The organism is Colwellia sp. RE-S-Sl-9, from assembly GCF_048296855.1.
Classification (GTDB): domain Bacteria; phylum Pseudomonadota; class Gammaproteobacteria; order Enterobacterales; family Alteromonadaceae; genus Pseudocolwellia.
Genome location: NZ_CP182631.1, coordinates 3,690,187 through 3,747,653 on the forward strand (window position 1 = coordinate 3,690,187; position 57,467 = coordinate 3,747,653).

At 36.8% G+C, this 57,467-nt stretch carries 63 protein-coding genes and 1 pseudogene (1 of these 64 running past the window's edge); 44 read left to right on the plus strand and 20 right to left on the minus strand.

From position 1 onward, the window contains the following. From nirB to ACM9HF_RS15990, 7 genes are all read right to left on the minus strand, one after another. Positions 1-1,222: the 5' portion of a nitrite reductase large subunit NirB gene (gene nirB / locus ACM9HF_RS15960; protein ID WP_473611145.1), read on the minus strand. The gene continues 1,337 nt to the left of window position 1, outside the view; only the first 1,222 of its 2,559 coding nucleotides appear in the window; its start codon is at positions 1,220-1,222; its stop codon lies off the left edge, out of view. A 292-nt stretch (positions 1,223-1,514) separates the two neighbouring features. After that, a complete protein-coding gene (locus ACM9HF_RS15965) occupies positions 1,515-3,317 on the minus strand; it encodes a bifunctional protein-serine/threonine kinase/phosphatase (RefSeq protein ID WP_473611149.1) in 1,803 nt (600 codons plus the stop codon). Then, a complete protein-coding gene (locus ACM9HF_RS15970) occupies positions 3,307-4,776 on the minus strand; it encodes a NarK family nitrate/nitrite MFS transporter (RefSeq protein ID WP_473611153.1) in 1,470 nt (489 codons plus the stop codon). The genes ACM9HF_RS15965 and ACM9HF_RS15970 overlap by 11 nt, the downstream gene beginning before the upstream one ends. Positions 4,777-5,028: 252 nt before the next feature. Continuing rightward, on the minus strand, positions 5,029-6,027 hold the full coding sequence (locus ACM9HF_RS15975) for a 5-oxoprolinase subunit C family protein (RefSeq protein ID WP_473611157.1): 999 nt from the start codon (positions 6,025-6,027) through the stop codon (positions 5,029-5,031). Continuing rightward, positions 6,027-6,782 (minus strand): 5-oxoprolinase subunit PxpB, encoded by a 756-nt coding sequence (gene pxpB / locus ACM9HF_RS15980; protein WP_473611161.1) that lies wholly within the window; start codon positions 6,780-6,782, stop codon positions 6,027-6,029. Before pxpB ends, ACM9HF_RS15975 begins: the two co-directional genes overlap by 1 nt. A 15-nt stretch (positions 6,783-6,797) precedes the next feature. Next, complete coding sequence (locus tag ACM9HF_RS15985) at positions 6,798-7,532, minus strand: 5-oxoprolinase subunit PxpA (RefSeq protein WP_473611165.1); 735 nt, start codon at positions 7,530-7,532, stop codon at positions 6,798-6,800. A gap of 3 nt (positions 7,533-7,535) precedes the next feature. Further along, complete coding sequence (locus tag ACM9HF_RS15990) at positions 7,536-8,705, minus strand: YcbX family protein (protein WP_473611168.1); 1,170 nt, start codon at positions 8,703-8,705, stop codon at positions 7,536-7,538. Positions 8,706-8,880: 175 nt separating this feature from the next. On the opposite strand from ACM9HF_RS15990, the gene mpl reads away from it, so the two are divergent. The 24 genes from mpl (at position 8,881) to ACM9HF_RS16110 (ending at position 25,966) form a co-directional block, all read left to right on the plus strand. After that, positions 8,881-10,263 carry a UDP-N-acetylmuramate:L-alanyl-gamma-D-glutamyl-meso-diaminopimelate ligase gene (gene mpl / locus ACM9HF_RS15995; protein ID WP_473611172.1) on the plus strand — a complete coding sequence of 461 codons (1,383 nt, stop codon included), beginning with the start codon at positions 8,881-8,883 and terminating at the stop codon, positions 10,261-10,263. Between the two features lie 12 nt (positions 10,264-10,275). Next, a complete protein-coding gene (locus ACM9HF_RS16000; protein ID WP_473611176.1) occupies positions 10,276-10,929 on the plus strand; it encodes a flavin prenyltransferase UbiX in 654 nt (217 codons plus the stop codon). 123 nt (positions 10,930-11,052) lie between these two features. Continuing rightward, positions 11,053-11,859, plus strand: coding sequence for an FRG domain-containing protein (locus tag ACM9HF_RS16005; RefSeq protein WP_473611181.1), 807 nt, complete (start codon positions 11,053-11,055; stop codon positions 11,857-11,859). 153 nt (positions 11,860-12,012) lie between these two features. Then, positions 12,013-12,411 carry a hypothetical protein gene (locus tag ACM9HF_RS16010; RefSeq protein WP_473611185.1) on the plus strand — a complete coding sequence of 133 codons (399 nt, stop codon included), beginning with the start codon at positions 12,013-12,015 and terminating at the stop codon, positions 12,409-12,411. A gap of 29 nt (positions 12,412-12,440) precedes the next feature. After that, positions 12,441-13,097, plus strand: coding sequence for a Bax inhibitor-1 family protein (locus ACM9HF_RS16015; RefSeq protein ID WP_473611189.1), 657 nt, complete (start codon positions 12,441-12,443; stop codon positions 13,095-13,097). Between the two features lie 34 nt (positions 13,098-13,131). After that, entirely contained in the window at positions 13,132-13,830 is a 699-nt protein-coding gene (locus tag ACM9HF_RS16020) for an aspartate/glutamate racemase family protein (protein ID WP_473611193.1), read from the plus strand. Between the two features lie 14 nt (positions 13,831-13,844). Beyond that, entirely contained in the window at positions 13,845-14,396 is a 552-nt protein-coding gene (locus ACM9HF_RS16025; protein WP_473611197.1) for a DUF7010 family protein, read from the plus strand. Positions 14,397-14,980: 584 nt separating this feature from the next. Continuing rightward, entirely contained in the window at positions 14,981-15,478 is a 498-nt protein-coding gene (locus tag ACM9HF_RS16030; RefSeq protein WP_473611201.1) for a hypothetical protein, read from the plus strand. Between the two features lie 92 nt (positions 15,479-15,570). Next, complete coding sequence (locus ACM9HF_RS16035) at positions 15,571-15,834, plus strand: hypothetical protein (RefSeq protein WP_473611204.1); 264 nt, start codon at positions 15,571-15,573, stop codon at positions 15,832-15,834. Positions 15,835-15,876: 42 nt separating this feature from the next. Further along, positions 15,877-16,281, plus strand: coding sequence for a GFA family protein (locus tag ACM9HF_RS16040; protein WP_473611208.1), 405 nt, complete (start codon positions 15,877-15,879; stop codon positions 16,279-16,281). 99 nt (positions 16,282-16,380) lie between these two features. Beyond that, on the plus strand, positions 16,381-16,617 hold the full coding sequence (locus ACM9HF_RS16045) for a hypothetical protein (protein WP_473611211.1): 237 nt from the start codon (positions 16,381-16,383) through the stop codon (positions 16,615-16,617). A gap of 35 nt (positions 16,618-16,652) precedes the next feature. Then, the gene (locus ACM9HF_RS16050; RefSeq protein ID WP_473611215.1) at positions 16,653-17,087 is read left to right on the plus strand and encodes a DUF2214 family protein; all 435 of its coding nucleotides are present in this window, start codon (positions 16,653-16,655) and stop codon (positions 17,085-17,087) included. Positions 17,088-17,146: 59 nt separating this feature from the next. Beyond that, positions 17,147-17,455 (plus strand): DUF1272 domain-containing protein, encoded by a 309-nt coding sequence (locus ACM9HF_RS16055; RefSeq protein WP_473611218.1) that lies wholly within the window; start codon positions 17,147-17,149, stop codon positions 17,453-17,455. A 229-nt stretch (positions 17,456-17,684) separates the two neighbouring features. Next, a complete protein-coding gene (locus ACM9HF_RS16060) occupies positions 17,685-18,311 on the plus strand; it encodes a LysE family translocator (RefSeq protein WP_473611221.1) in 627 nt (208 codons plus the stop codon). 60 nt (positions 18,312-18,371) lie between these two features. Next, complete coding sequence (locus ACM9HF_RS16065) at positions 18,372-18,827, plus strand: RidA family protein (RefSeq protein ID WP_473611224.1); 456 nt, start codon at positions 18,372-18,374, stop codon at positions 18,825-18,827. A gap of 372 nt (positions 18,828-19,199) precedes the next feature. Beyond that, positions 19,200-19,403 (plus strand): hypothetical protein, encoded by a 204-nt coding sequence (locus ACM9HF_RS16070; protein ID WP_473611228.1) that lies wholly within the window; start codon positions 19,200-19,202, stop codon positions 19,401-19,403. A 42-nt stretch (positions 19,404-19,445) separates the two neighbouring features. Continuing rightward, positions 19,446-19,658: a DUF3565 domain-containing protein gene (locus tag ACM9HF_RS16075; protein WP_473611231.1), complete on the plus strand. Its 213-nt coding sequence runs from the start codon at positions 19,446-19,448 to the stop codon at positions 19,656-19,658. A gap of 41 nt (positions 19,659-19,699) precedes the next feature. Then, the gene (locus ACM9HF_RS16080) at positions 19,700-20,167 is read left to right on the plus strand and encodes an OsmC family protein (RefSeq protein ID WP_473611234.1); all 468 of its coding nucleotides are present in this window, start codon (positions 19,700-19,702) and stop codon (positions 20,165-20,167) included. 38 nt (positions 20,168-20,205) lie between these two features. Further along, entirely contained in the window at positions 20,206-20,568 is a 363-nt protein-coding gene (locus ACM9HF_RS16085) for a VOC family protein (protein ID WP_473611238.1), read from the plus strand. Positions 20,569-20,630: 62 nt separating this feature from the next. Beyond that, positions 20,631-20,942: an isochorismate lyase gene (locus ACM9HF_RS16090; RefSeq protein WP_473611242.1), complete on the plus strand. Its 312-nt coding sequence runs from the start codon at positions 20,631-20,633 to the stop codon at positions 20,940-20,942. Between the two features lie 42 nt (positions 20,943-20,984). Further along, entirely contained in the window at positions 20,985-21,545 is a 561-nt protein-coding gene (locus tag ACM9HF_RS16095; protein WP_473611246.1) for a dienelactone hydrolase family protein, read from the plus strand. Between the two features lie 125 nt (positions 21,546-21,670). After that, positions 21,671-23,485, plus strand: coding sequence for an assimilatory sulfite reductase (NADPH) flavoprotein subunit (locus ACM9HF_RS16100; protein ID WP_473611250.1), 1,815 nt, complete (start codon positions 21,671-21,673; stop codon positions 23,483-23,485). Then, positions 23,485-25,224 (plus strand): assimilatory sulfite reductase (NADPH) hemoprotein subunit, encoded by a 1,740-nt coding sequence (gene cysI / locus ACM9HF_RS16105; protein ID WP_473611254.1) that lies wholly within the window; start codon positions 23,485-23,487, stop codon positions 25,222-25,224. Before ACM9HF_RS16100 ends, cysI begins: the two co-directional genes overlap by 1 nt. Then, complete coding sequence (locus ACM9HF_RS16110; protein ID WP_473611257.1) at positions 25,217-25,966, plus strand: phosphoadenylyl-sulfate reductase; 750 nt, start codon at positions 25,217-25,219, stop codon at positions 25,964-25,966. Before cysI ends, ACM9HF_RS16110 begins: the two co-directional genes overlap by 8 nt. Position 25,967: 1 nt before the next feature. On the opposite strand, the gene ACM9HF_RS16115 is transcribed toward ACM9HF_RS16110, so the two are convergent. Beyond that, positions 25,968-26,876, minus strand: coding sequence for a TIGR03899 family protein (locus ACM9HF_RS16115; RefSeq protein WP_473611262.1), 909 nt, complete (start codon positions 26,874-26,876; stop codon positions 25,968-25,970). A gap of 68 nt (positions 26,877-26,944) precedes the next feature. Beyond that, positions 26,945-28,144 (minus strand): MFS transporter, encoded by a 1,200-nt coding sequence (locus tag ACM9HF_RS16120; RefSeq protein WP_473611266.1) that lies wholly within the window; start codon positions 28,142-28,144, stop codon positions 26,945-26,947. A gap of 318 nt (positions 28,145-28,462) precedes the next feature. On the opposite strand from ACM9HF_RS16120, the gene fadB reads away from it, so the two are divergent. Together fadB and fadA are read left to right on the plus strand one after the other, a co-directional pair. Beyond that, complete coding sequence (gene fadB / locus ACM9HF_RS16125) at positions 28,463-30,631, plus strand: fatty acid oxidation complex subunit alpha FadB (RefSeq protein WP_473611269.1); 2,169 nt, start codon at positions 28,463-28,465, stop codon at positions 30,629-30,631. A 15-nt stretch (positions 30,632-30,646) separates the two neighbouring features. Next, on the plus strand, positions 30,647-31,810 hold the full coding sequence (gene fadA / locus ACM9HF_RS16130; protein WP_077340421.1) for an acetyl-CoA C-acyltransferase FadA: 1,164 nt from the start codon (positions 30,647-30,649) through the stop codon (positions 31,808-31,810). Positions 31,811-31,928: 118 nt separating this feature from the next. On the opposite strand, the gene ACM9HF_RS16135 is transcribed toward fadA, so the two are convergent. The 5 genes from ACM9HF_RS16135 to ACM9HF_RS16155 all read right to left on the minus strand — a co-directional run bounded on the left by ACM9HF_RS16135 (position 31,929) and on the right by ACM9HF_RS16155 (position 36,801). Then, a complete protein-coding gene (locus ACM9HF_RS16135) occupies positions 31,929-32,615 on the minus strand; it encodes a GDSL-type esterase/lipase family protein (RefSeq protein ID WP_473611275.1) in 687 nt (228 codons plus the stop codon). A gap of 69 nt (positions 32,616-32,684) precedes the next feature. Continuing rightward, positions 32,685-33,608, minus strand: coding sequence for a manganese-dependent inorganic pyrophosphatase (locus ACM9HF_RS16140; RefSeq protein WP_473611279.1), 924 nt, complete (start codon positions 33,606-33,608; stop codon positions 32,685-32,687). A 104-nt stretch (positions 33,609-33,712) separates the two neighbouring features. Further along, a complete protein-coding gene (locus ACM9HF_RS16145; protein ID WP_473611283.1) occupies positions 33,713-34,480 on the minus strand; it encodes a DUF599 domain-containing protein in 768 nt (255 codons plus the stop codon). A 171-nt stretch (positions 34,481-34,651) separates the two neighbouring features. Then, positions 34,652-35,626 carry a class 1 fructose-bisphosphatase gene (locus ACM9HF_RS16150; RefSeq protein ID WP_473611287.1) on the minus strand — a complete coding sequence of 325 codons (975 nt, stop codon included), beginning with the start codon at positions 35,624-35,626 and terminating at the stop codon, positions 34,652-34,654. Between the two features lie 233 nt (positions 35,627-35,859). Continuing rightward, positions 35,860-36,801 carry a DMT family transporter gene (locus ACM9HF_RS16155; RefSeq protein WP_473611291.1) on the minus strand — a complete coding sequence of 314 codons (942 nt, stop codon included), beginning with the start codon at positions 36,799-36,801 and terminating at the stop codon, positions 35,860-35,862. A 97-nt stretch (positions 36,802-36,898) separates the two neighbouring features. Here ACM9HF_RS16155 and ACM9HF_RS16160 point away from each other — a divergent pair, with 97 nt between their 5' ends. After that, on the plus strand, positions 36,899-38,344 hold the full coding sequence (locus tag ACM9HF_RS16160; RefSeq protein ID WP_473611294.1) for an aminotransferase-like domain-containing protein: 1,446 nt from the start codon (positions 36,899-36,901) through the stop codon (positions 38,342-38,344). Between the two features lie 63 nt (positions 38,345-38,407). Here ACM9HF_RS16160 and ACM9HF_RS16165 read toward each other — a convergent pair whose 3' ends face one another. The 4 genes from ACM9HF_RS16165 to aroQ form a co-directional block, all read right to left on the minus strand. After that, complete coding sequence (locus ACM9HF_RS16165; protein ID WP_473611298.1) at positions 38,408-38,575, minus strand: oxidoreductase-like domain-containing protein; 168 nt, start codon at positions 38,573-38,575, stop codon at positions 38,408-38,410. A gap of 82 nt (positions 38,576-38,657) precedes the next feature. After that, positions 38,658-40,004 (minus strand): acetyl-CoA carboxylase biotin carboxylase subunit, encoded by a 1,347-nt coding sequence (gene accC, locus ACM9HF_RS16170; protein WP_473611302.1) that lies wholly within the window; start codon positions 40,002-40,004, stop codon positions 38,658-38,660. Between the two features lie 23 nt (positions 40,005-40,027). Continuing rightward, the gene (gene accB / locus ACM9HF_RS16175; protein ID WP_473611305.1) at positions 40,028-40,480 is read right to left on the minus strand and encodes an acetyl-CoA carboxylase biotin carboxyl carrier protein; all 453 of its coding nucleotides are present in this window, start codon (positions 40,478-40,480) and stop codon (positions 40,028-40,030) included. Positions 40,481-40,565: 85 nt separating this feature from the next. Beyond that, positions 40,566-41,024 (minus strand): type II 3-dehydroquinate dehydratase, encoded by a 459-nt coding sequence (gene aroQ / locus ACM9HF_RS16180; protein ID WP_473611309.1) that lies wholly within the window; start codon positions 41,022-41,024, stop codon positions 40,566-40,568. 473 nt (positions 41,025-41,497) lie between these two features. Here aroQ and ACM9HF_RS16185 point away from each other — a divergent pair, with 473 nt between their 5' ends. Genes ACM9HF_RS16185 through ACM9HF_RS16195 form a run of 3 tightly spaced genes read left to right on the plus strand, consistent with a single transcriptional unit; the run spans position 41,498 to position 45,434 of the window. Continuing rightward, a complete protein-coding gene (locus ACM9HF_RS16185) occupies positions 41,498-41,785 on the plus strand; it encodes a hypothetical protein (RefSeq protein WP_473611312.1) in 288 nt (95 codons plus the stop codon). Next, the gene (locus ACM9HF_RS16190) at positions 41,757-42,998 is read left to right on the plus strand and encodes a porin (RefSeq protein WP_473611316.1); all 1,242 of its coding nucleotides are present in this window, start codon (positions 41,757-41,759) and stop codon (positions 42,996-42,998) included. Before ACM9HF_RS16185 ends, ACM9HF_RS16190 begins: the two co-directional genes overlap by 29 nt. 3 nt (positions 42,999-43,001) lie before the next feature. After that, positions 43,002-45,434 carry a putative bifunctional diguanylate cyclase/phosphodiesterase gene (locus ACM9HF_RS16195; RefSeq protein ID WP_473611320.1) on the plus strand — a complete coding sequence of 811 codons (2,433 nt, stop codon included), beginning with the start codon at positions 43,002-43,004 and terminating at the stop codon, positions 45,432-45,434. A gap of 174 nt (positions 45,435-45,608) precedes the next feature. Here the strand turns inward: ACM9HF_RS16195 and ACM9HF_RS16200 are convergent, their stop codons facing one another. Beyond that, the gene (locus ACM9HF_RS16200) at positions 45,609-47,429 is read right to left on the minus strand and encodes a protein-disulfide reductase DsbD (RefSeq protein WP_473611324.1); all 1,821 of its coding nucleotides are present in this window, start codon (positions 47,427-47,429) and stop codon (positions 45,609-45,611) included. 277 nt (positions 47,430-47,706) lie between these two features. On the opposite strand from ACM9HF_RS16200, the gene ACM9HF_RS16205 reads away from it, so the two are divergent. The 12 genes and pseudogenes from ACM9HF_RS16205 (at position 47,707) to ACM9HF_RS16260 (ending at position 54,789) form a co-directional block, all read left to right on the plus strand. Further along, a complete protein-coding gene (locus tag ACM9HF_RS16205; RefSeq protein ID WP_473611328.1) occupies positions 47,707-48,213 on the plus strand; it encodes an FxsA family protein in 507 nt (168 codons plus the stop codon). Positions 48,214-48,312: 99 nt separating this feature from the next. Beyond that, positions 48,313-48,603: a co-chaperone GroES gene (locus tag ACM9HF_RS16210; RefSeq protein ID WP_076419823.1), complete on the plus strand. Its 291-nt coding sequence runs from the start codon at positions 48,313-48,315 to the stop codon at positions 48,601-48,603. A 173-nt stretch (positions 48,604-48,776) separates the two neighbouring features. Continuing rightward, positions 48,777-50,423, plus strand: a complete 1,647-nt coding sequence (groL, locus tag ACM9HF_RS16215) for a chaperonin GroEL (protein ID WP_473611332.1) — start codon at positions 48,777-48,779, stop codon at positions 50,421-50,423. Positions 50,424-50,771: 348 nt separating this feature from the next. Continuing rightward, complete coding sequence (locus ACM9HF_RS16220) at positions 50,772-50,900, plus strand: HNH endonuclease (protein WP_473618321.1); 129 nt, start codon at positions 50,772-50,774, stop codon at positions 50,898-50,900. 87 nt (positions 50,901-50,987) lie between these two features. Beyond that, positions 50,988-51,359 carry a hypothetical protein gene (locus tag ACM9HF_RS16225; RefSeq protein ID WP_473611335.1) on the plus strand — a complete coding sequence of 124 codons (372 nt, stop codon included), beginning with the start codon at positions 50,988-50,990 and terminating at the stop codon, positions 51,357-51,359. Positions 51,360-51,719: 360 nt separating this feature from the next. After that, positions 51,720-52,007 carry a type II toxin-antitoxin system ParD family antitoxin gene (locus ACM9HF_RS16230; protein ID WP_473611339.1) on the plus strand — a complete coding sequence of 96 codons (288 nt, stop codon included), beginning with the start codon at positions 51,720-51,722 and terminating at the stop codon, positions 52,005-52,007. Between the two features lie 82 nt (positions 52,008-52,089). Further along, positions 52,090-52,284, plus strand: a pseudogene (locus ACM9HF_RS16235) (type II toxin-antitoxin system RelE/ParE family toxin); the annotation flags it as partial. Between the two features lie 223 nt (positions 52,285-52,507). Continuing rightward, positions 52,508-52,948, plus strand: coding sequence for a hypothetical protein (locus ACM9HF_RS16240; protein WP_473611343.1), 441 nt, complete (start codon positions 52,508-52,510; stop codon positions 52,946-52,948). A 45-nt stretch (positions 52,949-52,993) separates the two neighbouring features. After that, entirely contained in the window at positions 52,994-53,554 is a 561-nt protein-coding gene (locus tag ACM9HF_RS16245) for a hypothetical protein (protein ID WP_473611346.1), read from the plus strand. An 8-nt stretch (positions 53,555-53,562) separates the two neighbouring features. Continuing rightward, positions 53,563-53,919 carry a hypothetical protein gene (locus tag ACM9HF_RS16250; protein ID WP_473611350.1) on the plus strand — a complete coding sequence of 119 codons (357 nt, stop codon included), beginning with the start codon at positions 53,563-53,565 and terminating at the stop codon, positions 53,917-53,919. Between the two features lie 57 nt (positions 53,920-53,976). Then, complete coding sequence (locus ACM9HF_RS16255) at positions 53,977-54,336, plus strand: hypothetical protein (protein WP_473611353.1); 360 nt, start codon at positions 53,977-53,979, stop codon at positions 54,334-54,336. 222 nt (positions 54,337-54,558) lie between these two features. Then, complete coding sequence (locus tag ACM9HF_RS16260; protein ID WP_473611357.1) at positions 54,559-54,789, plus strand: hypothetical protein; 231 nt, start codon at positions 54,559-54,561, stop codon at positions 54,787-54,789. A gap of 814 nt (positions 54,790-55,603) precedes the next feature. Here ACM9HF_RS16260 and nhaR read toward each other — a convergent pair. Further along, positions 55,604-56,491, minus strand: a complete 888-nt coding sequence (gene nhaR / locus ACM9HF_RS16265; RefSeq protein WP_473611360.1) for a transcriptional activator NhaR — start codon at positions 56,489-56,491, stop codon at positions 55,604-55,606. 111 nt (positions 56,492-56,602) lie between these two features. Here nhaR and ACM9HF_RS16270 point away from each other — a divergent pair, with 111 nt between their 5' ends. Beyond that, positions 56,603-57,139, plus strand: a complete 537-nt coding sequence (locus ACM9HF_RS16270) for a hypothetical protein (protein WP_473611364.1) — start codon at positions 56,603-56,605, stop codon at positions 57,137-57,139. Further along, a complete protein-coding gene (locus ACM9HF_RS16275) occupies positions 57,139-57,432 on the plus strand; it encodes an HPF/RaiA family ribosome-associated protein (RefSeq protein WP_473611368.1) in 294 nt (97 codons plus the stop codon). Before ACM9HF_RS16270 ends, ACM9HF_RS16275 begins: the two co-directional genes overlap by 1 nt. Positions 57,433-57,467 lie beyond the last annotated feature (35 nt).

Here is a 57,467-nt window from a genome sequence, read left to right on the forward strand (position 1 = left end):
ATGTTGGTTTTTCACCAGCACTTGGTAATATTAAGCTGTCTGGCTTTTCAGGTAATTCAATCGCATTTAATGCATATTGTAATAGTGAATCGTATTCGCTTGTGTCGCCAACAAGTACAGCACCTAAAAGTGTTTTTCCATCAGCACTGACTACTATCTTCTTGTATACATCATCTGGTTCGTTAAAGTAGGTATATGATTGCGCACCAGCAGTACGTGCGTGTGCATCACCGATAGAACCCACGTCCATTCCCATGAGTTTTAACTTGGTACTCATATCAGCACCCGTAAATTGTTGCTCGCCACCAATAATGTTATCAGCTGCTACTTTAGCCATGGTGTAACCCGGTGCTACAAGACCGTATATAAAGTTATTCCAAAGGGCGCATTCACCAATCGCATAAATGTTTTCATCTGAGGTTTGACACTCGTTATTAACAACAATACCACCACGCTCACCTATTTGTAGGTCAAAGTCGCGAGCTAAGTTATCGTAAGGGCGAATACCAGCAGAAAATAAAATAAGGTCGGTTTCTAAATGGGTTCCGTCAGCAAACACCATGCGATGTACGCAGTCTTCTCCGTCTATAATTTCTTGCGTGGCTTTTTGTGTATGAACTTGAACACCAATGCCTTCAATCATATTACGAAGTAATTCGCCGCCGTCTTTGTCAAGCTGAACACCCATTAACTGCGGTGCAAATTCAACAACATGTGTTTGTAAACCAAGCTCTTTTAATGCGTTAGCTGCTTCGAGACCTAATAAACCACCACCTACAACCACTCCTACTTTGCCTGAGCTTGCAGATGCTTGAATCGCATCAAGATCGTCAATTGTGCGATAAACTAAACAGTGATCTCTTTCTTTACCTGGAATAGGAGGAACAAAAGGGTAAGAACCTGTTGCTAAAACGAGTTTGTCGTAAGGGTATTTATCACCGGTTTCTGTACTAACTATTTTCTCAGCTTTATTGATATTCGTCACTTTAGCGTTAGTAAAAAACTTTACCCCTAATTCGTTGTAATGCTCGGGTGTTGTTAGGGCTAAATCATCAGCCGTTTTACCTGAAAAGTATTCAGATAAATGAACACGGTCATAGGCGAGTCTATCTTCAGCAGATAATACGGTAATTTCGTAACCTTCATACTTGGCCATTTCATCAACAAAGTGATGACCAACCATACCGTTACCTACTACAACAATTTTTTGTTTTGCGCTCATACTCACAATCCTACTTAACTATTTAATGCCGCATCGATGCGGAACTGAGGTGGGAAATACAGGACGTTGTAATTCACCTCGACTTAGTAAGGATATTGCAAACACAGTGCCATGAATTTTAAATTATATATATCAGTGCATTATGTTATTTTCATAGTGTTTATATTATGAAAGTGCACTAGTGTGAAGAGAAATGCGCACAAGACCTGTGCATGTTTAAATGCTATTACCTAATCGTGGAGTTTAAATTTTGGGAGCGCTTTTTGTAACCTGTGAACAAGCAGGTATATGTTTAGAGTGATAGTGAAATCATTAAAACCACAAACAATATAGCTGACATGCCTTGCCAAAACTGAATAGGATTACGCTGCATGATGGGTTGCTTTTTGTACTCTTGTAACGCGTTGATGTTTGGCTTACTCATATCAGCGTAAAATTCTGAAAATGATTGATATCTAAGAGCAGGATCTGCTTGCGTAGCTTTTTTAAGCGCTAAATCTAACCACAAAGGTAAGTCTTTTCTATAATGACTAATTTTTTTATATTGAAAATGCGCATAATCACTAAAGGTAACTTCAGCTCTCACCATAGGTTTATAAGGTAAATTTCCGCATAGCATTTCGTAAGCGATAACACCTAATGAAAACAAATCACTTTTATGATCTGCATGTAGTGTGAGTAAGGTTTCAGGGGCAATATAATTTAAAGAACCTTGTGGAACAGACTCAGCTACGTTATTGCTGTTTTCTTCTAACGAGGCCACAAGTACGGTACCGTAGTCAATAAGTGTTACTTTTCCGTACGTATCAATCATGATGTTGTCTGGTTTTAAATCACGGTGCACTAAGTCTAAACGCTGAAAGGTACGTAGGGCGTTGATCACCTGCTCTAGAATATCGCGCACTTGTGCAATGCTAGGATTTGGATTGTCGTGTATCCATTCAGATAATGTTTGGCCTTCAATATATTCGCACACATGGTATAAAAACTTGCTGTTAGTATCAGCGCTTTGTACACGCATAACATTACGATGGTTTACACGTTCACCAATCCAAGCTTCGCGCATAAAACCTTGTAGATAAAACATATCGTCAGCAAAGTTTTCAGAAGGGACTTTTAACACACGAAGTGTTGGGTCTGATTCATGCTGAACAAGGTATAAATGAGATCGTATGCTGGCGTGAATAACTTTACATACTTTGTAGTTGTCTATCTTCATTCCTACATCAAGGGCAGGAGGAATCGTTTTACTTAATAAATCTCTTTCTATTTCAGCGAGTTCGCGATTCGGTGTGCCGCCAATATACATCAGCAAACAACTAATATTGTCGTTACTGCCTACCTCTAAAGCAAAATTTACAATGCTTTTGCTAACCGTTTCTAAATCGTCACTGGTAGGATTTTGGGGTAAATCATTTAATTTTGATTGGATAGCCGCGTTTGATAAAAAATCGTGTACGCCATCGCAGGTTAATATATAAATATCGCCTGCTTTTACATCTATTTGATGTACGTCTACTTTCAAACGAAAATCTGCGCCTAAAGCACGTGTTAATACTAAATGATTACTACCATTACCACTTCTACGGTTATGATCTCGAGTAATTATTTCTATATCGTTTTGACGATAAACACTTAGACGTGTGTCGCCTACATGAAATACATATCCCGTTGACGACTTAACAATTAAAGAGGTAAAGGTGGTCAGCCATTGTAATGCTTCGCCACTGTCAGAATCAGTTTGAGAAGATAGCCACTGATTTAAACTAGTGAGTACTTTAGAGGCTGACTTTTGGGTAGACCAAGTGTCAGGTGTAGCGTAATAATCATTAATAAATTGAGTAACAGATACTTGGGCTGCATCAGCAGCACGACTGGCGCTAGAAACACCGTCTGCAATAGTAGCAACAACACCTTTCGATATTACTTCGCTGGCTTTTGGAACGAGTGCGGCAAAAGCATCTTGGTTTTCTGGTTTTTTTCCTGCAATGCTGTAACCACCAAAAGACACATTTAATTTATTTAATGCCTTTTGGCTGTTACGGGTTGAGCCTGTGGTATTAGGCTCATTTTTTTCTGAAGAATTAAGAGACATTAATTAGCTCAATGCTACCGTCTTCACGTACTTCGGTAATTGTACCTCTAGGTTCTTGCATAAATAATAATGCGATAAAACCAACAACTGCCGTAGCCGCAATAACTAAAAAGAATACTTCATAGCTTACCATTGATAATACGGTTAAATAAACCACTGCACCTACGTTTCCGTAAGCCCCAGTCATACCAGCTATTTGGCCTGTTAAGCGGCGCTTAATTAACGGTACTGCAGCAAATACTGCACCTTCACCCGCTTGAACGAAGAATGAACATGCCATAACAGTAAGCACTGCAATTGCTAAAGGCCACGAATTATCGATAAGCGACACGGTAAAGTAACCAATAGCTAAACCTGCTGTTAAAATAAGTAAGGTTTTTTTACGGCCAAACTTATCACTTAACCAACCACCACCAGGACGAGACATTAAGTTCATAAAAGCATACATTGAAGCCAGCATAGCCGCGTAAACCATATCAAGTTCAAAGGTTTCCGCAAAAAATAAAGGTAACATTGAAATAACCGCTAACTCAGAACCAAAGGTAGCAAAATAAAGTACGTTTAATACCGCAACTTGTTTAAATTTGTAACGATGCGCTTCAGGTACTTCTTTTTGAAATAAGTGCCCATTTACTTTGTAGGTTTGTTTTACTTCTATTGCGAATAAAATAACAAGTGCTAGGTAAGCTGCTAACGTTGTGTTTTCTGTTAATAGTTGAACGCCTGATGGTGAAAGTTTCCATGCAAGTAAAGCTAATGCGCCGTACATAGGTAATTTCATTAACAGTAATAAATAAAAATCAGGTACGCTCGTTACTTCCATTGCACCGGTTTGTTTAGGTTTAAAATAGGTTGAACCTTTAGGTGTATCGCTAACGTTTGCATACCAAATAAAACTAAATACTAAGCTTAAAATACCCGTTATTGCTATTGAGTATCTCCAGCCATCTTCACCACCAAATAATAAGGCAATAGTCGGTAAACTCATTGCTGCAGCGGCAGAACCAAAGTTACCCCAGCCACCATAAATACCTTCAGCAGTACCTAATTCGTTTGCCGGAAACCACTCAGATACCATACGAATACCAATAACAAAACCAGCACCAATAAAGCCTAATAAAAAGCGAGAAATAGCGGCTTGCTCAAAGCTATTTGCAAAAGCAAACATAAAACACGGAATACTACATACACCTAATAATAAGGCGTAAACTAAACGGGGTCCGTATTTATCGGTAAGCATACCTATAATAATACGAGCAGGAATAGTAAGCGCTACGTTAAGTAGCATGAGTGTTTTAAGTTCACTGCTTGTTAAACCTAAGCTATCGCCAATAACTGATAATAAAGGCGCGAAGTTAAACCACACCATAAAGGTGATGAAAAAGGCCATCCAACTTAAGTGGAGAACCTTCATTTTTCCTGTAAAAGATAATAAGTTAATGCCAGCTTGACCGCTCATTTCGTATTCACCATTCCATTTAAATTTGAAAATAAAAACTATTGGTATGATAAGAGCAAGCCTAGTGCCACTGATGTAAACTATTTTTGTTGTTAATTATCAGTTGTTTATTTTTTATGTGCGCTAGGTTTACGTGATGTGTTGCACTGTTCTTGAAATTTTGCACGCTTACAGTGCGAACTGAAATTAATGGTTTATACCCGTATCATTTACGATGCTCTGAAATAGCCTCTTGATTGGTAACGGGTATGGTTAATTAAATTTTTGATACAAAGCGCTTAGTTGCTGTTGTGCAAAGCTAAGTGTGGTTGGCATAAACTGTACTTTATTGCCGGAGCGCAACTGACTGAGTTTAAATAAATCAGTTTGAATAACACACCCTAAAACAGGGTAGCCGCCTATGGTTTGTCTTTCTTTCATTAAAATAATCGGTTGATTATTACTAGGGAGTTGAATTGCACCAAAAGTAACGGGTTTTGAAAGTGTAGGCTTAGGTAAATTAGTGACCGCTGTAATAACCTTTTCAGGTAACGTCGACAAGCGATATCCCATGCGATTACTCTCTGGTGAAATGGTAAAAGGGTGTTCACAAAGTAGAGCTTGCTCTTTACTGCTAAGCCTTAAAAATAAAGACTGTGGAATAAAACGTAATATTAATGTTTCTTGAATATTATTGTAAAAATGGCTTGGTGTTAGCTGGCGTTTATAGTTTATGTTAGTGGTATGTTGATTATGGTTTTTACTCGCAAAACAGGTGTTCGCTAACTCGATTTTACTCCCGTCAACAATTGCTGTTGCACCAAAACCTAAACGACTTTCGGTTGATGTTTGCGATTGGCTATTTAGCCATTGTTGACTTTGAATACCGCCAGTAATTGCTAGGTATGTGTGTAAGCCTACTTTAGGCTGGCCAAAACGTATTACATCGTTAGCACTAACTTGGTGAGCTTGCCAATTTTCAATAGGGTTGTCGTTTATAAAAACGCAGCAATCAGCTCCTGTAATCGCTATGGTGCAATCTTGTGCAGCTTTAAACGTTATTTGCCCTAAGGTGATTTCTAGCTGGGCATTGTTTTGGTTGTTGCCTAACAGATAGTTAGCAAATAAAAATGCGTATTCGTCTGCTGCGCCACCAGCACTAAATCCTAGGTGCTGACTTGATAATCGACCCAGATCTTGAATACTACACAATCCATTTTTTTTGATCACTGTTAAATAGTTATTAGCGTTATGTTTTACGCGCTTATTCATTAAGCTGGTTCCTTTATAAGCTCACCGCCTAAAGATAAAAATTCAGCTTGAGTAATAGATACAAATTTTACTGACTGACCAACACGAATAGTACTTTCAAACTCGCCATTTTTAACGTTATACATATCGAGAGGTGTTTGCCCAATAATATGCCAACCACCGGGACTGCTATTTGGGTAAACCGCTGTTTGTTGCTCGGCAATAGCAACGGCACCTTTAGGAACCGACAATCTCGGAGATGATTTTCGAGGTAACTGTAATCTAGATACAAGCTCACCTAAATAACAAAAACCGGGAGTAAAACCTAACGCATAAGCTCGATACGTTGTTTGTGTATGGTATTGAATAACTTCAGCACGAGTTAATTGCGTTTGTTGTGCAACGTTTTGAATATCCCAACCCGCTTCTTCACCGTAATAAACGGGTATTTCTATTTCGGTTTCTGACGTTTGTTTAGGAAGTGTTAAGTTTTTATTCAGTAAATTGTTTGTTTGCACCACATTGAGCAAAAGAGTGTTTAACGAGTCGTGAGTTATTTGATCAAATTTATAATAAATAATCAGGCTGGCATAGCTGGCAATTGAATCTATAACTGTGCTTTTAAGTACTAAACCAATTTGTTGCTGGCAATGCATTATATGCTGATGTTGCACCGCACAAACTTTTTCAGGCCACTCAAGTAATACCGCATTTTCACTCATATATGAAAGTGTAACTAAGGGTAAATCTTTTGTACTTTTAATATGTTTAGACATGTATTGTGAGTGGCTCTATTGAGTTTGTAGTAATTGATGAAGCTTTTTTACTACTTTAATTGCTGCGGGGTTATCGCCATGTACACAAAGAGAATCGACGGTTAAGGGTAATGTTTTTCCGTTAATACTGATGAATTGATTATCTTTGATTAGCTTTTCACATCGAGCGATAATTTTATCTGTGTCATGTATTACCGCGTTTTCTTCACTGCGAGATACGAGTAAACCATCGTCGGTATATTCTCTGTCAGCAAAGGCTTCAAATAATAAAGAAACATGGTACGTAGATGCTATTTTTTTTAGGGCGATAAAGTTTTTATCCGTATCAGGTAATGCTTGTATTAATAAAGGAAGAGAAGCATCAAGGCCTGAAATAGCTTGGCACACTTGTTCGAATATTACAGCGCTTTTCATCATGTCGTTATACAAAGCGCCATGAGGTTTTACATAACTAAGCTGAGCATTGTTGCTGACACATATCGCGTGCATTGCACCTATTTGGTACTGAATAAGAGCAATAAGTTCTTCGGCGGAATAACTTACTGTGATGCGACCAAAGTTGTCTTTGTCGTTATAACTAGGATGCGCACCAATAGTTACCTTGTGTGTAAGTGCTAACTTTATAGTGTTCAATATTGTTAAAGGATCTGAAGCATGAAAGCCACAAGCGATATTCGCCATGTCGATATAAGGCATAATTAACGCATCGTTATCATGCACTTTTTCACCTAAATCGCAGTTGAGTTTCATGGTTTACCTTTTCGGCCTAAGTGGTTTACTCAGCACTACATCTGATTTTGGAATAGCGCTACAAGCTAAAACATAACCTTGTTCTTTATCTTTTTCAGACAAACCATCTGTTGATAATTCTTCAACGTTGCCGCTATCAAGTTTTATTTTACAGCGTCCGCACATTCCACCTCGGCATGAGTAAGGTAAAATTAAACCCGCATCTTCAGCTTGTTCTAAAATAGTGCCTTTGTTGTTACCTACAACTTCTTTGTTCCAAGAGCTAAAGTTAAGCTTCGGTTTTTTATTTACTTTTACTGGCGTAGGATCTTGGCTAGCTTTATCTTTCATTTGTTTAGTCTCTTTTACTACAAAAATAGGAGGTTGTTTGGTTTCAATTATTTCAACTTTGTCGCCTATTTTAATTTGCCCTTGGTTCAGCGGTACCAAGTTTTGACCAAACATAACATCGCCATTTTCAACTTGTCGGAACGACTTCAATGTTTTTAAGGGTTCTTGTTGGCTATTCTTCTCAGCTGTTTCGGGATTTATTGTTGTGAAAATACAACGAGAACAAGGCTTAGTTACTTCAAACTCTACTTCACCTATTCGGATATGTTTCCATGTATCTTCATCAAAACCGTTGCAACCATCTACAACCAAGTTAGGTCTAAATTGTGCCATAGACGCAATATGATTTGTGCCTAGTTTTTGGTTTAAATGAGTAAGAGATTGCTGAGAAATAAGTAAAATAGGATAACCGTCAGCAAAACCTACTTGGCTATTTTTATTTTTAACAAAGCGTTCCGACTCGTCGCCAAAAAATAATAACTGGCAAGGCTTGTTTAAATATCGGCTAAACCACTGGTTATAATGTTCGGCACTTTTTTGACCGTTTAAGGCTGTGCTCCATATCGCTGTTTTTTGGTATTCGGTTGATAGCTTTGAATATTCAACCAACAAAACAGGCATACCCGGCGCCGTAATGTTAATTCCGTTTGCGGTTAAATTGGCTTGAATTAAACATAAGCGTGGTTCGGTTCTCGCGGTAAGCATTTCACCTTTTTCAGTAGCAACTAAAAAACGTCGGTCAAAAGCTAAGCCTAATTCTTCTACCCAGCTATTTGAAAGTTGAATATTTGACGATGATTTAATCGGATAAACTGAAATTGATTGTAATGCTATATTGGTCACGCTATTTCCTTATTTATTTTCATAACGTCAATGTAAGCCTAATTTACGCGTAACTCACTTGTGATTCAATCACAGATATAGAATAAAATGCATGTTCGGCTAGTGTTACCTATGGTGACTAAGGTATATTGCTATGATATTACAAGGTTGTTATTTTTGAGTTTTTGGTAGGCATATGCATATTCATATTTTAGGTATTTGTGGCACATTTATGGGCGGAATTGCCGCCATTGCAAAACAGTTAGGGCATCGAGTTTCAGGTTGCGATGCTAACGTGTATCCACCAATGAGCACTCAGCTCGAAGAGCTTGGTATTGAGCTAAAACAAGGTTACCAAATAGAGCATTTAAAAGACGAGCCTGATCTAGTGATAGTAGGCAATGCGATGTCACGCGGTAATCCTATGGTTGAATATGTATTAGACCGTAATATTGCTTATACATCGGGCCCGCAATGGTTACTCGAAAACGTGTTGAAAGATCGCTGGGTGCTGGCGGTTTCAGGTACGCACGGTAAAACCACCACCAGCAGCATGCTAACGTGGATTTTAGAATACGCCAAAATGGCGCCGGGTTATTTAATTGGCGGCGTACCACAAAACTTTGAAAGTTCAGCTCGACTAGGCGAGTCACCATTTTTTGTAATTGAAGCCGATGAATACGACACTGCCTTTTTTGATAAACGATCTAAGTTTGTACATTACCGACCACGTACTTTAGTGATCAACAATTTAGAGTTTGATCACGCTGATATTTTTGATGATTTAAGTGATATTCAAAAACAATTTCATCACCTTATTAGAATGGTGCCAAGTAACGGCTTAGTGCTTTATCCGCAAGGTGAGCAAGCGATTACTGAAACCATTGAAAAAGGCTGCTGGACACCTACGCAACAAAGTACTCTTAGCAATAGCGGCGATAAAAATAGCAACCAAGGCTGGTATGCCGAAAAACTTAAAGCAGATGGAAGCGAGTTTATCGTTAGCTTTAAAGGCGAAGTGCAGGGCACCGTTAAGTGGGATTTAATTGGCGACTTTAATATTGAAAACGGCTTAATGGCGATTGCTGCAGCACGACATGCTGGCGTACCAAGTGACGTAGGTATTGAAGCACTTGCTGAATTTGTTAATACCAAACGACGTTTAGAGCTTCGCGGCACAGTAAATGGCATTAAAGTGTTTGACGATTTTGCTCATCATCCAACGGCAATTACTAAAACACTGACAGGTGTTCGTGATCATGTAGGCGAACAGCGTATTATTGCGGTACTGGAACCTCGCTCAAACACCATGAAATCAGGCGTACATAAAGACACCTTAGCGGCTTCGCTCGATAATGCCGATTTTGTTTTTATTTACCAAGGTGATGGCGTTGACTGGTCGGTTGAAGACTTAATAAAAGACTGTAAAGCCCCTTGTGTTGTAAGTGCTGACTTAGCGGGCTTAGTTGAGAACATTACCGAGCAAGCACAAGCCAACGACACCATAGTGGTTATGAGTAACGGCGGTTTTGGCGACATACATAACAAACTTCTTAGTTCGTTAGCAGACAAACAGTAAAAGGTTTATACAATGAGTTCAGCCACCGAAAAAGATAAAATAAACAACACAACCTTTGATAAAAAAATCACCTTAGCCATAACAGGTGCATCAGGCTCAGCTTACGCGCTGCGTCTTATTGAATGTTTAGTGGCAGCCAATTATCAAATTTACCTATTATGTTCGAGTGCCGCTAAAGTGGTATTTGATACCGAAGTAGGGCTGAAAGTCCCATCATCTCCCGATGCCGCTAGCCAATTTTTTATCGACAAATTTAAAGGTAAGCCCGAGCAAATTATCGTATTTGGTAAAGAGCAATGGTTCTCGCCCGTAGCTTCAGGATCAGCAGCACCTAAACTTATGGTGGTTTGCCCGTGTTCAACCGGAACACTTGCCGCCATTAGCCAAGGCATGAGCGATAACTTAATAGAACGTGCAGCCGATGTGGTAATTAAAGAACGCGGACAGCTTATTTTAGTTCCGCGCGAAACCCCATATTCAACCATTCACCTACAAAACATGTTAACCCTGTCGCAAATGGGCGTAACTATAATGCCTGCGTCACCGGGCTTTTATCACAACCCTGAATCAATAAACGACTTAATCGATTTTATGGTAGGTAGAATGCTTGATCATATTGGTATTGATCAAAAAATTATGCCGCGTTGGGGATATCAGCGTGGTTGAGTGATGTATTTATACTTGCTGATATTTAAATGAAATATATTTAATATTGGTTTTGAGTGGTTTGTAGGAATAGTGTGTTTTGCAAACCAATAAATGGTAAGGGTTATAGGCAAGGAGTAGCATTTGAAAGAATATTCAATTTCTAGTATTTCTGAGTACATAAGTTGTATTGAAAGAATTAGAGTGGCAGAAAACTTATGGTTTAGAGGTGTTCCTAGTTCTCAACATTTATTGGTGCCAGGTATTATCTGGAGAGGTTTATCATTGCATGAAGGGAATTTAGAGCATGGTTTTTTAGAGGCTTATAAAAGTTATACGAATAATAGTGTTTTAAATGCATGGGAGATTTTTTCTTTGATGCAACACCATGGTTTGCCCACGAGATTGTTAGATTGGACTGAATCAGCTCTAGTTGCTTTATATTTTAGTTTGTCTTCTGATATAAATAATAAATCGAGCACAGTTTGGGCTATAAATCCTTTTTCCTTAAATGATTTGAGTATAAATCAACGTAGATTGTATTGTCCTGCAATTATGAATAACCGTACAGTTACTTCAGATAGCAATGATATAAATTTAGACTGTTACTTACCTCCCAACTTGAAGAATAAACCTGATATGCGTACTCCCGAACTCCCTATTGCAATTAAAGCAAATTATCATTCTCGTAGGATAGCATCCCAAAAAGGATGCTTCACAGTCCATGGAACTAACGTATCCTCAATCAATGAAATTATGAAAGATGATGTTGTGAGAATTAATGTTTGTGATGAGTCTAATTCTAAAAATTGTATGCTGGACGTTTTGTCCGAACTTGGAATCAATGAAGAATCTATTTATCAAGATTTAGATTCTTTATGTCGTAAATTAACAAGAGAATGGGCTAACGAAAAGCCAGATATGATTTTTAAACAGATACATAACAATTGACTTTTACTACATTATACTTTTAGTTTGTTAATATTCTACATTTTAATAGTGTGTTTTATATAGTAATGAAAAAATTGGATGTTTAAAATATTGTAGAGTAAGTAAAAGACTTATAACCTAATAATTATATAGATATAATTTAAGCTTAACGACATGGAGAGTCATATCAAAAAAATTACCATTATCACTATCATGCTTCTATCTGGTTGTTCGAGTAACTCTGATAAGATTACTGAACCAGACGTTATTACCAAAACAAGCATTCAATATGTTCCTGTTCAAAAAGAATATACTCCGCAGTTATGGTCTAGCCATAAAGTTTTAAATGAAACGCCTGCCCAATGTGCTAATAAAGGCGTTGGTATTCTTACCTCTTTAGGCTTCACTTCTGTTATTAAAAACGGTGACTATGTTTACGGCAACTTTAATAAAAATCGTGCGGCAATAAAATGTGTAGCTATTGAAAAGCAAACGTTTGTTTATTTTGCTGTAGCAGGTGCCAAAGTTAAGTTAGTTGAAGAATTAAGAAATAAAATAAGCTGGAAGTTATAAACGAAAAATTAATTTAAAGGAATTTTAGAATGGAAGTAGATGTATTTAAACGAACAGAAACAGATGATGAAATTATAAGCGCCTCTACTTATAACTTTGTTATCGGCTTAACCTTAATATGGGGCTTTTTTGTTAACTGGCTAATGGTGCAAAGTATTTCACCTGAGTCTATTAGTAGTGTAAATCCGATCATATTTTTTATTGGTTACTTCGCTTCTTGTTTTTTTGGTATATATCTTTTTAAAAAATCAAATAGTCCTGTTGTTAGTTTTGTTGGTTATAACTTTGTTGTTGTGCCTTTTGGTTTAATTATTAACTTAGTGGTGAGTCAATACAATCCTGATATTGTACAAGAAGCGATACGAGTGACAGGTTTAGTTACCTTTGTAATGATGCTTCTAGGTTCTATGTATCCGGCGTTTTTCAATAAAATAATCGGCGGACTTACCGTAGCTTTGATTAGTGTGATAGTTGTAGAACTTATTATGGTTTTTATTTTTAATACACATCATGGAATTTTAGATTGGGCGGTAGCAATAATATTTTGTGGTTATATTGGCTACGATTGGGCTAGAGCAAATGCTATACCTAAAACTTATGATAATGCGATAGACAGCGCAGCTGCATTATATATGGATATTATTAATTTGTTTTTACGTATATTACGTATTTTAGGTAGAAAGTAGTTTTAAAGAATTCTTTTCTTAAGCGAAAATTATTATGAAAACAATCGGCATGTTAGGCGGAATGAGTTGGGAATCAACAGCCAGCTATTACAAAGCCATTAACCAAGGCGTTAAGTCTGCTCTTGGTGGCTTATCTTCAGCAAAAATATGTTTATACAGTGTCAATTTTGCTGAAATTGAAAAACTACAACATGCTGGTAAGTGGAAAGAAACTGCGCTTATTTTAACTAAAGCTGCGCAGTCGGTTGAAGCCGGTGGCGCAGATTTTTTATTAATTTGTACTAACACCATGCATAAAGTAGCGGATGAAATTCAAGCCAATATTTCAATTCCTATTCTTCATATCGCCGATGCCACGGCAGCCAAATTAGTGTCTGACGGTGTTACTAAAGTAGGTTTACTTGGTACTCGCTTTACTATGGAGCAAGATTTTTATAAAAGCCGTTTAATAAATAAGTTTGGCATAAAGGTCGTTGTGCCAAATGATGATGAACGCACCATAGTTCATAACGTGATATATAACGAGCTTTGCAAAGGTGAAATAAAGCCTGACTCGAAAGAGCAATATATAGCGATTGTAAATAACTTGTTTGAACAAGGTGCTCAAGCGGTCATTTTAGGGTGCACCGAAATTGCTTTATTGATTCAGCAAAAAGACACTGATGTACCTTTGTACGATACAACTGAGATTCATGCAGCGAGTGCAGTTGAGTTAGTTGTTAAAGGTAAATAGTTTAGGAGTTAAAAATGATTTCAATTATTGATGCGCAAAAAGATATGAGAAATGCTTATTTTGATGGTGTTCCTGGTGTTGTTTCTTCTGGCTCTGTGTGGTTGATTGCAGGTATAGCTGCGCTTGTTTTTAAACCCATGACTGGGATTTTAACCTTGATATTTGGCGGAATGTTGATATTTCCGCTCTCTGTGCTTTTATGTAAACTTTTGGGGAGAAGTGGTAAGCATCATAAAGATAATCCTTTAGCTACACTTGCGATTGAAGGAACATTCTGGATGTTGCTTTCAATTCCCGTAGCCGTAGCTGCGGCGTTCTATAAACTGGAGTTGTTTTTTCCTGCTATGTTGATGGTGATTGCAGGCAGGTATTTAACGTTTAATACCCTATATGGTTCACGTGTTTTTTGGGTGTTCAGTATATGCCTAGTGATAGCCGCTATGCTTTTAGTTTTTCTAAAGTCTTCTGTTTATGTTGGTGGCATTACTGGTGGTTTAGTTGAACTGCTGTTTGCTCTGGTTATTTATATACGCGTTAGAACGTTGAAGAATAATGATGTAGCTTAAATACTGAGGGAGCTCCACAAATTTAGCCTGAGATATCATGTGTATCGTTAGACTATAACTGGCTATAGGCATAAACAATGATCAACTCATTGGGGTTATACTTCGGATCATCAACAACTTCTCTACCAAGACAAATATAGGGTAGCACTCGCTGCTTTTTCTCAGTATTTTCCTGTAAGATGTTTGGAAAAACATAAGTACGAATCAAGTCTTTAATATTATATACCCGTAACCATTCAAGATGCAGGTTTCAGTGGGAACTAAAAACAATTTAGGCAAGGCATTAAGTTTACGTTATGGTTATTCTCGGTAACTGCTCCTGCGTTACCCTAATGTCCTACATCCGTGTAGGAACCTGACTAAAGTTAATAACGAAGCATAAATTGTTTTTAGACCCATCGAAGAAGCGCTTGAGCAAAATCACTTCGTCGTTAATGCATTTTATAAGGGAACAACCATTATTACAAAACATTGCCTTGAATTGATATCGCTCAAGCACTCTGAAATACGCATCTTGATTGGTAACGGGTATAGATATTACAAAGGACGTTAATTTTTAATTTAAACAATGTAGAAGGGATAGTATGAAGACTAAGAATATAGTAGTAGGTAGCGTATTATTGGCGTGTAATTTTTATGCCGTAGCAAACGATAAAGCGATTAATGTGAGTGAAGTTGCTCAATATTATGATGAGAAAGTTATTCAATCTAATATTATTAATGAATGCACACAATTAGGAGCGCAGTTTTCAACTTCAACTAAAAAATATTTAGAAAAAAATGGTTGGTCTGTAAAACTTGAACCTGAGCTTGATGAATCTAATAAAGAGCAAACACTACAATTAGAAATTGTTAATGCATCAAGTAGCGGAAATGCCTTTATCGGACATAGAAAGTCGGTGTCTATTGAGGCTAAACTTTATCAAGATGGCAAGCTTGTAGATTCGTATCGTGGTATGCGTAATTCAAGTGGAGGTTTTGCAGGAGGTTTTAAAAGCTCTTGCTCTGTGCTTGCTCGATGCGTAAATACTTTAGGTAATGATGTTGCTAAGTGGTTAAAAAAAGTTTCAGATGAAAGCTAAGTAAAGACGAATTAAAAAATACGCCAATATCTTATTGATACTTAAATTGTGATATAACACAAACTTAAATGATAGGTAGTGTTTAGGTTGTTATGAATAAAAGTGCGATAGCAAAGTTTATAGGTGTATTTTTTAGCTTATTAGTTATTTGGAAAGTTAACGATGTATTGCTAATTACTCCTTGTATTGAGCAGGGCGGCGTATTTAAATTTGAAAAAGGCCAATGTATTTTAAGTGATGGTAGCCTTTATACAACAGGATTTGAAATGCCATTAGTTATTTTATATGTGGTTATTGGTTTTAGTGTTTCTTACTTTGTATCTAAACTTATTTGTAAAGTATTCAAAAGCGAATAGCTTCTGTAAACTATTCTATTTTATCTTTGTTATGGAGAGTATATGTCTATAGTTACTGGAAGTTGCTTGTGTGAAAGCATTGTATTTGAATGTGAAAATAGTTTTACGCAATTTCATTTATGCCATTGTGTTCAATGTCAAAAAGTAACTGGTTCTGCGCATGCGTCTAATTTGTTTATTGCTCCAAACAAAATAAAATGGCTAAAAGGTGAAAACCTAATAAAGCGTTACGACGTACCCAATCGATCTATATCAAGCGCTTTTTGTACTGAATGTGGCAGTGGTGTTCCGTATCTTTCTGGTTCAGGAAAAGCGCTTGTTGTGCCTGCTGGTTGTTTAGATGGTACGCCGAATATTGAAGCGCAAGATAATATTTTTTGTGACGAAAAAGCCCAATGGTACGATAAAGCGATTCATGCGAAGCAATTTTCTAAGTTTCCTGAATAAATAAGCCAAAGCGATTAATACCATTGAGGTATTACTCGTTTTTTAATAGCATATCTTTTAAATGTTTTTGTAACCGTAATTGAAGTAATAGGATTTAAAATGAAAACCATGACATGTAAACAGTTAGGCGGCGCTTGCGATAAACAGTTTCAAGGTAATACCTTTGAAGATATTGTTGAGCTAAGCAAAGCACACGGTATGGAAATGTTTCAAAAACAAGACCCTGATCATATGGAAGCGATGCAAAGAGTGATGGTGATGATGCAACAACCACAAGCAATGCAAGACTTTATGGAAGAAAAAAAGAAAGCATTTGAAGCGTTAGCCGAAGATTAAGTCTTATCGTATAAAACTAAATTAATTGGATTATTATGGAAGATATACTTGTTAGAACCTTACACTTTTTAGGTATTTTTACACTGGTGTCTGCGTTAGTGGCAGAGCATTTATTAATATCGAAACAAATGGATTTAAAAACCTTTAAAAAGCTTGTTACTGTTGATGGAATATACGGTTTAGGTGCCGTAATGACACTTACTGGTGGGTTACTTTTATGGTTTGTTGTAGGTAAGCCGCAAGAGTTTTATACCGCTAACTGGGTGTTTCATTTAAAAGTTACCTTATTTGTGGTTATCGGAATATTGTCAGTATTTCCTACGTATTATTTTTTACGTAATAGAAAAACAACGGCTGAATATATTGAAATACCCAAGTATATTGTTGTTATTCTTCGTGTTGAATTAACACTTTTAGTGGTTATGCCTTTTTTAGCAACGAGTATGGCTAGAGGTGTTGGCAGTTATTAATTTGATACGAATTAACATTAATTAATGTAAACAGTTAAGTGATAATAGGGCAGTATCTTATGCTAGAACTACGACCAAATTGTGAAAACTGCGATAAAGATCTTCCACCTGCATCGACTGAAGCATGTATCTGCACCTATGAATGTACTTTCTGTAGAACTTGTGTTGATAACCTTTTAAAAAATGTTTGTCCTAATTGTGGTGGCGGGTTTTCTGCTAGGCCTATTCGACCTACCCAAGATCGCAGAAAAGGGGTAAGCCTTCAGTATCAAGGCGCTTCAACCAAACGAGTGAATACCACATTAAGCGAAGCTGAAATATCAGGCTTTTCTGATCTTGTTAAAGATATTAAGCCTGAAGATAGGTAACCATTGATGGGGAACATTCAATATTTATAGCGATAAATTTTATTACCCGAATGTAAAGTCATGTAAATAAAGTTTTGTACCTTTATAGTTATGCGTAGTAAAGGTATAAAATTTTTTGAAGTTTTTCTTCATTTAACTATCTTTTTTCTAATTTTCTAGTGTTAATTCAATAAAATCTGTAAATTCATTTATTCGTCTGTATACATTTAAAATTAATGAAGGATAACCGATGATCTCACTCGAAACCTTGCTGCTTTTCTTTATGACTACGCTTGTAGTTGTACTATCACCTGGCCCTGCAGCTATTGCTGTTACAGCTGAAGCAGCATCGAATGGTTTTAAAAAATCAGCATTAGTTATATTGGGTATTGCAACCGCTAATATTGTATTTTTTGTGTTGTCGGCAACGGGTATTATTACGCTTATTATTGCATCGCATACTTTGTTTTCTGTCATTAAATGGATAGGTGTGGCGTATCTTTTATATTTAGGCTTTGGTGCTATTTTTAGTGAATCTGGCCCATTAAGTATAAATTCTTCTAAAAAACTCGAGAGTAAAGCGTACAAAATATTTTTGAGAGGTTTTATTTTAGAAATTTCTAACCCTAAAGCGCTTTTGTATTTTTCTGCTTTATTGCCGCAATTTATTGATATTACTAATCCTATTATTCCTCAACTTGTTATTTTGTGTTTGATAACGTTGATGTTAGATTTAGCGTGCTATTCGCTTTATGGCTATTTAGGCTTTAAATCGATAGGTAAGTTTATTAAGCCCATTATTATCAAAATCATTAATCGCTCGGCTGGCGCTATGCTTATTTTTGCAGGACTGAAAATGGCGACAGTAGAAAAATAGTAATATAGCCAATTTAAGCTTTTTATTTTTACACCCTACACTTATACAAAAGGTTAATAAATGAAACACACATTAAAAAAAATGTTATTTGTAACAGCTACCTTAATAGCAATTCCATCACATGCATTAGCTAAAAATACAGTTGAATTTTTAAATCCTAAAGAGGCTACACATAATTTACCTTTTTCTGAGGCTGTTCGTGTTGGTTCTACATTATTTCTTTCAGGGCAAATTGGATTAATTAACAACACGGAGAAGTTGATTTCAGGCGGTATTCAAGCTGAAACTAAACAAACGTTAGAAAATATAAATGCGACATTAGCATCATACGGTTATTCAAAAAATGATGTAGTTAAGTGTACGGTAATGCTGGCTGATATTGCCGATTTTGGTGAATTTAATAAAGTGTATAGCAACTTTTTTGCTAAACCTTATCCTGCGAGAAGTACCTTTGCAGTGAGTGGCTTAGCCTTTAATGCAAAAATAGAAATCGAATGTATTGCAGCTAAAAACTAATAAGTTAGTTTTAAGGCAACCGATACTGTACTCATTAATGAATTAATCATTCTTATTCATTAATGAGTGCTAATAACGAAATTGGTATTTACCTCAATCAGCATGTTTAGCGTCTTTAATAGCTCGAAACTCATGTTAAATATTCAACTTATTTAACTCTTAAATAAAGCTAACGCTCTCCTAGTCGCTATTTTTACGCGAGTAACTTGATCTACACCCGAACCTAACATGATATAGGCTTTTAGTTTGTCAGAGGTATCTGGACTACTCTCTTCATCACATCAGGTTAGGTATGTTTTTTAGGTGAGTTTACAAATTGTAAAGGTTGTGAGTTTAGTGTATTTATAGCCGATATAAAGAAAAGGAGAAAATATGAATTTCACACTCACCCAAATGGGACTAGCCGTATTCATCTTTATGGTGGTTATAGGTTTGATTAGTTATGTACTAGGTAAGCGCAAAACACTAACACCAATAAAGTCGGCGTTACTTGGTTTTGTTTTTTCGGTTATTCCTGTACTGGGTATTATTTACGTTGTTTACTTAGCTGCGAAAGAAGATGTGGTTATACCGTAAGTTATTATTTTTAGAATACAAAGTATTAAATTAGGGTGCAAAGTGAATAGAGAAATAGCTGACTATCACAAAGACGATGAAAATCATTGGGTAGCAAGGCTCAACTGCGGTCATTTTCAACATGTTCGGCATAATCCTCCTTGGACAAACCGACCTTGGGTTGAAACCTTAACAGGGCGCAAGTCTATGATCGGTCATGAGCTTAATTGTAAAAAATGCGATGAGGGCGCACCACTTGATTATCAGGTACTTTAGCGCTAAAAAACAGTAAAGCTTTTTGTAATAAGGAATAAAGTATGTCGGTATATTTTGCGCAAATCAACTGGTCGAAAAGCGATGATGAAGTTTATATAGATAACAAATACAGCAGAGGCCATACATGGTCGTTTGATGGTGGTGTAACAGTACCTGCATCTTCGTCTCCTCATGTTGTGCCTTTGCCTTATTCAGTTGAAGCTAATGTTGATCCTGAAGAAGCGTTTATTGCCTCAATTTCAAGTTGTCATATGTTATTTTTTCTTTCTATTGCCGCAAAAAACAAACTTGTTATTGAAAGCTATGAAGACAAAGCTGAAGGTATTATGGAAAAGGACACACAAGGCAATATCTCTATAACTAAAGTCACTTTAAAGCCTAAAGTGGTTTTTGCCGCGCATACTCAACCAGCCTATGAATTATTAGAAAAAATGCATCACCAAGCACATCAGCAATGTTTTATTGCTAACTCAGTAAAAGCTGAGATAGTTACTGAAATTGTAGAGTAAACATTACCAATACAGCTCAACTAAACAAGGAAAGCATAATGACAAATAACCTGAATCACGAAAAAATTAATTATGTAGAGTTTGCAGCTAACGACCTTAATGCCACGAAAGCCTTTTTCGAAGAAGCATTTGGCTGGAGCTTTCAAGATTTTGGGCCTGAATACACAGCGTTTAATCATCAAGGTTTAGATGGTGGTTTTTTTAAAGCGGAAGGGGCAAGTGTGCAAGCAAAAGGTGGCGCACTTATCGTTCTATTCAGTAACGATTTAGATAGCACACAGCAAAAAATAAAAGCAGCGGGTGGTGTTATTACACAAGACACTTATGAATTCCCTGGCGGAAAACGATTTCATTTTACAGAACCAAGCGGTAATGAATTTGCCGTGTGGGGTCAGCTTTAACTTGCTAAGCTAGTATTTTTACTTGAAACAGCTCGATTGAAAACCTAAAGGACAAAAAACTCATGGAATATAAAGAAACGTTATCACCACAGCAATGTAAGGGGATGGACGATATACGTACTGAAATTGACGTTATAGATCAAACCATTGTTGCTTTGTTAGGACGCCGCTTCCAATACGTTAAGTCTGCCGCACAATTTAAAACTTCGGAAACATCTGTTCGTGCTCCCGAACGTTTCTCATCAATGTTACAGCAGCGTAGAGTGTGGGCTGAAAAAGAAGGCTTAAGTCCTGACGCGATAGAAAAAATGTACCGTGATCTTGTTAACCATTTTATTAATGAAGAAATGGATAAGTGGAAACAAGGATCTTAGTCGACCAGTGCTTAAGTTAATGTTTAAGGTATATGTTTAAATATGAAAGCCATCTATATAGTTACTGACATTTTTGGTATTACACCTGCTTTAAAAGAGTTTGTGGCAACATTAACAGTTAGTTCAGGAGCTGCAATTAATATTGTTGATCCCTATCAAGGTAAGCAGATGAGCTTTGAAGATGAAGCGACAGCCTATGCTTATTTTGTTAAACACGTAGGTGTTGAACAATACGCACAGCATTTACATTCAATACTCGTCTCACAAAAAGATACTACCGTTATTGGCTTTAGCGTTGGCGCGTCAGCACTTTGGGCGCTATCTGCTAAAAATAATATCAGCGTAGAACACGCTATTTACTTTTACGGTTCACAAATTCGGCATTTGCTTGATATTCAGCCTCAAATTAAAAGTACGGTTATTCTTCCTAAAAAAGAAGAGCATTTTGATGTAGACGATTTACAAGGAAAACTTAAAAAGCTGTCAAAGGTGTCAATTAAACGTTGCAGTTTTTATCACGGGTTTATGAATAGACACTCAGTAAATTTTAACGAACAAGCGTACAGAACTTATACCGGTTGGCTTTGCGAGCAACTTACTTAAACAATCAGTCATACAAGTTAGTCTTATATTCTTTTTTGGAATAAAAAGGCAATTTCTAATCTTTTTCTTTTTTAGGCAGGACTATTACTATTTGCCTATTACTTCTAAATGGGCGAGTTGACATTATGTTGCCAGGTCAGAAAAATTTAAACCAAACAATGCTAGATGCAAACCAACTTGCATCTTTACAAGAAGCTATAGCGACTTACACACCTCTACAATTAGCGTGGACAAGTGGTTATTTAGCAGCGAAAAGTGAAGGTGGTTCAGTTGCTGTTCTACCTACGGCTACTGCGGGTGCATCTGCACAAGCTCAACCGACATTAACTATTTTATTTTCATCGCAAACAGGTAACGCTAAAGGCGTTGCTAAAAAGTTAGCTGAAAATGCGAAAGCTGCAGGTATTACTGTTAACTTTAAAAACGTTTCAGAGTACAAGCCAAAATCATTAAAATCTGAAACGCACCTACTTATCGTTACAAGTACTAACGGTGAAGGCGAGCCGCCAGATGATGCGATTGAATTCCATGAGTTTTTAGCCTCTAAAAAAGCGCCTAAGTTACCAAACTTGCAATACAGCATCTTGGCATTAGGCGACAGCAGCTACGAATTTTACTGCCAAACAGGTAAAGACTTTGACGAGCGCTTAAAAGCATTAGGTGCGACTGCAGTTACTCCTCGCGTTGATTGTGATGTTGACTATGAAGAAGATGCACAATCTTGGTCTGCAAACGTTATTGACACATTAAAAGACGATTTAACAAAATCAGGTGATGCAGGTTTAGCGCCGGTTGTTAGCTTGTCTGGCGCTACTGAAGTTGAAAGTCAGTACACTAAACAAAATCCTTACGCAGCTGAGTTATTAGTTAGCCAAAAAATTACCGGTCGTGACTCCGCTAAAGATGTTCGCCACGTAGAAATTGATTTAGGCGAGTCTGGCTTAACTTACCAAGTAGGTGATGCTTTAGGCGTATGGTTTGAAAACTCAGCAGCGTTAGTTGAAGAGTTAATTGCCACATTAAAACTAAGCGCAGACGAAAAAGTTAGCATTAAAGGCGAAAGCTTTACCTTAAGCCAAGCGTTAACGTCTGAATTAGAAATAACTCAAACTGCTCCTGCTTTCATTGAATTTTGGGCAAGTATTTCAGGTGATGCAAAACTTAAAGCTTTAGCTGAAGACAAAAACGCAGCGCGTGAATACGCTAGCGAACATCAAATTGTTGATATTGTAAAAGCGGCGCCAAGTGATGTAGCTGCACAAGTATTTGTTGATGCACTTCGTAAAATTACACCGCGTTTATATTCAATTGCTTCAAGCCAAGCCGAAGTTGAAGAAGAAGTTCACTTAACAGTGGGTTTAGTTAGCTATGAAGAAAACGGCGCTACACGTTTTGGTGGTGCTTCAGGTTTCTTAGCTAACGATGCAGAAGAAGGCTCAACGGTTAAAGTATTTGTTGAACATAACGATAACTTCCGCTTACCTGCTGACGGTAACACGCCAGTCATTATGGTAGGTCCAGGTACAGGTGTTGCACCATTTAGAGCATTCATGCAAGAGCGTGACGCAAGCGATGCTGAAGGTGATAACTGGATGTTCTTCGGTGATCAAACATTCACTCAAGACTTCTTATACCAAGTTGAATGGCAGGGTTACTTAAAGTCTGGCTTATTAACTAAAATGGACGTAGCTTTCTCTCGCGACCAAGCTGAAAAAGTTTATGTACAAGACCGTATTAAAGAAAACGCTAAAGAAGTGTTTGAATGGTTAGAGCGTGGTGCCCACTTATATATTTGTGGTGATGCAAACCGTATGGCGAAAGATGTACACAACACTTTAGTTGATGTAATCGCGACTCAAGGTGGATTAACGCCTGAGCAAGCTGAAGACTATTTGAAATCGTTACGCAGCAACAAACGTTACCAGAAGGACGTATACTAATGACAACTGAATTTAAAGACATTAAATCTACCGGTGATGGTCCAATTATTGTTGAAGGTAAACATGCGGATAACGAGCGTTTAAAGTTAGAAAGTAACTACTTACGCGGAACCATTGTTGAAGATTTAGCTGACAGAATGACAGGTGGTTTTACCCCTGATAATTACCAGTTAATACGTACCCATGGTATGTATCAGCAAGATGACCGTGACATTCGTGCTGAGCGTCAAAAGCAAAAATTAGAACCATTACATAACGTAATGCTTCGTGCTCGTATGCCTGGCGGTATTATTACGCCAACGCAATGGTTAGCAATTGATAAGTTTGCTGACGATTACACCTCTTACGGAAGTATTCGTTTAACAACGCGTCAAACGTTTCAATTCCATGGTGTTTTAAAGCCAAATATTAAGTTAATGCACCAAACGTTAAATAGCATTGGTATTGATGGTATTGCAACTGCTGGCGACGTTAACAGAAACGTATTATGTACAAGTAACCCAATTGAATCTGAACTTCATCAAGAAGCTTACGAGTGGGCGAAAAAAATCAGTGAACATTTATTACCAAAAACTAAAGCCTATGCTGAAATTTGGTTAGATGCAGAAAAAGTTGAAACCACTGAACATGACGAACCCATTTTAGGTAAAAGCTATTTACCTCGTAAGTTTAAAACAACGGTTGTTATTCCTCCAAAGAATGACATCGACGTGCATGCTAACGATTTAAACTTTGTTGCTATAGCTGAAAACGGAAAATTAATTGGTTTTAACGTATTAGTGGGTGGTGGCTTAGCCATGACGCATGGTGATAATTCAACGTATCCTCGTAAAGCGGATGACTTTGGTTTTATCTCAATCGATAAAACATTAGATGTTGCGGAAGCGGTTGTTACCACTCAACGTGATTGGGGTAACCGTGTAAACCGTAAAAATGCGAAAACTAAATACACATTAGATCGTGTAGGTATTGAAACCTTTAAAGCTGAAGTTGAAAAACGTGCTGGTGTTACCTTTGGCGAAAGTCGTTCATACGAATTTACTAGCCGTGGCGATAGCATTGGTTGGGTTGAAGGTTTTGATGGCAAGAATCATCTAACATTATTTGTTGAAAACGGTCGTTTAATTGATGGTCCAGACAGCCCTATCAAAACAGGTGTTGCTGAAATAGCTAAAGTTCACAAAGGTGACTTTAGAATGACAGCCAACCAAAACTTAATTGTTGCGGGTGTAGCTGCAGAAGATAAAGCCAATATTGAAACCTTAGCGCGTCAATACGGCTTAATTAAAGACGAAACCTCTAACCAACGTAAAAACTCAATGGCTTGTGTGGCGTTTCCTACTTGTCCATTAGCAATGGCTGAAGCTGAACGTTACTTACCCGGTTTAGTGACTGATGTTGAAGGTATTTTAGCTAAACATAAGGTAGCAGACGAACATGTGATTTTACGTGTTACGGGTTGTCCAAACGGTTGTGGTAGAGCAATGCTTGCCGAAATTGGCTTAGTGGGTAAAGGGCCGGGGAAATACAACATGTATTTAGGTGGTAACCATGCAGGTACTCGTGTACCTAAGCTATACAAAGACGGTGTTGACGAAGCTGGCATTTTAACTGAAATAGATCAGTTAGTTGGCCGTTGGTCTACAGAGCGTAACGACAACGAAGGTTTTGGTGATTTCACCATACGTGCCGGCATTGTTGCCGAAGTTAAAGTGAGTAAGCGAGATTTTCATGCTTAATACAAGTCAAGCAGCTGTTAATAACTATTCCGCGAGTACTGTTCCGGAGCCATTGCTAAACCAATGGAATGAGTTATTAGAGAAAGAATCGGCTGTTGCGCGTGTTGAATGGACATTAGAGAACTTACCTTCTCAGTTTGTATTATCATCAAGTTTTGGTATTCAATCTGCGGTAATGTTACATCTACTTACGCAGGTTGATCCAAATATTCCTGTGCTGATAACAGATACAGGGCATTTATTTCCTGAAACCTATCAATTTATCGATCAGTTAACTGAGCGTTTAAATTTAAATCTTCACGTATATAGCGCAAAAGAAAGCGCCGCTTGGCAACAAGCTAAATACGGTGAAGAGTGGGACAAAGGTGAAGCAGAGTTAAAGGCATATAACCGCCGTAACAAAGTAGAGCCTTTAGAACGTGGTTTAAATGACTTAAATGCAAGTACTTGGTTTACAGGCGTGCGTCGTCAACAAACTGCACACAGAGAAAACTTACCTGTAGTAAGTACCTTACGTGGTCGTTTTAAAGTACATCCAATTATTGATTGGACCAATAAAGACGTTCACCAGTACTTAACTAAGCATGGTTTGCCATATCACCCGTTATGGGATCATGGTTATGTTTCTGTAGGTGATGTACACAGTACTAAACCGCTAACATTAGGCATGGACGAAAGCGATACGCGTTTTTCTGGTGGCCAAAGAGAATGTGGATTACATACTGACGGTGATGGTATTTAGGTTAGCTCACTGAAAAATGAGCATGTAATGATGATTTTAATAAAGGCACTAAGTCTTCGTCAGGATTATCAGAAATAAGTAAAGCAAGTTCACTTCCAATGGGAGTGAACTTGTAAAAACGTAAACCACATTGGTTTGCTTTAGCGGTCAATGTTAGATTTTGGCCATTATAGTTAAAGACCACTTGTTCCCCTTTTTGTAACTCATTTGATTCCGCTTCTTGCAGAAAAATAAGATGGTTATCCGCAAGGCTTAACAGCTCGGTATAACTGAGCCCACATTGATTTAAATTCACTTTACTTTGCGTATTTTTACTGAAAAAGCTTAATAGCCCCGGTGTTTTATACGCACCAGACAGTATACGCATATTCTTCTTACTCGTGTCTTTAACCGCAAGGCTACAAATTTTAGCTAATAGTTTGGCATCGGTAATACTCATTGATTTGAATACGGTGAGTGATTTAAGTGAAAAAGAACCTGGATGCGTAATTTCACCCGCTAAAATCTTCGCCCACAAGTCTTGCATGGTATTGTTGCTAACGTCTTCTGCTAAATGGGTAAAACGACTAAACCAGTCAGGATCTGCTTTTGCTGAGTTGCTTGAATTAGGGCAATAGGCTAATGATTTTTTAACAATAGACTCTAAGTTTTGCTGCTGACGTAACCGAGAAAGTCGTTCTCTTCTTACTACTCGTTCTTCAAGTGGCATTTGCTTATCTTCAGGTAATAAAGCGCCATCGAGTACAAACTGTTTAGCTAAAGCCAGTAGTTGTTTTTGTGAAGTAAAACCTGAGGTGGATTTAGAGTTTGAATTTTTAGATTCTGTAGAAATATTTGTTGCATTAACCGTTGATGAAGCGACTAAGTCTGTTTGTGGTTCTTGAGGTGATTCATCTTGATCTTTGTTCACGGTTAATCCTTAATTTTTGTTTTAATTTAAACATATATTTGCATTTAGTAAAATAATAAGTGAAACCGTTATATATTAACTTCTTCTTTTTGTTTTAGTTCATGGCTTCGTAATTCAACCCCAATAGCGGGCGAATTAGGAATAAGTAAAGCTAAAATAAATGAACATGCGGCAAAGGCAGCACCAATATAAAATACCCATGCAGAATTAATAATCCATACCATGCCGAGTAAAGCTGGAATAACAACTGCGGCGATATGGTTAATTGAAAAGCTAACACCGGCGGTTGAGGCTATATCTTCAGGAGATGCTATTTTTTGAAAATATGTTTTAATGGCAATAGCAAAAGCAAATAACAAGTGGTCAACAACATACAAGCCTGCGGCTATATATTCGTTAGAAACCACGGCATAAGCGCAAAACAAAAGCAACAAACCAATATATTCAAACTTTAAAACAAATCGTTCGCCATACTTACCAATAAACTTCCCTATTTTGGCAGCAAAAAACCAATTAAAAATGTAGTTAATAAGGAATAAAGTACTAATATCAGCAACGCTATAACCAAATTTTTCTACCATTAAAAAGCCAGCAAACACGACAAATATTTGTCGGCGTGCACCACCAAAAAAGGTTAAGGCATAGTAAAGCCAGTATCTTTTTTTCAATATAAGTTTTTTACTTTGTTCTGTTTTTGGTTTGAAGTGTTTAAAGGATAATCCAATAAAAATCGTAAAGACTAAACCAAGGCCTCCAAACAATGCATAAGTTGCTTGATACGACCAAGAAAACTGTTCCATAAGTAGCCATATGGTACTAAAAGCAAGTAAAGATGCTGCTGCTTTTATTGACAATAATTGCCCCATAAAATGCGCTGTTTTATCTTTGTCAATCCACTGAAGTGTTAAAGACTGATTAACGGTTTCAAAATAATGAAAACCAACCGACATGATCATTGTGGTTATATATAAACCATAAACACTCGGGAAATAGCCTGTTGCAGCTACGCCAATGGCTGTAATTGCTAACGATAAAATAGCTAAACGTTGTTCTTTTATAAAAAGCAGAACGTAAATGGCGGTAAAAGCTAAAAAGCCAGGCACTTCACGTAAGCTTTGTAAAATACCGATTTCTACACCGGTAAAGTTAGCCTTTTCGATCACAAAATTATTAAGCAATACCATCCATACCGAAAAGATCAAAGGCATGATAAATGCCATGGCTAATAAAAGGTTTTCGGGTTTTTGAACAAACTTATTCAGTGTCATTAGGTGCCTAAAAAAGAAGGTGGTTTTGTGAGTTAAAACAGATTGTAGAGTATACGATTATTATTATAAAAAGGCTCATGAGTATTTTATGAATCAGCGTAAAATCTCTTTTAGGCTGTTTTATCTAAGATTGATACAGTCAATTAAAACGCTTGTTTAAATTTAGTTGCTTTCCTGTTTTTTTCAAGGCAAACTCAATACCAACAGACTTAAAATCAACTCATCGGATGAGATGGGAGGTTAATGTGATTATTGTGGTCTATTATATAGTCAATACAAGATAACCAATACAAGCGAAATTTTACGAGGAGAGCAGGCATGATCTATCAAGGCACTAGCCTTTCTGTACAATTACTAGAAGATGGCATTGTTGAGCTTAAATTTGATGCTCAAGGCTCAGTTAATAAGTTTGATACTCAAACTTTTATTGAATTTAGAGCAGCTATTGAAGCAATTAATAGCACTAAAGAGGCTAAAGGCGTAGTAGTAACATCAGGTAAGTCGACCTATGTTGTAGGAGCAGACATTACCGAATTTTTAGATACATTTAAAAAGCCGGTTGAAGAATTAATCCCTTGGATTAAAAAGTCTACGGATATTTTTAATGCTTTAGAAGATATTCAATTACCTACTATTGCCGCCATTAATGGTATTGCATTAGGTGGTGGATGTGAATTGACCTTAGCCTGTGATTATAGAATAGCAGACACAAATGTAAGTATTGGTTTACCAGAAGTTAAGCTGGGTTTAATTCCTGGTTTTGGTGGTACTGTACGTTTACCTCGCGTTATCGGCGCTGATAATGCTGTTGAGTGGATGTCTACAGGTAAAGCACATCGTGCAGACGAAGCCTTAGCTGCCGGATTATTAGATGCTGTTGTTGCACCAGAAGATTTAATGGTGTCAGCCGTTTCTATGCTAAAAGATGCTATTGCAGGCAAGCTTAATTGGAAAGCTAAACGTCAGCCAAAACTTGAGCCACTTAAATTAAGTGCGACAGAAAGCATAATGACCTTTAGCACGTGTAAAGGCATGATTGCTGCAAAAGCGGGTAAGCATTACCCTGCACCTATGATGATGGTAAATACTATTGAAGCATCGTCAAAATTAGATCGTGCTGGCGCAATGTCTATTGAAAACGAAGCTTTTGCTAGCTTATCTAAAACAGATTCAGCTACCGCACAAATTGGCTTATTTATGGCCGACCAAGTCGTTAAAGGCAAAGCGAAAAAAGCCGGTAAACAAGCTACAAAACAAGTAAACAAAGCAGCTGTACTTGGTGCAGGTATTATGGGCGGCGGTATTGCTTATCAGTCTGCTTACAAAGGTACGCCAATCGTAATGAAGGACATTAACGATGCGGCGTTAGATTTAGGTTTAAGTACTGCTGCTGGCATTTTAACAAAGCAAGTTGAACGCGGCCGTATGAATGTTAAAAAGATGGCAGCTACGTTAAATAACATTACACCATCATTATCTTACGATAGTGTAAAAGGTGTTGATATTGTTGTTGAAGCGGTTGTTGAAAACCCAAAAATTAAAGGTTTAGTGCTTGCTGAAGTAGAAAGCGTAGTGAGTGAAGACACCATTGTAACTTCAAACACCTCAACTATCTCAATTGATTTATTGGCTAAAAGTGTGAAACGCCCTGAAAACTTCTGTGGTATGCATTTCTTTAATCCCGTAAATAGAATGCCACTTGTAGAAGTTATTCGTGGTAAAGACACGTCTGATGAAACCGTTGCTACCGTTGTTGCATACGCAGCTAAAATGGGTAAGTCACCTATTGTAGTGAACGACTGCCCGGGCTTTTATGTAAACCGTGTTTTATTTCCTTACCTTGCAGGTTTAAGCCATTTAGTGATTGAAGGCGCAAACTTTACCGATGTAGATAAAGTGATGGAAAAAGAATTTGGTTGGCCAATGGGTCCTGCTTATCTATTAGATGTTGTGGGTATTGATACGGCAGATCATTGTACTGGCGTAATGTCTGACGGTTTTCCTACGCGTATGAAAAAAGTAGATAACGATCCAGTAAGTTTATTCTACAAAAATGAGCGATTTGGTCAGAAAAACGGCAAAGGTTTTTATGATCATGGTAAAGATAAACGTGGTCGCCCAACTAAAGTTGCTTCAGAAGCTGCTTATGAATTATTAGCTCCACATTGTGCTGAGAGTAAAGCCTTTTCGAAAGAAGATATTATTGCGCGTTTAATGATCCCTATGATCAACGAAGTCGTAAGATGTTTAGAAGAAGGTGTTGTTGATACTGCTGCTGAAGCGGATATGGGATTAATTTACGGTCTAGGTTTTCCTCCATTTAGAGGTGGCGCTATACGTTATTTAGAAACCGTAGGTTTAGATAACTATATTGCGATGGCGGATAGCTTTGCACATTTAGGCGAGCTATATCAAGTAACAGACAGCATGCGCGAAATGGCCAAATCTGGCAAATCTTACTTCACTACAGATGTAAAAACAGCTTAACCTGAGGAGAACACAATGAAAGAAGTTGTAATTATTGATTGCATACGAACTCCTATGGGACGTTCGAAAGCTGGCGTATTTCGTAATGTGCGTGCTGAAACATTATCAGCCCACTTAATGGAACAAATTTTAGCAAGAAACCCAGCCCTTGATCCAAACGACATCGAAGATGTTATTTGGGGCTGTGTTAAACAAACAAAAGAGCAAGGTTTTAATATTGCTCGTAATGCCTCGTTATTGGCAGGTTTACCAAAATCAATTGGTGGCGTAACCGTTAACCGCTTATGTGGTTCATCAATGCAGGCACTACACGATGCAACAACCAGTATTATTGCAGGCCAAGGCGATGTGTTTTTAATTGGTGGTGTTGAACACATGGGACATGTTCCTATGATGTACGATGTAGATTTTGCTCCGGGCTTAAGTAAGCACATAGCAAGAGCTTCAGGCAACATGGGCTTAACGGCAGAGCTACTTGGCAAGCAACACGGTATTAGCCGTGAAATGCAAGACGCTTTTGGCGCTCGTTCTCATCAACGTGCTCATCAAGCCATGTTAGAAGGGCGTTGGGATAATGAAATTGTTCCTACCTTAGGCCATGACGAAAAGGGTGCGTTAAAGCTTATTGAGCACGATGAAGTTATTCGTCCTGAAACAACGGTTGAAGGGCTATCAGCACTTCGTCCAGTATTTGATCCTGTTAACGGTACAGTTACTGCGGGTACTTCTTCAGCGCTATCTGATGGGGCTTCAGCTATGTTAGTGATGTCGGCTGATAAAGCGAAAGAACTTGGCTTGAAACCTCGTGTTAAAATTAGAGGAATGGCGATTGCAGGTTGTGATCCAGCGACTATGGGTTACGGTCCTGTCCCTGCTACTCAGAAAGCACTTAAGCGTGCCGGCTTAACGATTGATGATATTGAACTTGCTGAGTTTAACGAAGCGTTTGCTGCACAAGCATTGTCTTGTATTAAAGCTTTAGGTTTAGAAGATAAAGCCGATGATATGATTAACTTAAATGGTGGTGCAATTGCATTAGGTCATCCACTAGGTTGTTCTGGTTCTCGTATCTCGGGAACCTTAATTAACTTAATGGAAGGTCAAGATGTGAATATTGGTTTAGCGACCATGTGTGTAGGTCTTGGACAAGGTATTGCTACGGTGTTTGAAAGAGTTTAATTGTTGACACCAGATAAAAAGGTTTATACCCGTAACCATTCAAGATGCGCTCTGAAATAGCCTCTTGATTGGTAACGGGTATAGTTATTATTAACTAAGCCTTTTTTTATATGTAAATCTATCTTAAAAGTAATAATTGAATATCTTTACTCATTGCTTCAGCCCATATTTTATAAGCGAGAGCTGTTGGGTGTAAAAAATCAGCCATTATTTCTGTACTAATATCACCGTTACTCTCTAATAATAAATGCCCATAATATCGATAAGTGATCTTTTTATTCTCTGCTAGCGTTTTCAGCATATCATTTAAATTTTTGACATCAACTCGCCGTTTACTTTTGTGCGATTGTTCAAAAGGAAAAACACCATTAAGTAATATGTGGCTGTGAGGCATTATAGATTGGCATTGTTTAATCACTTCTTTTACGCCATTGAATACCTGAGAGGGCGTTTCATTCAAATGGCCGAAGTTATTAACGCCAATTTGTAATACGACCAGTTTAGGGGATAAATGTTGGTTGTCTAAATTTTTTAATCGCCATAATAAATTACCCGTATGGTCGCCACCAATGCCAAAGTTACTTGATTGGTAGGGTGAGAAATAATGCTCCCAAATAGCCTTATCCCAGTTTTCGGTTAATGAGTCACCTAAAAACAGTAATTGAGTTTGACCTTTTTTAGCTATGTTGTTGTGTTGATTAAATAGTGCCATCCATTCATCGGCTGTCATCCAATCAAATGAAACTGTACGTGGGTATGGCTTTGTACCGTTTTGATTTTTTATTATAGATAGTGGTGAAGTCATTAATTTATTCTTATATAAAAAACCCAGCAATAGCTGGGTTTAAAGAGGTTTATAAGTAAAATTTAATATTTAAGCTAAAGAATCTTGCAGCGCTGGAACCACTTGTTTCTTACGGCTCATAATACCGTCAATCCAAACTTTACCGTCAACGGCTGTTTTGCCATAAGCTTTATCAGTTAAATCGGCGTTGTCGCTAACGACTAATACTTCAGAACCTTCTTTCATAATGTCTGTTAAAAGTAACAGTACGCTATGACGTTCTCCTTCGGCTTTTAATGCGGCCATATCAGCTAAAAAGTCTTCTTTCATTTCATCAAATACAGCTAGGTCGATAACTTCTAATTGACCAATACCTACTTTTTTACCGTGCATGTTAAAGTCTTTAAAATCACGCATAACTAAGTCGCGAATTGGTGTACCTTCAACTGCCGATTTTACTCTGAACATTTCCATGCCTAGTTCTTTGTAATCTTCAATGCCTGCTATTTCAGCTAGCGCTTCAACACATTTAATATCAGCTGTTGTACACGTTGGCGATTTAAAAATTACAGTATCAGACAAAATTGCACACATCATAGCACCCGCAATATCTTTAGGGATTGCAACGCTATGAAAGTCGTACATCATTTTAATAATGGTGTTAGTACAACCTACAGGACGGATCCAACATTCAAGCGGAGTAGACGTTGTAATATCGCCTAATTTATGATGATCAATAATACCTAATACGGTTGTATCATCAATATCGTCAGGACCTTGAATGCGATCAGAATGATCAACTACATAAATACCGTCGGTATCGGCAAATGTCATTTTTAGTTCAGGTTGTTCAAAACCAAATTTTTCTAGAATAAAAAGGGTTTCAGGAGATAATTCACCTAAACGTGCAGGTTTAACGTCTTCACCTGTCGCATTTTTTAAATAAGAAAGTGCGATAGCTGAACAAATTGAATCTGAATCTGGAACTTTGTGTCCCACGGCATAAGCTGACATATAAAATTCTCTGTTAAAGGAGTTTGTTATTAAAATTTAATGGCGGCTATTCTAACAAAAAGTAATGCTGTTCGCATAGTGAGCATATTAAATGAGTAGAGGTTTTATTTAAGATGCTCTTTAATATCACCTTCTTTTTCTATGAAAAAATAATTGTCACGAGATTCTGGTGGATATTCATCTCGTAAAATTTTGAGGGCTTTAGAATGAAAGTCTCGGTGATATAATAACCCTGTGATCCATATTGTTGATGCAATAAATAACCATGGGTGAATAAACCAACCTAATGAAGCTATCCCATAATAATATGCTCTAATTCCTCTGTTAAACTCATTACCTGCTTGAGAGTTAATTCGCGCCATACGTTTAGAAATTCTCAACCAGTGCCCTTTATTTGGCATGTTTTTTTCGTAAACTGTTCCACCAATTAAAATGCATAAAAAATTAAACTGTCGTAATGACCAAGTAAATTTAAAATATGCACTAATAAAAATGAAAATAAGCAGTAGTAATTTTATCTGGATCAACTCACGGGAAACTTCTGCAGTTAAATGCATATCAAGCGTTATTATTTCTAATTTATCTATAGTTCCAAATAAAGCAAAGAGTCCTGCAATAATATAAATAGTGGTAGACGCATAAAAAGAAACACTATTCATTAAATTTCCTGTTAGAGAAGCACAGGCTACAGGTATTTCACGAGCGGTGGATTCCATCGCCCATTGTAAGCGATATTCATGGGTAATTCCCACTAAGCCTTCTCTACCTCGTTTGCCTAACTCAGCAAAATAACGATACCCAATCCAACAGCTAAAGAATACGATTAAAGCAATAATATCGATTAATGAAATAGCATCTCTAAATTCGTTCACTGTATACTCCGGCTTTTTGCCTATTAATTATTATTTTTATTTCAGTACAGTTTTAATCTATCATTTTTAAAAGGCATCGCCAAAGAATAAAAACAATATATTGCTTTTATTCTTTTAAAAAACAGCGGAGTAGTGTTTAGGGCGATTTATTAATGAAAGGTAATTTGAATGCTATTTAGTTGTGTAATAACTTAAACATTTATTTACTTCGTTTTTAGAACCTAGAATAACTTCCACACGTTGATGAATATCTGTTGGCTCAATATCCATAATTCTTTGTGTTGATGTAACACTTAAACCACCTGCTTGTTCAACTAAAAAGCTCATTGGGTTTGCTTCGTACATTAAACGTAATTTGTTTGGCTTAGCAGGATCTTTTGAGTCAGCAGGGTAAGTAAATAACCCGCCACGGGTTAGTACTCTATGAACATCGCCTACCATAGCGGCACACCATCTCATGTTAAAGTTTTTACCACGAGGGCCTTCAGTTCCTAATAGCAAGTCGTTAATATAATCTTGCATTGGGGATTCCCAAAAACGTTGATTTGACATATTAACGGAAAATTCTTGGGTGTCTTCTGATATTTGAACATTACGCTCTACTAATAAATAACCACCGTAGGTACGATCAAGTACATAAAAATGAGTACCTTTACCTGTTGTCATTACTAACATGGTTGAAGGCCCATATAAAACATAACCCGCACATATTTGTTTATTTCCAGCCTGTTTAAACATGTCAGGATCACTTGCATCCATGCCATCAATAGCAGGATGAATAGAGAAGATAGTTCCGATCAGCGAGTTTATCTCAATGTTTGAACTACCATCTAATGGATCAAATGATACGATATATTTACCGTCGGGGTTTCCTGCAACTGATGTATCTTCTTCTTCAGACGAAATAGCTTTTACAAAACCTGATTCTAATAAGATGTCTTTAAACAGTTCATTTGCTACCACATCAAGTTCTTTTTGAACTTCACCTTGAATGTTTTCATCTAAAGTTGATCCCATAAGGCCGCTTAAATGACCTTGACCAACACGGAAAGATATTTCTTTCGTTGCGGCTAGTACAGTTTTGATTAAGGAGATGAGATCAAGTGGAACATTGTCTTCGCGTAGAGCTGGTGCTAATCGTTGCATAGGGTTACCTAAAATGTATTTGAATGAATAAACAAAACTTTTGTTGTATAGCGTACTAATTATAAACCGTTTAGCGTGTGATTTAGAATAAATAATCAGATTAAATTGTCATTTTAGGCTGCAAAAATGATATATGGTGTGTTTTATTACAGCGTTATTTGCATTTGTTTTTTAATACCAATTAATAACGCTGTAACCCTATAAAAAGTACTATTTGTATTTGAATTATAAAGTTAAGAAGACGCTTTTTCTGGTGCTCTAATATGCTCGTTCTGTGTTGTATTTTTACTCACTTCAGATTGAACCTTGGTTTTAGATAAAACAATGATGTTTCCAAGAAAAATACAGCTTAAACCAACTACAGTAAAAGTACTCCACTGAAAGTCCTCCACAAATGACGAGATTAACACCGCTATGGCAGGAAACATGATATTGGCATACGAGGTTTTTTGAGCGCCAATACGATTTAATAACGTTAAATAACAACCAAAAGCGATAACAGATCCAAATATAGATAAATAAAGTAACGAGCTAATATAAGCCATATTCATGGGTAATATAAAAGCTTCACCATTAATAAATGCCCACAAGCCTAAGCAAGTAGCACCATAAGCCATACCCCATGCATTAGCTGCGTGAAGAGGTGCTTTTTTTTGTTGGTTTTTAATGGAAATCATATTTCCACAAGAAGCCAGTATGGTTCCCATTAAACAAAAACCTAAGCCGATCAGCGTTTGTTCACCCAAAGATATATTACTAACTTGTGGCCAAAATAACGTTGTAATTCCTGTTATACCTAACAATCCACCTATATAGAATTGCTTAGTTATTTGGGTTTTATACCAAATGCGAGCGTTAATCATGTTGAATATCATGATCATTGAAAATCCAATACAAGTGAGGGCTGAGTTAATGTGTTGTTGTGCGCTGTATAGGAAATAATAATTACAACCAAATAATGCTAAGCCAAATGCTAAAAATTGGACGTGTAACTTTAACGAAAACTTAAGTTGTATTTTTTGCTGTTTACAAAACATAAATAAAATAGCCGCGGCTAACGCAAAGCGATAGCTAAGGGATACGGCTGGGGAAACGTCACCTAATTGATAATTGATAGCAATCCAGGTTGAGCCCCAAATAAGAACAGTCACTATGTATAACAAGGTATTATTCATATGATTAAATCTGGTTTTTCTTAAGAAGTAATGACAGTTTAACTAAACTTTGATTTAATAACATATACAAAAAATAAAAAATGATACCTATACAGTTATGCAGCTACTTGATAAATCATCATCCAATTTTTTATACCAACAGGTTATTGACTATGTTGAAAAACAAGAGAAAAAAGGTGTTTTTCGAGCGGGCGATAAACTGCCTAGTTTACGTAAATTGAGTAAACAATTAGACATTAGTGTACCTACTGTAAAACAAGCTTATATTGAATTAGAACGACAAGGGGCTATTTATGCACGTCCTCAATCGGGCTATTACCTGAAGGCAAAACAAGTGCGTACTTTGTTACCTATGAGAGACCGTTGGTTACATTCTTCTCCCGCTGAATTGCAATGTAGGAGTCTTATTGAACAGGTTTACGCGGCTATTCATTTACCTAATACGGTTGCTTTAGGGCTTTCAAATCCAGTAAATACTCATCCGCCAGATAAGGCTTTATCTCGTTTAATGAAAGGTGTTTTGAGTCGAGTATCAGAAAAGTCGGTAAGCTATGGGCCTGTAAATGGTGATTCAAAATTACGGTTGAGCATCGCACTACGTTATCAAGAACAAGGTGTAGCTGTTAACTATGACGATATAATTATTACCAATGGTGCTCAAGAAGCGTTATCTATAGCATTGCAATGTGTTGCGTCAAAAGGTGATGTTATTGCCGTAGAGTCGCCTTGCTATTTTGGGCAATTAGAATTGATAGAAAGTTTGGGGATGAAAGTTGTTGAAGTATATACCTGTACTGAAAATGGTGTTTGCTCAACAGAATTAGAAAAGGTACTTAAAAAACATAAGGTTAAAGCCTGTTTATTTACAACTACGGTAAATAATCCTTTAGGTTCAATGATGACCAATGCTGAACGTAAGGACTTAGTCGAATTAGTTGAAAAATATAATATTCCGCTGATTGAAGATGAAGTTTACAGCGAGCTTTATTTTACCGAAGAAAAACCAAAACCTGCAGAGTTGTATTCAAAAAAAGGCTTGGTACTGACTTGTTCTTCTTTTTCTAAAACAGCTGCGCCAGGCTATCGTATTGGTTGGTTATTGGCAGGGCAGTACGAAGAAAAAGCAAAAGGCATTAAAAGGTCGCAATCTTGTGCCACCTCAATGCTACCGCAATGGACATTAACTGATTATTTAATGAGTGGGGAGTACGATAAGCATTTGCAGATTTTACGAAGAAAATTGCAATACAACAGCGAACGTATGCGAGCATTAATCACTGATAAATTTCCTAAAGAAGTGTGTATTTCGGAGCCTAAAGGCGGTGGTGTTTTGTGGGTGAGATGCCGTTCTCATGTTGATACAGAGAAGCTGTTTCATGAAGCGATTGAAAACGGAGTAAGCTTTGCTCCTGGAGCTATTTTTTCAGCATCTAGAAAATATAATAATTTTATGAGAATAAGTTTTGGGGTGCAGTGGAGTGATGAGGTTGTTAAAGCCATAACTACGTTAGGTGGTATTGTGAAAAAATACTCTCAAAAATAAAGTAGCCTGAGTTGAATAAATGCACAGCGGGAATAGGATGAGTTACTTTATATGCTCGACCTTTTAAGGTGTTTGAGTTTTATTATTTTCAGCGTCTTTTGCTAGCTGGGCTTGTTGTTCTTTCCAAGCTTTACGTTCTTCATAATAAAAATCCCATACACAGGGGCTACAACCACTTTCGCAACAAGCGCCATCTGCAGGCGGTATGGGCTTCTCTAATAATTTGGTCATAATTTACCTCAAAATAATGTCGACCTATTATAAATAAAAAACCCTGCAAAAGCAGGGTTTCAATAAAGCTTAATGTTGGTGTTTATTCACTTTCAGAAAGTTTCTTTTCTAAATAATGAATATTTGCGCCACCATTAACAAAACCTTGATCATTTAAAATGTCTTTATGTAAGGCTATGTTAGTTTTTATGCCGTCAATAACTAGCTCGCTTAATGCATTACGCATTCTAGCTATAGCTACGTCTCTATTGTCACCGTAAGTAATTAACTTACCAATCATAGAGTCGTAATAAGGCGGTACTGAATAATCTGCATAAATATGAGAGTCCCATCTTACGCCCATTCCCCCTGGAGGGTGGAAACGTGTAATTTTACCCGGTGAAGGTATAAAAGTACGTGGATCTTCAGCATTAATACGACATTCAATAGCATGACCAGAAATTTTAATATCATCTTGAGTGTAAGATAATGGCTGGCCAGCAGCTATACGCAATTGTTCTTTAATTAAGTCAACACCCGTGATCATTTCTGTTACTGGATGCTCAACTTGAATACGTGTATTCATTTCAATGAAGTAGAATTCGCCATTTTCATATAAAAATTCGAATGTACCTGCACCGCGATAGTTAATTTCGATACAAGCTCTACAACAACGCTCACCAATTTGCTGGCGCATTGCAGGCGTAATGCCTGGTGCTGGCGCTTCTTCAACAACTTTTTGATGACGACGTTGCATTGAACAATCACGCTCTCCTAGATGAATTGCTCCACCTTGGCCATCAGCCATTATTTGGATTTCAACATGGCGTGGATTTTCTAAATACTTTTCCATGTAAACCATGTCGTTGTTAAAAGTGGAACGAGCTTCACTTTTAGTTAACTGTATTGATTCAAGTAATTCATCTTCAGATCGAACTACTCGCATACCACGACCACCGCCGCCGCCAGAAGCTTTAATAATTACAGGGTAACCAATACGCTTACCATGAGCTAAGTTAGCTTTATCATCATCAAGTAAAGGTCCGTCTGAACCTGGAACACAAGGAACACCAGCCGCTTTCATTGCTTTAATCGCTGAAACTTTATCACCCATTAAGCGAATACTTTCAGCTAATGGTCCGATAAAAGCAAAACCAGATTTCTCAACTTGTTCAGCAAAGTCAGCGTTTTCAGCTAAAAAACCATAACCCGGATGGATAGCTGTTGCATCAGTAACTTCAGCCGCAGTGATAATAGCAGGGATGTTTAAGTAACTATCCATTGCTGAAGGTTTACCAATACATATTGTTTCATCAGCTAAAAGCACATGCTTTAGGTTTTTATCTGCAGTTGAATGAACGGCAACAGTTTTAATACCAAGCTCTTTACAAGCTCGTAATATTCTTAATGCAATTTCGCCTCTATTAGCGATAACTACTTTATCTAACATGAAAATACCCTTTTTGGTTGGGCTTATTCAATGATGAATAGCGGTTGGTCAAATTCGATAGCATCTTCGTTTTGAGCAAGTATTTCTTTGATAACACCTGATTTGTCTGCTTCAATTTGGTTCATCATTTTCATTGCTTCAACAATACATAAAGTGTCACCAGCGTTTACGTGCTGGCCTACTTCAACAAAGGCTGGTGAATCAGGTGATGCTGACGCATAAAATGTTCCAACCATAGGAGAACGAATAGTGTGACCTGATACAACTGGAGCTGCAGGTGCGGTTACTGCTGCAGGAGCCACAGGAGCGGCAGCAGCAGGAGCAGCAGAAGGTTGTGCATATTGAGGTGCTGCTGTATGTATAACAGATGCTCCACGGCTAATTCTTACAGATTCTTCACCTTCAGAAATCTCTAATTCATTAATGCCTGATTCTTCTACAAGCTCAATAAGTTTTTTAATTTTACGAATATCCATTGTTTGTACCTTTGTTCATTTTATAAATAAGTAAAAAGATAAATTGTAGTAAATCGTTACAAATTATCATTGAATTTTTAAGTGACTATTTAGCCGTTTTATTTGTGAGCCACGAATGAGCTGCGCTAAGGGCGTACTCATAACCATTTGTACCTAAACCACAAATGACACCAACGGCTACATCTGATAAGTAAGAATGATGTCTAAATTTTTCGCGCGCATGTACATTAGAAAGATGCACTTCGATAAAAGGGATGCTGACTGACAATAACGCATCTCTTAGTGCTACACTTGTATGAGTAAACGCTGCAGGATTTATAATAATAAAATCAATCTTGTTATGCGCGCTATGAATTGTATCAATAAGTTTATATTCAGCATTTGATTGTAAATGAGTTAGGTTTATATTTTTATCAGTTGCTGATTTTTTTAGCTGACCAACAATATCATCTAAAGTTGCAGAGCCATAAATTTCAGGTTCTCTTTTACCTAGCATGTTTAAATTAGGGCCATTCAGTAGTAAAACATTAAACTTTGTAGACATTGTCTTTAAAATAACCATGATATTGTAATATATGCTTATCATTACATACTTAACTACAGGGTTAAAGATAATTTAGTAAAAATTACTAACTTTCGGTATTTTGGCGAATATTGGCTATTTTTCGATGAAGTTAACCTGTAAGTACTGGTATAACCACTTAGCATAAAAAATAAAGTATATTGTTTTTGCTTTTATGTGTTTCTTTACTAAAATTATTAAAGGAATGTATAACCCTTAATCTATTGATTTATAATGTATTGCATTCATATTGATTGTCAGTGCATAATCTCAAATCCTATGTGTTTTTCGATAGTGATATTTATAAGGATATTGTTATTATTCAATTATTTCTTAAAATTAGCATGTTGTTACTAGCGTTGATTTGCTTTAAATCGCATAGCATGCATGTTATTACTCATCACTCGGTTAAGTTAGAATCTCTTTCTTCTTCACAACTTCGTAGAATTTATTCTATGAGACAAATACGTTGGCCAAATAATGAAGCGATTGTGGTATATGTTTTACCTAGTCAACATCCCGTTCATAAAGTTTTCTCAAAAGATATGCTACATATTTTTCCATACCAGTTAGACCGAATATGGAATAAATTAACCTTTTCGGGGTTAGGTGTTGCACCAAGAATAGTTAAATCTCAAGCAGAACTAATACATGCTGTTAGCACTACACGTGGTGCAATAGGATATGTTGAAATATTGGATAAGGAAAAACAGCATGTCAATGTTATTAACATTACGGAATAAGTGGGTAGAGTTTGTGAATAAAGGATTAATAACAATTGTTATTTCTGGTTATTTTATTATGACAGGCTTTGCTTATGCTAATGAAATTGGTGGTAGCGAAGATATTCAAGTGCATGGTTTTGTTGCACAAGGTGTTATTGATGTAGATGGCAGTGATTTTGTTAGTGATGATCAAAAAGTATCATTAAGGCTAACGGAAATAGGCTTGAATGCGTCTTATCAATTAACTTCAGATATCCGTTTGGCGGGTCAAGCTGTTTATCTTAATGGTGGAAATCGGTACGACGAGGGGGTAAGAGTTGATTATTTACTCCTTGAATGGGCTTTGCACAATACACAAAACTGGCAAACAAAATTATATTTAGGTCGCATTAAAAATTACCATTGGTTGTATTCAAGTACGCGCGATGTGCCTATGACGAGGCCTAGCATAGTACTACCTCAATCTGTGTATTTTGATGGTACGCGTGATATGTCTATTGGTGGTGACGGAGGCGCAATTGCTACACGCTATTCCCATGAGAGCTTAGGTGATATTGATGTTACTGCGAGTATAGGCATTTCTCCTATTTCGAAAAAACAAACTACGCTTTTAATGGGAAGTACATCAACAGGACTCTTGACTCAAGAGAATGATTTTCAAGGTAGTATTTATTGGACCCCTACGTTATCCCAATGGAAGTTTGGTTTAGCTACAACCAATGCTGATTTTACCTATGAAAACGGTATCAAGGATAGCTTTATTGATGGGGGATTAGACTTAGAAAGGTTTTATGCTAATGCTGAATATCAAGCTGAAAACTGGACATTCAGCGCAGAAATCCTGCAAGAAAACATAAAACTTCATGGTTTGCTCTTCCCTGAGTTTATCAACGACTCAAAGGGTCAAGGTGGTTATGTTCAAATGCAATATAATATTACACCTGAGTTGCAACTTTTAGGTCGATATGAACATTATTATGCTAATAAAGATGATAAACATGGCAGGCAACTTGAGTTGAACTCTGCTGGTGCGGTACCACACTATTTTGGTTATCAGTATGATATGACCGCAGGGCTTAAATATAGAATTGCATCCAAGGTTGAATTACAATTTGAACATCATTGGATGCAAGGCACTGCAAGACTAACACCTGTGTTAATACCTGAGCCGCGTATAAATAAAGAGGAATACTGGCAATTGTGGGCTCTGCAATTAATGTATTGGTTTTAAATAATGAAACAAATATTTATTCGGGTTCCTACTAAATTACTGCTACTCATTATTGGCACTTTACTGCTATTAAGTGCCGGTTTTTCTACTATATCGTTATCACGGTTAAATGCTGAATTTCAATCTTATCAAGCCGAAACCCTCATCCAAGGGCAAGAGCAATTTAAATTACATGAAAAAAACTTAAGAGAGAATCTGAGAGTATGGATTGAATCTTTTGCTGATGTAGTACATCTCCAAGAAAAAAATGATTTTATTGATTTAACAAAAGAAATATCAAAACAGTTTGATGCGCTTCAGTTACATCATAATGTTGAAAAGATGTGGTTAATTGATAGTAAGAAAAATGTTTTATATAGCTCTAGCATAACGCCAAACTATGTTTTAGATAGTGTAAATAAAACCTTAGATATTCAAGAGCCACAACATTTATTATATTGCCAGGTTTATTGTGAGCAATTGCTCACGGTTCCATTACTTAATAAAAAAGGTGACATGGTTGTTGTTGCTTTGGCCGTATCATTAGTTGATATGATTTACGCGATAAATCAATCAATAAAAAGTGAAATTGCTATTGTTAGTTTTTCAAAAAGTGATCAAGCAAAGTTACATGAAGCGCAATTTTTATCTGCTTCAGACATAAAATTAATGAGAACATTATTTGCTCAACAAGAACAGCAAATTAGTGTTGAAGAAATCAAAGCAATGGGGGTGCAAGTAGATGTAGACTCCCATAGTTATTTAATTAACTTAATGTCTTTAGCAACTAATAATCAACGAGCTTATTACATGGCGCTTATTGATGATGTAACGCCTATCACATCTGAATATAAACAATACCGTTATCAATTTTTACTTTCTGCCGTTTTAATTTTTGTTACCTTAGCTGGGCTTGTTTATTTTGTATCTAGTCCTTTAACTCATCGGTTAATTGTTTTATCTAACGCCTTACCATTATTAGCTCGTAAAGAATTTGACCAATTTAGACGTATTAAATTAAAACGAAAAAGCTTTTTTTCTGATGAATTAGATATTTTAGCTGATGCAACAAGTGAATTGAGTTATGAACTTGAGCAGTTAAACCTAGAGGTAGAGCAAAAAACTAAAGAATTAGAAAATATCGCCATGTACGATCTGCTCACAGGATTACCTAATCGTAATATGCTTAATTATCAATTACGTAAATCTGTAGCTAACCTTTCACAATTTAAACATAAAATTGCTGTTTTATTTTTAGATTTAGACGACTTTAAAAAAGTAAACGATAGTCATGGTCATGGTCAGGGTGACCGTTTATTGATTGAAGCTGCAAATCGAGTACGGTTAAGCATTCGTAACGTTGATGTTGCATGCCGCTTTGGTGGTGATGAATTTGTTGTTGTTTTAGGAAAAATAGACAACGTAGAAGAAGCCGAAGCTGTCGCTGAAGAAATTCTTCAACGCTTTAAAACACCTATAAAAATAGGCAGCAGCATTTTTTATGTTTCAACCAGTATAGGTATAGCCTTTACCGAAGACAAAATGATCAAGGCAGAAGAATTAATTAGTTATGCAGATATTGCCATGTACGAAGCGAAAGATAATGGCGGTGCTCAATATCATGTTTATCACTCTGAAATGTATCAACGAGTTGCTCATAGAGTAATGCTTGAGGGTGAAGTAAGGCAGGCATTGGCTAAGAATCAATTTAGTTTAAGCTTACAACCACAACTTGTAGCAAAAACTAAAAGAATATATGGCTTTGAAGCGCTGTTACGTTGGCAGCACCCTTCAAGAGGAATGATTTCTCCAGATGATTTTATTCCTATTTTAGAAAATTCAGCTCATATGATTGAGCTAGGTTATTGGATCATCCGTCGTTGTTTTGAATTGGCTGTTGCGATTAAAAAAAATGGGTTATCTGATGCAAGAATCGCTATCAATTTATCTGCAGGACAATTTGTTGATCAAAATCTGCCTAATTTTTTACAAGGTTTATTAGTTGAATTTTCAATTTCAGCTTCTCACTTTGAGTTAGAACTTACAGAGCAAACGCTCGTTAAAAACGTTGATCATACCATTCGCATGATGGAAGTATTAAAAGGGTTAGGCTTTAGTTTTGCGATAGATGATTTTGGTACGGGCTATTCGTCTTTGGCTTACTTAAAGCAAATGCCTGTTGATGTAATAAAAATAGATAAAAGCTTTATTTTTGGCATGTTAGAAAACCATTCTGATTATCAAATTATTATGTCGACAATTGCTATGGTTAAAAACTTAGGTTTAACTGTTGTGGCTGAGGGGGTTGAAACAAGTGCTCAGCTGAGAAGTTTAATGCAAAACGATTGTGATTTAATTCAAGGCTATTATTTCGCAAAGCCTATTCCAGAAGCTGAGATACTTGATTTTATTGACGCACATATTGTTGATAATCATTGGAAAACTAAAGCGGGATAAGTAAGGTTTCTTTATTGCTTTAAGACGCTATTTAACCTGAAGTCGATCTAAGAGATATTTAACGCAGAAATTAGGAAAAATAGTTGCTAGAGAAGTATTTGTTAAGCTGAGTTCAGGTTATTTATACATTAAAACGGTAAGCTAATAACACTTACCGTTACCTGTTTCAACACGCTACAATATTCTATTTACCAATGCAGAAAAGTCTTTGGCATCCATAAAGCCTGTTACTCGGTTTTGTGTTAACTCATCACCATTGGTATTAAAAAACAAAATAGACGGCAAGCCAAACACTTGGAACTTGTCCATCAATTCAACGCTCGAATCAGAACCTGTATCCGTTAAATCAATTTGTATTAACACTGTATTTTTAAGTGCTGTTTTCACAATAGGAGCACTAAAGGTATAGTGTTCAAACTCTTTACAGGCAATACACCAATCGGCATATAAATCTACCATGACTGTTTTACCTGCCGCATTAGCCTCTTTAACTTTTTCTTCAAGTTCTTTTAGGCTAGCCACCATAACAAACTTGTTTTCCTCATGAGATTGTTGAGCGCCTTGTTCTTCATTTGTTGAACTAACTGGCTCTTGAGATGAGCTAATAGGTGTCGTATCAATTAATTTATAGGCTTGCATAGCGCCATAAAATAACGCTAAGAAAATAAATAAAGAACGAACGCCGTGCCAAAAATTAACCGGTGTTGATTTATTGGTAACGTAAAAATAAGTCGCTGTTGAAAGTAATAACGCAATCCAAAGTATTTGAATAACAAGTTCAGGAACCATACGTTCTAATAAAAAAATAGGAACCGCTAACAGTAATAAACCAAATATATTTTTAATTACATTCATCCAAGCGCCAGCTTTAGGTAATAATTTACCGCCAGAGCTACCTAAAATTAATAGCGGTAAGCCCATTCCTAAACTTAAGGCATATAAAGCCGAGGCACCTAAAACAATGTCACCTGTTTGAGAAATATAAAGTAACGCGCCAGTCAAAGGCGCGGTTGTACAAGGTGAGGCAACTAAGCCTGAAATAATCCCCATAGATACAACACCTAAAATAGAACCACCTTTTTGGTTATTGCTCATGTCATTTAATTTGTTTTGCCAACTACTCGGTAAAGCTAAGTTAAATACACCAAACATTGAAAGGGCTAAAAATATAAATAAAATGCTTAAACCTATTAATACTGCAGGCGCTTGGAAAGCAGCTTGAAACTGAGCACCGGCTAGTGCGACAACAATACCTAATATAGTGTAAGTAACTGCCATGCCTTGTACGTAGAAAAATGACAGAGTAAATGCTTTTTTAGTGGTTAATTTATTGCCTTGGCCAACAATAATTCCCGTTAGAATTGGGTACATTGGAAACACACAGGGCGTAAAAGATAACAATAAACCACCAATAAAGAACGCCACTAAAGTTAGCCATAAGCTGTCTTGTTTCAGCATGTCAGCTAATTGATGTTGCTCACTTTTGTTTTCAGGTGTGTTGTTTGAGCTTGTAGTCGTTTGAAGGTTATCATTATATTGATTTAAATAAATCGTTTGCTTTGCTGGTGCATAACAAAGTCCTTTTTCTGCACAACCTTGATACCTTACGGTAACAATAGGGTTTTCTTGTGTACTTTCTACATCAATATTAAAAGCTAAGTTACCCGTAAATATCTTTTGTACACCAAAATATTCATCTTCATGGTCTTCGCCGGTAGGTAAAACTACATCAGAAATACTGGCTTCTTCAGTTTTAAATTTAAATTGATGACGATATAAATAATAACCTTCAGCTATGTCAAAGGTCACATTAACTTTGTTACCTTCTTGATGGAAATTAAATTGAAAAGCTTCATCAGGTAGTAAAAACTCATCGTCATTACTAAATAATGAGGGAGAAGAAACATCAAAAATAGATTCTTGTGCACTTACTTGTGCAGTTAACAGAAATAGGCTGATAAAACCTAGCAAGAAAGTGGAACTCATTTTTTTCATAATCACGATTCAGTAGACTCTTTAATCCAGTGTCCAATATTTTTTATTGCCTTGCTGGATGTTCATGGCAATAATCTTAAGTACTTTATAAAAACGGTTAGCTCAAAACTACGTCTTTTATATTAAGAAAAACTTAAGTTTTCTATTTTATTTCAATAAATAAAGTTTACGCTATTGTATTTACTCTGTGTAGTTACAAATGTAACAGACAATAACCTTGCTTGAAAAAGACCCGATAAGCCCCATATAAGTTTCATTAAATAATATTGAGGCTTCCATGTTTAGATTCTTATTCCTTTTGTTTATTGTTATTCCCATTATTGAAATAGCCTTGCTAATGAAAATAGGTGGGTGGATTGGTGTATGGCCAACGATCACTATTGTTATAGTAACAGCTTGGCTGGGCGCTAAAAATGTCAGGCAACAAGGGCTAGCAACGCTAAGCTCCTTACAAACTAAAATGGCCCAAGGCCAAGCGCCGTCTGAAGAAATAGTTTCAGGGCTTATGTTATTAATCGCCGGAATATTATTAGTTACCCCTGGTTTTGTTACCGACATATTTGGATTGTCGTTATTAATACCTGCCTTTAGAAAAAGTATTGCTAAAGCATTTCAAAAGGTTATGCCGGTTCAAACTTATGCGAGTGGTGGTTTTCAACAACAAAGTAACTATCATCACGAGCAGGCCGTGAATGACGATTTTTCTTCAGAAAGTGAGTCTCCATCAAAACCTTCAATTCATCAAGGTAAAATATTAGATGGTGAATTTGAACGTAAAGAATAAAAATTTTCAACGTGGACTTGTTAAGCATTAATTCGACCCCATCTTTGAAACAACAAAACTTATAACCCCTTATTAACCAAACAATCTCAGGAGAGAAAAATGAGTATTCGTCCATTACATGATCGCGTAATTATTAAACGTAAAGAAGTAGAATCAAAATCTGCTGGTGGCATTGTATTAACGGGTAGTGCGGCAGAAAAATCTACTCGTGGTGAAGTTGTTGCTGTAGGTAAAGGCCGTATATTAGAAAACGGTGAAGTACGTGCATTAGACGTAAAAGTAGGCGATCAAGTTATTTTTAGTGAAGGCTACGGCGTAAAAACTGAAAAGATTGACGGCGAAGAAGTATTAATTCTTAGCGAAGCTGACATTTTAGCGATTGTAGAATAAAACCAAAATTCAATGTTGTTACCTTTAAAGTAGCAGCATCGAGGGGCTAATTTACTCAAGTAAATTCAGCACTTCATCTTTGTAATTAAGCGAAAAAGAATATTCTCAAAGCGGCTTAACTACATAAATTTAAAATTAATTTTTTAATAAAATAAATTATAGGAATAAATAACATGGCGGCAAAAGACATATTATTTGGTAACGACGCACGAGTAAAAATGCTACGTGGTGTTAACATTTTAGCAGACGCAGTAAAAGTAACATTAGGCCCTAAAGGTCGTAACGTAGTATTAGACAAATCATTTGGTGGCCCAACAATCACTAAAGATGGTGTATCTGTTGCGAAAGAAATCGAATTAGAAGATAAATTCGAAAACATGGGCGCACAAATGGTTAAAGAAGTCGCGTCTAAAGCTAATGACGAAGCAGGTGACGGTACAACTACTGCAACTGTTTTAGCACAAGCTATTGTAAACGAAGGTTTAAAATCTATCGCTGCAGGTATGAACCCAATGGATCTTAAGCGCGGTATTGATCAAGCAGTTATCGCAGCTGTTGAAGAACTTAAAAAGCTTTCACAAGCATGTACTGACAACAAAGCCATTGAGCAAGTAGGTACTATTTCTGCAAACTCAGATGCAACTGTTGGTAAAATCATTGCTACAGCAATGGAAAAAGTAGGTACTGAAGGTGTTATTACTGTAGAAGAAGGTCAAGCACTAACAGACGAGCTTGACGTAGTAGAAGGTATGCAGTTTGACCGTGGTTACCTTTCTCCATACTTCATCAACAACCAAGAAAGTGGCAGCGTTGAATTAGAAAACCCATTTATCTTATTAGTTGATAAAAAAATCTCTAACATTCGTGAACTACTAACAACATTAGAAGGTGTTGCTAAAGCAGGTAAACCTCTTCTAATTATTGCTGAAGATGTTGAAGGCGAAGCACTAGCAACATTAGTTGTTAACAACATGCGCGGCATTGTTAAAGTTGCAGCTGTTAAAGCACCTGGTTTTGGTGACCGTCGTAAAGCAATGTTACAAGACATCGCAACATTAACTGCGGGTACAGTGATTTCAGAAGAAATCGGAATGGAACTTGAAAAAGTAACATTAGAAGATTTAGGTCAAGCGAAGCGTGTAGTTATCTCTAAAGACAATACAACAATCATTGACGGTATTGGCGAAGAAGTTGACATTCAAGCACGTGTTGCACAAATTCGCGCTCAAATTGAAGATACAACGTCAGATTACGACAAAGAAAAACTTCAAGAACGTTTAGCAAAATTAGCTGGCGGTGTAGCCGTAATTAAAATTGGTGCTGCTACAGAAGTTGAAATGAAAGAGAAAAAAGCACGTGTTGAAGATGCGTTACACGCAACTCGCGCAGCCGTTGAAGAAGGTGTTGTTGCTGGTGGTGGTGTTGCATTAGTTCGCGCTGCTGAAGCAATTAAAGATCTTGAAGGTATTAACGAAGATCAAACACACGGTATCAACGTAGCGATTCGTGCGATGTCAGCTCCATTACGTCAAATTGCAACTAACTCAGGCGACGAAGCTTCAGTAGTTCATAACGAAGTACGTAACGGAACAGGTAACTACGGTTACAACGCTGGCGATAGCACATATGGTGACATGTTAGCTATGGGTATCTTAGATCCAACTAAAGTAACTCGTAGTGCATTACAATTCGCAGCGTCAGTTGCTGGCTTAATGCTAACTACCGAAGCTATGATCACCGATGCACCAGTTAAAGATGCTCCTGCAATGCCTGATATGGGCGGCATGGGTGGTATGGGTGGAATGGGCGGCATGATGTAATTATGCTTGTTTAAACGGTTAACTTCATCGTTGCTTTATAGTTCGTTTAAGAAACACTAAACGTCACTATAAAGCGCCTTGAATTAAACCGTTTACTCGGCGCATAAATAGCACTAGCTACTTAAGCTTATATCTAAAAAAACCTGCTCCGGCAGGTTTTTTGTATTTAGGGTAAATTAAAGCAAGTGAATGAAGATAGAAGTGGAAGCTAACTTTCATGGCTTGTTATTTTATGAATGCGTTGAAAATCGTCTTGAGCGAGTTTGGAGAAATTGAATACAAGGTAAACATATTTGGTTAATGCTTTGGCTCAGGCAACAGCAATGTTGTGCTATTTGACGCCATCGAATTACCAAAACAACAGGGTGGAATATCCATCACATTGTTGAACGGGTAAAAGGTGGTAGTAATGAACTGAGTAACTTGGTGTTGTTGCACCCTAATTGTCATAGGCAATTGCATTGTAATAGGAGGTAAATGTTTCTGATCTGGATATTCTCTATGATTATTTGACTTTAAATAATACAGTCCAAGTAGAAAGAATAAATCAATAGGAAGCCATTTATGATGAACTACAAACTGAAAGATAAATATTATGACACGCTAACCTTTTTAATCTCTAAAGGAGAGTGTATTACAAAGCTTACTGGCAAAGATTCAGATAGTGTGGATAAAAATATACTAAATAATCTGCATAGAGAGAAGCTTATCAATGTGTCTTATCAGAATGGATACAGTGATATTATTTATTTTGAAAGTTTATCTGTATCGTTGAAAGGATACGACTTTGTGTCTCAATACGAGAAGGATAATGAATTTTGGTACAAGAAAGTTTTACGTTGGGAAAACCTTAAAAGAGGTATGGAACTAACTAAATTCTTTGGTTGGGTAATCATATTTTTAACGGGATTCCTATCGGGAAAATATTTCGGTTAAAGTCACTGGTCTCTACTCAGGTGCTTATTTATAAAGGCTTGAGCCGTATGCGGGGAAATTCGCACGTACGGTTCTTAGGGGAGGGGTGATTAGTAATGCTCGCTCCTTACCCGACATTTATGCTTGATTAAACGGTTAACTTCTTCGTTGCTTCATAGTTCGTTTAAGAAACACTAAACGTCACTATAAAGTGCCTTGAATTAAACCATTTATTCAGCGCCTAAATAGCAATTTGTTACTTAACGCTTTAATTAAAAACCTGCTTCGGCAGGTTTTTTGTATTTATTTTCTAATTATCAAACTTGAACTATGCGCATATCATACGCATAATGTGAAAGGGCAATAGTTGGAGTGTTAATTATGAATATTACTTTAGGTAAAGAGTTCGAACGAAGAATTACTGAAAAAGTATCTGAAGGTTTATATACCTCAGCAAGTGAAGTGATCCGTGATGGGTTGAGGTTGTTATTTGAAAAAGACAATATTCAAAATCAACAGCTTGAAATATTACGCGAAGAAGTCGCTAAAGGTTTTGAACAGCTAGCTGCGGGCGAATCGTCAAATCACAATGTCATGGATATATTTGAACAAGCCTCTCTTTCAGTAAAACAAAACTCTGAAAGTAAGAGCGATAATGCCAACCTATAGGCTTTCTCCTTTAGCAGAAGAAGATTTATATAAAATAATCTCTACGACGATTAGTTCATGGGGTACTTAGCAAGCAAAAGAGTACGCACAGAATATAGATGCCGCCTTAATAAAACTTGCACAATACCCTGACTTCGGTAGAGAAAGAAATGAAATTTACAATGGTGCTAAAAGCTTTCCTGTAGAAAAGCATATAGTGTTCTATCAAGTCAGTGATAACGGTCTTGATGTTGCTCGTATTCTTCATCAACGTATGGATCCCTCAAAGCCTTTGTAATGTAGTGGTCAACTAATTTTGGCCACGGATTTGTATGGTCACTTACTTACTATAGTCTGTGGGGAATGCTCGGACAACCTCAAAAGGTAAGCTTGTTTTTTAGAAAATATCCGTAGCGGCTTCTCTTTTTTAAATGCTAGAATAGTCGTCACGTATTGAGTGAAGTTTGTTCATTTATTTTGAGTATAACTTCAACAGGATTAGTTTTTTAAAGGAATAAACCATGCCAAATAATATAGCCTTATGCTACAGCAGTAGTAACAATAGCACCTACCCAGTAGACTCAAATAACAAACAAGCCTTTACCACTTTCCAACAAGATAACCCACACCTTAATGGCACTTTTATTTCTGCTGGTACGCCTTTTATTATGCGCACGGATAGCAGTAACGACAACACTAATGCCAGTAACTGGCGACAAGAAAGGCCTGATTTAGTGTGTGCGCTTAATCAAATGCAAGCTTTACCACAACACGCCAAACGAAATATTGCTGCAATGGACAATCTCTACGGCAGTGAAAACCTACAAGCTCTCGCCGACTTTTATCAAGCTGAATTAGCCCCTATGATACGTAATCAAAGTATAGGAGCAGTAGGTGCCGCTGCAACGGCCTTTGATACGCGATTAAGTAATTTCTCTAAAGCAGCGAATAAGCTTCAATAAGCACTAGAGAAAGTAAGAACGGGCGCACAAGCAAAAATCCCTAAAGTGCAAATGATGATGCTAGAGCAACACGCACGTACACTTGGTAAAGACTTTAATCTTAAATTTCAAGCGGAATTAAATAAATACGTGGGTCGTGTAAAAAGCAAACGAGGTTCTGTTTACAGTAATATTGAACGCGGTATCAATAAAGCAAAAAGTGGCAAAACCATAAAACCGATTCAGTTTACCTCTACCACTTCCTTTAATAATTTACGTGCTTTTCAAAAAGGCGTTAATGTCCTTGGTAAAGGATTAATTGTGCTTGATGCAGGTGTACGTGCAGGCCATGTACACACAGATTATTTAGCTGGGCGTAACTGGCAAAAACGCGCGGCGGTTGAAACGGCTGGATTTGGATTTGGTACTGCTGCTGGCTTAGTTGCAGGTGCAGCGACAATAAAAGCAGGTTTAGGTATTGCTTTGCTAGCCACACCTGTTGGCTGGGTGGTTATCATTGGCGCTTCGATAACAGTTGGTATTTTGGCGGCTAAAAGTGGTGATATCGCAGGGAAATGGGCAGCAAATGAAGCCTTTGATATAGGTGACTGGCTAAACAGCCTATAGAGGGAGTTATGTCAGAACTATCAACTGAAAATTGGATGGCTATATTGTTCTTTGTTGTTCTTTGTATGTGGTGTCTTACTACTTTGTTATTTGGCCGCATTAGCGTTAAGCATATCGAACGTGAAATGAAAAAAGAAGGCATACTTCCACCTGTGTGGGATAAAGGCATTGGTGGAAGAATTATTATGTATGCAATGGTGATCACGGCTAAAAAAGCAGTCAAAAAATCACCTGTAGATGATGAAGCTATACTTCGCCATATCCGTCCAATAGATAAAAAGCTGGCTTGGCTCTATCTTATAGTTACCACTACCATTTTTGTACTTATGTTTATTGTTGTTTATCTATATGGCCCTGAGAGTTAACAAAGTAAGCAGGTCTTTATATGATAGAAACTCAAGCTTTAATTGGTTTTAATTAATATGGGTGAGATTACTATAGAAGAATGGATGGCAATATTGTTTTTTATTGCCTTTCTCGTCTGGGGAGGGGCTACGTTTTTGTTTGGTCGTATTAGCGTTAAACATATAGAACGTGAAATGGAAAAAGAAGGTATATTACCACCTGAATGGGATAAAGGTATTGGCGCTAGAATGATTGCATATGCAGGAATTATTATTTTACCTAATCTCAAGCGGCATGCTTCTCTTGTTAACATAGAGGCGACTATGCGCTTTAGTCGAAAAAAGGACAAAAAGTACGCTTTATTATATGTAATTTCTATGCTTACCCTCCTTATCGTTGTTTTCACTATTGCTTATCTATACAGCCCAGATAGTTGATAATGTCGGTTGATAAGTGCATTAAATTCCCACGAATTTGATATTATAGCTGCTAATTAAACTTATGACTTAGGTAGTTGACTAAATAACTTGTAAGTGAGCATCTATGTCTGAATTATCAGCTGAAAATTGGATGGGGATTGTTTCGGTTTTTTCCATTTTTATGTGGGGTATTTCTGTTCTCTTATTCGGACGTATTACCCTAAGCATATAGATCGTGAAATGGTGAAAGAAGGGATATTAACACCTGAGTGGGATAAGGGGATCGGTGGAAGAATTATTATGTATGCAATGGTGATCATCACTAAAAAAGCAGCCAAAACATCACCGGTAGATGATGAGGCCATACTCCGTCATACTCGACCAAAAGATTATACGCTTGCTGCATTTCTTATTGTCTCTTCAGTATTTTTTTACTGTTTTGATTGTGTTTTATTTCTTTTTCGCGCCTGACGATATATGAAATTAATCGGTATTAATACGCAGGGCATGTAAAAATACGGCAGAATGATAAAGCTTATTCAACTTACTTCTATTGCTTCTTTTCAGAATTTTCGTGCTTTTGAAAAAGGCGTTAATGTCCTTGGTAAAAGGTTGATTGTGCTTGATGCAGGTGTATGTGCAGGCAATGTGCATACTAATTAACCTCAGCTCGGGATAAGCAAAGTTACTCAACAAGCTATTTTTATGCCTAACTTCGTTGAATTTATTACTAATAGCTAGCTATTAGATAGAAAAATTCGCCTTGTTATACAAAAAAATATCAATGTTGAGAGACTAATATAACTTAGGAAAACAACAGTACAGGTTAAGTCTTTGATAAATAAGAATTTTAATTCATTATCTAACATTCATTAACCCGAGTTGAGGTTAATTATTTAGCTGGGCGTAATTGGCAAAAACGCGCGGTAATTGAAACGGCTGGATTTGCTATGTGATTTCAGCCTTTATTTTATCTTATATTCGAAAAAAAAATTAAATAACCTCAGCTCGGGATAAGCAACGTTACTCAACAAGCTATTTTTATGCCTAACTTCGTTGAATTTGTTAGTAATAGCCAGCTATTAGATAGAAAAATCCGCCTTGTTATACACAAAAATATCAATGTTGAGAGATTAATATAGCTTAAGAGAATAACGATACAGATTAAGTTTTGATAAATAAGGGGTTTAATTCATTCTCTAACATTCACTAACCCGAGTTGAGGTTAAATAGTCGAAAAAATCGAGGTGTATGTTGTTATGTAGCTGTGTTTTCGACTACTCGCTTACTTATTGGCGGCATTAACAATTTCAAGAATTGCAGGGTGTTTTAACCTTCGCTCTGGAGAGATAATATAATAAGCTTCTTTAATTTCGTCTGTACGACCAATTATTTTAACTCCGTACTTATCTGCAACGTATTCTTCAATAAGTGTAGGGCTGCTAAACAGACCAAACCCCGTTTGACCAAAAGCTTTCATTAAAGCACTATCGTCAAATTCAGCAACAATATTCGGCGCAATATTATTCTTTTCTAACCAAGAGGATAAGCGTGTTCTCACCGCAGATTTTTTACTCTGCATAAGCCAAGGAAAATCAGATAAAATTTCAGGGAACGCTTTATTACAGTTTTTCAATAAGGATTTAGCGGCAAAAAAAGTAAAACCACTTTCAGTAAGTAGATGATTGTATGCTCTTACATAGCTGCCTAACTGAAGTGATTGATCGGTTAAGATACAATCAATCTTATTGACTGATAAATCTGCCAGTAAGTGATCTTGATCTCCTTCTACACATATTAGTCGAACGGATTCACTCATTTTTAGTACTGGTGCTAGTAATTCGTATGCTAATACTTTAGGTATAACATCGGTTATACCCACAGTGAATGTGTGCCATAGGCTAGGTTGTTTTCTTTTTAAAATATTTTTAACTTCATCTCCTAGTTGAAAAATCTCCTCAGCATAGCTGTAAATGAGTGTGCCCATTTCAGAAAGTGATAATGTCTTGCCTTTGCGCTCAAATAAGTTAACACCAACTTGCGCTTCGAAATTAGTAATTTGGCCGCTTATTGTTTGCGGTGTTAGGTTTAGCCTTACACTTGCTTTGGTGATACTTCCTTCGGTAGCGACAATATAGAAATAATAGAGATGATTATAATTTAGAGGACTCATAATTTATTGTCAGATTTATTCGATGATAAGTGAAATAATATTCGAATTTACCTACAATCACAAGTGGGCTATAAGTAATGTAAGGCTAATTAAACTAATCTCTGGATAATTATGACACTTTATAAAAAACGTTCTTTATCATTCGTTAATTTACAGTCATTTCCTATAATGAGTAGGTTAAAAAGTAGTAGTTTAGTTGTTGCTATAATGATGTTATTTCTACCTATTTCTTCGTTAGCTAATGAGGGAGATAAGCTAAATAAGGAACAAAACTTACTTAGCTCTTGTCATGCTTTTAAAACTGCTACGAATAATACTCAAACTTTACCCTGTATTAATTATATTGAGGGTTTCCTAAATGGTGTGTTGAACGCGAATAATAGCAATGTTGAAATTTTACTAGAAGACAATAATAAATCAGACACATTAGTCGAGAGAGCGTACGCTAACAGAGTAGGTAATAAAGCACGGACAAACTCTAAACCTATAGATTATGCTTGTTTATCAATGGAGAAGTCTAAAAAGTATATTATTGAAAATCTTTCCAATAGCTCATTGAGTACTATTCATACTCTCGAACAGCTAAATGCTCGTTTAGTTTATATTTTAGAAACATCATGCTCTGCTGAAAATAAAAAAAATAACTAATGAAAATCGATATACAAAATCGTTTAACCGAAGAAGAGCAATCGATGGAAGTGCATATTCAGCAAAAACTTAGATTGGCGCTGTCAAAGATGGCTTCGTATATCTCGTCGATCACCTTTATTTTATCTGACGTTGTTCAAAATGGAAAAGTTGAAAAGCATTGCTCGTTAACACTGTCACTTTACCGTATGCCAAATATAGTCATTGAGGAAACTCAAACTGATCTCTATTTCGTTATTGACCGTGTTATCCAAAAAGCGACTAGAAGCCTTTCACGGAAACTTTCATCGTAAAAAGTAGCTAATCATTATTTATTTTAACGAAGTAA

Excerpts from the sequence above, each read along its gene's own strand:
- cysI (WP_473611254.1), top strand. The coding sequence starts at position 23,485 with ATGACAACTGAATTTAAAGACATTAAATCTACCGGTGATGGTCCAATT.
- ACM9HF_RS16100 (WP_473611250.1), top strand. The coding sequence starts at position 21,671 with ATGTTGCCAGGTCAGAAAAATTTAAACCAAACAATGCTAGATGCAAAC.
- groL (WP_473611332.1), top strand. The coding sequence starts at position 48,777 with ATGGCGGCAAAAGACATATTATTTGGTAACGACGCACGAGTAAAAATG.
- ACM9HF_RS16200 (WP_473611324.1), bottom strand. The coding sequence starts at position 47,429 with ATGAAAAAAATGAGTTCCACTTTCTTGCTAGGTTTTATCAGCCTATTT.
- ACM9HF_RS16250 (WP_473611350.1), top strand. The coding sequence starts at position 53,563 with ATGTCAGAACTATCAACTGAAAATTGGATGGCTATATTGTTCTTTGTT.
- ACM9HF_RS16110 (WP_473611257.1), top strand. The coding sequence starts at position 25,217 with ATGCTTAATACAAGTCAAGCAGCTGTTAATAACTATTCCGCGAGTACT.
- ACM9HF_RS16230 (WP_473611339.1), top strand. The coding sequence starts at position 51,720 with ATGAATATTACTTTAGGTAAAGAGTTCGAACGAAGAATTACTGAAAAA.
- aroQ (WP_473611309.1), bottom strand. The coding sequence starts at position 41,024 with ATGTCTACAAAGTTTAATGTTTTACTACTGAATGGCCCTAATTTAAAC.
- ACM9HF_RS16185 (WP_473611312.1), top strand. The coding sequence starts at position 41,498 with ATGAGACAAATACGTTGGCCAAATAATGAAGCGATTGTGGTATATGTT.
- ACM9HF_RS16165 (WP_473611298.1), bottom strand. The coding sequence starts at position 38,575 with ATGACCAAATTATTAGAGAAGCCCATACCGCCTGCAGATGGCGCTTGT.
- ACM9HF_RS15965 (WP_473611149.1), bottom strand. The coding sequence starts at position 3,317 with ATGTCTCTTAATTCTTCAGAAAAAAATGAGCCTAATACCACAGGCTCA.
- ACM9HF_RS16030 (WP_473611201.1), top strand. The coding sequence starts at position 14,981 with ATGAAGACTAAGAATATAGTAGTAGGTAGCGTATTATTGGCGTGTAAT.
- ACM9HF_RS16255 (WP_473611353.1), top strand. The coding sequence starts at position 53,977 with ATGGGTGAGATTACTATAGAAGAATGGATGGCAATATTGTTTTTTATT.
- ACM9HF_RS16195 (WP_473611320.1), top strand. The coding sequence starts at position 43,002 with ATGAAACAAATATTTATTCGGGTTCCTACTAAATTACTGCTACTCATT.
- ACM9HF_RS16275 (WP_473611368.1), top strand. The coding sequence starts at position 57,139 with ATGAAAATCGATATACAAAATCGTTTAACCGAAGAAGAGCAATCGATG.
- ACM9HF_RS16055 (WP_473611218.1), top strand. The coding sequence starts at position 17,147 with ATGCTAGAACTACGACCAAATTGTGAAAACTGCGATAAAGATCTTCCA.
- ACM9HF_RS16160 (WP_473611294.1), top strand. The coding sequence starts at position 36,899 with ATGCAGCTACTTGATAAATCATCATCCAATTTTTTATACCAACAGGTT.
- ACM9HF_RS16010 (WP_473611185.1), top strand. The coding sequence starts at position 12,013 with ATGGAGAGTCATATCAAAAAAATTACCATTATCACTATCATGCTTCTA.
- ACM9HF_RS16190 (WP_473611316.1), top strand. The coding sequence starts at position 41,757 with ATGTCAATGTTATTAACATTACGGAATAAGTGGGTAGAGTTTGTGAAT.
- ACM9HF_RS16065 (WP_473611224.1), top strand. The coding sequence starts at position 18,372 with ATGAAACACACATTAAAAAAAATGTTATTTGTAACAGCTACCTTAATA.
- ACM9HF_RS16225 (WP_473611335.1), top strand. The coding sequence starts at position 50,988 with ATGATGAACTACAAACTGAAAGATAAATATTATGACACGCTAACCTTT.
- ACM9HF_RS15985 (WP_473611165.1), bottom strand. The coding sequence starts at position 7,532 with ATGAAACTCAACTGCGATTTAGGTGAAAAAGTGCATGATAACGATGCG.
- ACM9HF_RS16270 (WP_473611364.1), top strand. The coding sequence starts at position 56,603 with ATGACACTTTATAAAAAACGTTCTTTATCATTCGTTAATTTACAGTCA.
- ACM9HF_RS16050 (WP_473611215.1), top strand. The coding sequence starts at position 16,653 with ATGGAAGATATACTTGTTAGAACCTTACACTTTTTAGGTATTTTTACA.
- ACM9HF_RS16120 (WP_473611266.1), bottom strand. The coding sequence starts at position 28,144 with ATGACACTGAATAAGTTTGTTCAAAAACCCGAAAACCTTTTATTAGCC.
- ACM9HF_RS16135 (WP_473611275.1), bottom strand. The coding sequence starts at position 32,615 with ATGACTTCACCACTATCTATAATAAAAAATCAAAACGGTACAAAGCCA.
- accC (WP_473611302.1), bottom strand. The coding sequence starts at position 40,004 with ATGTTAGATAAAGTAGTTATCGCTAATAGAGGCGAAATTGCATTAAGA.
- ACM9HF_RS16080 (WP_473611234.1), top strand. The coding sequence starts at position 19,700 with ATGTCGGTATATTTTGCGCAAATCAACTGGTCGAAAAGCGATGATGAA.
- ACM9HF_RS16035 (WP_473611204.1), top strand. The coding sequence starts at position 15,571 with ATGAATAAAAGTGCGATAGCAAAGTTTATAGGTGTATTTTTTAGCTTA.
- ACM9HF_RS16085 (WP_473611238.1), top strand. The coding sequence starts at position 20,206 with ATGACAAATAACCTGAATCACGAAAAAATTAATTATGTAGAGTTTGCA.
- ACM9HF_RS16240 (WP_473611343.1), top strand. The coding sequence starts at position 52,508 with ATGCCAAATAATATAGCCTTATGCTACAGCAGTAGTAACAATAGCACC.
- ACM9HF_RS16045 (WP_473611211.1), top strand. The coding sequence starts at position 16,381 with ATGAAAACCATGACATGTAAACAGTTAGGCGGCGCTTGCGATAAACAG.
- ACM9HF_RS16000 (WP_473611176.1), top strand. The coding sequence starts at position 10,276 with ATGAGTTCAGCCACCGAAAAAGATAAAATAAACAACACAACCTTTGAT.
- ACM9HF_RS16040 (WP_473611208.1), top strand. The coding sequence starts at position 15,877 with ATGTCTATAGTTACTGGAAGTTGCTTGTGTGAAAGCATTGTATTTGAA.
- ACM9HF_RS16205 (WP_473611328.1), top strand. The coding sequence starts at position 47,707 with ATGTTTAGATTCTTATTCCTTTTGTTTATTGTTATTCCCATTATTGAA.
- ACM9HF_RS15970 (WP_473611153.1), bottom strand. The coding sequence starts at position 4,776 with ATGAGCGGTCAAGCTGGCATTAACTTATTATCTTTTACAGGAAAAATG.
- ACM9HF_RS15975 (WP_473611157.1), bottom strand. The coding sequence starts at position 6,027 with ATGAATAAGCGCGTAAAACATAACGCTAATAACTATTTAACAGTGATC.
- ACM9HF_RS16155 (WP_473611291.1), bottom strand. The coding sequence starts at position 36,801 with ATGAATAATACCTTGTTATACATAGTGACTGTTCTTATTTGGGGCTCA.
- fadB (WP_473611269.1), top strand. The coding sequence starts at position 28,463 with ATGATCTATCAAGGCACTAGCCTTTCTGTACAATTACTAGAAGATGGC.
- ACM9HF_RS16015 (WP_473611189.1), top strand. The coding sequence starts at position 12,441 with ATGGAAGTAGATGTATTTAAACGAACAGAAACAGATGATGAAATTATA.
- ACM9HF_RS16025 (WP_473611197.1), top strand. The coding sequence starts at position 13,845 with ATGATTTCAATTATTGATGCGCAAAAAGATATGAGAAATGCTTATTTT.
- ACM9HF_RS16210 (WP_076419823.1), top strand. The coding sequence starts at position 48,313 with ATGAGTATTCGTCCATTACATGATCGCGTAATTATTAAACGTAAAGAA.
- nhaR (WP_473611360.1), bottom strand. The coding sequence starts at position 56,491 with ATGAGTCCTCTAAATTATAATCATCTCTATTATTTCTATATTGTCGCT.
- ACM9HF_RS16090 (WP_473611242.1), top strand. The coding sequence starts at position 20,631 with ATGGAATATAAAGAAACGTTATCACCACAGCAATGTAAGGGGATGGAC.
- accB (WP_473611305.1), bottom strand. The coding sequence starts at position 40,480 with ATGGATATTCGTAAAATTAAAAAACTTATTGAGCTTGTAGAAGAATCA.
- ACM9HF_RS16260 (WP_473611357.1), top strand. The coding sequence starts at position 54,559 with ATGGTGAAAGAAGGGATATTAACACCTGAGTGGGATAAGGGGATCGGT.
- ACM9HF_RS16070 (WP_473611228.1), top strand. The coding sequence starts at position 19,200 with ATGAATTTCACACTCACCCAAATGGGACTAGCCGTATTCATCTTTATG.
- ACM9HF_RS16060 (WP_473611221.1), top strand. The coding sequence starts at position 17,685 with ATGATCTCACTCGAAACCTTGCTGCTTTTCTTTATGACTACGCTTGTA.
- pxpB (WP_473611161.1), bottom strand. The coding sequence starts at position 6,782 with ATGTCTAAACATATTAAAAGTACAAAAGATTTACCCTTAGTTACACTT.
- ACM9HF_RS16020 (WP_473611193.1), top strand. The coding sequence starts at position 13,132 with ATGAAAACAATCGGCATGTTAGGCGGAATGAGTTGGGAATCAACAGCC.
- mpl (WP_473611172.1), top strand. The coding sequence starts at position 8,881 with ATGCATATTCATATTTTAGGTATTTGTGGCACATTTATGGGCGGAATT.
- fadA (WP_077340421.1), top strand. The coding sequence starts at position 30,647 with ATGAAAGAAGTTGTAATTATTGATTGCATACGAACTCCTATGGGACGT.
- ACM9HF_RS16095 (WP_473611246.1), top strand. The coding sequence starts at position 20,985 with ATGAAAGCCATCTATATAGTTACTGACATTTTTGGTATTACACCTGCT.
- ACM9HF_RS16150 (WP_473611287.1), bottom strand. The coding sequence starts at position 35,626 with ATGCAACGATTAGCACCAGCTCTACGCGAAGACAATGTTCCACTTGAT.
- ACM9HF_RS16140 (WP_473611279.1), bottom strand. The coding sequence starts at position 33,608 with ATGTCAGCTTATGCCGTGGGACACAAAGTTCCAGATTCAGATTCAATT.